This is a genomic window from Methylocaldum sp. 14B (assembly GCF_002005105.1).
In the GTDB taxonomy this organism is placed as follows: Bacteria; Pseudomonadota; Gammaproteobacteria; order Methylococcales; family Methylococcaceae; genus Methylocaldum.
Genome location: NZ_MSCV01000014.1, coordinates 1 through 57,671, shown reverse-complemented (window position 1 = coordinate 57,671; position 57,671 = coordinate 1). Strand labels below are relative to the sequence as shown.

44 protein-coding genes and 3 pseudogenes (1 of these 47 running past the window's edge) are annotated in these 57,671 nt (G+C 57.3%); 28 read left to right on the top strand and 19 right to left on the bottom strand.

Annotated features, from left to right (window positions below; translation table 11 throughout):
- On the top strand, positions 1 to 553 hold the 3' portion of the coding sequence (locus tag B2A78_RS12070) for a metallophosphoesterase (protein ID WP_077730246.1). 944 nt of this gene lie to the left of the window's left edge; the window shows 553 of its 1,497 coding nt (coding positions 945–1,497); its start codon lies off the left edge, out of view; it ends in the stop codon at positions 551 to 553.
- A 1-nt stretch (position 554) separates the two neighbouring features.
- Positions 555 to 2,564: a CHAT domain-containing protein gene (locus tag B2A78_RS12065; protein WP_077730245.1), complete on the top strand. Its 2,010-nt coding sequence runs from the start codon at positions 555 to 557 to the stop codon at positions 2,562 to 2,564.
- 480 nt (positions 2,565 to 3,044) lie between these two features.
- Here the strand turns inward: B2A78_RS12065 and B2A78_RS12060 are convergent, their stop codons facing one another.
- Complete coding sequence (locus tag B2A78_RS12060) at positions 3,045 to 3,317, bottom strand: hypothetical protein (RefSeq protein ID WP_077730244.1); 273 nt, start codon at positions 3,315 to 3,317, stop codon at positions 3,045 to 3,047.
- A gap of 987 nt (positions 3,318 to 4,304) precedes the next feature.
- Entirely contained in the window at positions 4,305 to 4,553 is a 249-nt protein-coding gene (locus B2A78_RS25680; RefSeq protein WP_143735161.1) for a hypothetical protein, read from the bottom strand.
- A gap of 131 nt (positions 4,554 to 4,684) precedes the next feature.
- On the opposite strand from B2A78_RS25680, the gene B2A78_RS12050 reads away from it, so the two are divergent.
- On the top strand, positions 4,685 to 5,185 hold the full coding sequence (locus tag B2A78_RS12050) for a hypothetical protein (RefSeq protein ID WP_077730242.1): 501 nt from the start codon (positions 4,685 to 4,687) through the stop codon (positions 5,183 to 5,185).
- 420 nt (positions 5,186 to 5,605) lie between these two features.
- Here the strand turns inward: B2A78_RS12050 and B2A78_RS12045 are convergent, their stop codons facing one another.
- Positions 5,606 to 5,902: a helix-turn-helix transcriptional regulator gene (locus tag B2A78_RS12045; protein WP_077730241.1), complete on the bottom strand. Its 297-nt coding sequence runs from the start codon at positions 5,900 to 5,902 to the stop codon at positions 5,606 to 5,608.
- Between the two features lie 90 nt (positions 5,903 to 5,992).
- Here B2A78_RS12045 and B2A78_RS12040 point away from each other — a divergent pair, with 90 nt between their 5' ends.
- The 7 genes and pseudogenes from B2A78_RS12040 (at position 5,993) to B2A78_RS12010 (ending at position 10,754) form a co-directional block, all read left to right on the top strand.
- Positions 5,993 to 6,205, top strand: coding sequence for a hypothetical protein (locus tag B2A78_RS12040; RefSeq protein ID WP_077730240.1), 213 nt, complete (start codon positions 5,993 to 5,995; stop codon positions 6,203 to 6,205).
- A gap of 22 nt (positions 6,206 to 6,227) precedes the next feature.
- Positions 6,228 to 6,479 carry a hypothetical protein gene (locus B2A78_RS12035; RefSeq protein WP_077730239.1) on the top strand — a complete coding sequence of 84 codons (252 nt, stop codon included), beginning with the start codon at positions 6,228 to 6,230 and terminating at the stop codon, positions 6,477 to 6,479.
- 52 nt (positions 6,480 to 6,531) lie between these two features.
- Entirely contained in the window at positions 6,532 to 6,684 is a 153-nt protein-coding gene (locus B2A78_RS12030) for a hypothetical protein (RefSeq protein WP_156880112.1), read from the top strand.
- 443 nt (positions 6,685 to 7,127) lie between these two features.
- Complete coding sequence (locus tag B2A78_RS12025; RefSeq protein ID WP_077730237.1) at positions 7,128 to 7,769, top strand: hypothetical protein; 642 nt, start codon at positions 7,128 to 7,130, stop codon at positions 7,767 to 7,769.
- A 108-nt stretch (positions 7,770 to 7,877) separates the two neighbouring features.
- Complete coding sequence (locus B2A78_RS12020) at positions 7,878 to 8,174, top strand: hypothetical protein (RefSeq protein WP_139841195.1); 297 nt, start codon at positions 7,878 to 7,880, stop codon at positions 8,172 to 8,174.
- A 66-nt stretch (positions 8,175 to 8,240) separates the two neighbouring features.
- Positions 8,241 to 9,368, top strand: a pseudogene (locus tag B2A78_RS12015) (IS3 family transposase).
- A gap of 225 nt (positions 9,369 to 9,593) precedes the next feature.
- Complete coding sequence (locus tag B2A78_RS12010; protein ID WP_077730235.1) at positions 9,594 to 10,754, top strand: acyltransferase; 1,161 nt, start codon at positions 9,594 to 9,596, stop codon at positions 10,752 to 10,754.
- Positions 10,755 to 10,771: 17 nt separating this feature from the next.
- Here the strand turns inward: B2A78_RS12010 and B2A78_RS12005 are convergent, their stop codons facing one another.
- Complete coding sequence (locus tag B2A78_RS12005) at positions 10,772 to 11,917, bottom strand: PAS domain-containing protein (protein WP_077730234.1); 1,146 nt, start codon at positions 11,915 to 11,917, stop codon at positions 10,772 to 10,774.
- Between the two features lie 548 nt (positions 11,918 to 12,465).
- On the opposite strand from B2A78_RS12005, the gene B2A78_RS12000 reads away from it, so the two are divergent.
- From B2A78_RS12000 to B2A78_RS25670, 10 genes and pseudogenes are all read left to right on the top strand, one after another.
- Positions 12,466 to 13,464, top strand: coding sequence for a hypothetical protein (locus B2A78_RS12000; protein ID WP_077730233.1), 999 nt, complete (start codon positions 12,466 to 12,468; stop codon positions 13,462 to 13,464).
- Positions 13,464 to 15,950: a DUF6603 domain-containing protein gene (locus B2A78_RS11995; protein ID WP_077730232.1), complete on the top strand. Its 2,487-nt coding sequence runs from the start codon at positions 13,464 to 13,466 to the stop codon at positions 15,948 to 15,950. Before B2A78_RS12000 ends, B2A78_RS11995 begins: the two co-directional genes overlap by 1 nt.
- 768 nt (positions 15,951 to 16,718) lie before the next feature.
- Positions 16,719 to 19,226, top strand: a complete 2,508-nt coding sequence (locus B2A78_RS11990; RefSeq protein WP_143735160.1) for a hypothetical protein — start codon at positions 16,719 to 16,721, stop codon at positions 19,224 to 19,226.
- A gap of 98 nt (positions 19,227 to 19,324) precedes the next feature.
- On the top strand, positions 19,325 to 24,292 hold the full coding sequence (locus tag B2A78_RS11985) for a hypothetical protein (RefSeq protein ID WP_077730230.1): 4,968 nt from the start codon (positions 19,325 to 19,327) through the stop codon (positions 24,290 to 24,292).
- A gap of 8 nt (positions 24,293 to 24,300) precedes the next feature.
- Positions 24,301 to 26,307 (top strand): hypothetical protein, encoded by a 2,007-nt coding sequence (locus tag B2A78_RS11980; RefSeq protein WP_077730229.1) that lies wholly within the window; start codon positions 24,301 to 24,303, stop codon positions 26,305 to 26,307.
- A 50-nt stretch (positions 26,308 to 26,357) separates the two neighbouring features.
- On the top strand, positions 26,358 to 27,434 hold the full coding sequence (locus tag B2A78_RS11975) for a hypothetical protein (RefSeq protein ID WP_139841111.1): 1,077 nt from the start codon (positions 26,358 to 26,360) through the stop codon (positions 27,432 to 27,434).
- Positions 27,435 to 27,516: 82 nt separating this feature from the next.
- A complete protein-coding gene (locus B2A78_RS11970) occupies positions 27,517 to 28,602 on the top strand; it encodes a hypothetical protein (protein WP_077730227.1) in 1,086 nt (361 codons plus the stop codon).
- A gap of 14 nt (positions 28,603 to 28,616) precedes the next feature.
- Complete coding sequence (locus B2A78_RS11965) at positions 28,617 to 29,306, top strand: dienelactone hydrolase family protein (protein WP_077730226.1); 690 nt, start codon at positions 28,617 to 28,619, stop codon at positions 29,304 to 29,306.
- Between the two features lie 128 nt (positions 29,307 to 29,434).
- Positions 29,435 to 29,806: pseudogene (locus B2A78_RS11960) on the top strand (transposase); the annotation flags it as partial.
- Between the two features lie 591 nt (positions 29,807 to 30,397).
- Positions 30,398 to 30,532: pseudogene (locus B2A78_RS25670) on the top strand (IS256 family transposase); the annotation flags it as partial.
- Positions 30,533 to 30,661: 129 nt separating this feature from the next.
- Here B2A78_RS25670 and B2A78_RS11950 read toward each other — a convergent pair.
- Together B2A78_RS11950 and B2A78_RS11945 are read right to left on the bottom strand one after the other, a co-directional pair.
- Positions 30,662 to 30,871 (bottom strand): zf-HC2 domain-containing protein, encoded by a 210-nt coding sequence (locus B2A78_RS11950; RefSeq protein WP_077730224.1) that lies wholly within the window; start codon positions 30,869 to 30,871, stop codon positions 30,662 to 30,664.
- A 1-nt stretch (position 30,872) separates the two neighbouring features.
- Positions 30,873 to 31,442 carry a sigma-70 family RNA polymerase sigma factor gene (locus B2A78_RS11945; protein WP_168175405.1) on the bottom strand — a complete coding sequence of 190 codons (570 nt, stop codon included), beginning with the start codon at positions 31,440 to 31,442 and terminating at the stop codon, positions 30,873 to 30,875.
- A 227-nt stretch (positions 31,443 to 31,669) separates the two neighbouring features.
- Between B2A78_RS11945 and B2A78_RS11940 the strand changes: the two genes are divergently transcribed.
- The gene (locus B2A78_RS11940; protein WP_077730223.1) at positions 31,670 to 32,416 is read left to right on the top strand and encodes a DUF547 domain-containing protein; all 747 of its coding nucleotides are present in this window, start codon (positions 31,670 to 31,672) and stop codon (positions 32,414 to 32,416) included.
- Positions 32,417 to 33,155: 739 nt separating this feature from the next.
- Here the strand turns inward: B2A78_RS11940 and B2A78_RS11935 are convergent.
- On the bottom strand, positions 33,156 to 33,647 hold the full coding sequence (locus tag B2A78_RS11935) for an SRPBCC family protein (protein ID WP_168175404.1): 492 nt from the start codon (positions 33,645 to 33,647) through the stop codon (positions 33,156 to 33,158).
- 124 nt (positions 33,648 to 33,771) lie between these two features.
- A complete protein-coding gene (locus tag B2A78_RS11930; RefSeq protein ID WP_077730221.1) occupies positions 33,772 to 34,686 on the bottom strand; it encodes an SRPBCC family protein in 915 nt (304 codons plus the stop codon).
- Positions 34,687 to 34,867: 181 nt separating this feature from the next.
- Between B2A78_RS11930 and B2A78_RS11925 the strand changes: the two genes are divergently transcribed.
- Positions 34,868 to 35,173, top strand: coding sequence for a helix-turn-helix domain-containing protein (locus B2A78_RS11925; RefSeq protein WP_168175403.1), 306 nt, complete (start codon positions 34,868 to 34,870; stop codon positions 35,171 to 35,173).
- Between the two features lie 336 nt (positions 35,174 to 35,509).
- Here B2A78_RS11925 and B2A78_RS11915 read toward each other — a convergent pair whose 3' ends face one another.
- The 7 genes from B2A78_RS11915 to B2A78_RS11885 all read right to left on the bottom strand — a co-directional run bounded on the left by B2A78_RS11915 (position 35,510) and on the right by B2A78_RS11885 (position 43,783).
- A complete protein-coding gene (locus B2A78_RS11915) occupies positions 35,510 to 36,376 on the bottom strand; it encodes a phosphate ABC transporter ATP-binding protein (protein ID WP_077730218.1) in 867 nt (288 codons plus the stop codon).
- A complete protein-coding gene (gene pstA / locus B2A78_RS11910) occupies positions 36,373 to 37,245 on the bottom strand; it encodes a phosphate ABC transporter permease PstA (RefSeq protein WP_240502502.1) in 873 nt (290 codons plus the stop codon). The genes B2A78_RS11915 and pstA overlap by 4 nt, the downstream gene beginning before the upstream one ends.
- Positions 37,238 to 38,116, bottom strand: a complete 879-nt coding sequence (pstC, locus tag B2A78_RS11905) for a phosphate ABC transporter permease subunit PstC (RefSeq protein WP_077730217.1) — start codon at positions 38,114 to 38,116, stop codon at positions 37,238 to 37,240. The genes pstA and pstC overlap by 8 nt, the downstream gene beginning before the upstream one ends.
- A complete protein-coding gene (locus B2A78_RS11900) occupies positions 38,073 to 38,903 on the bottom strand; it encodes a phosphate ABC transporter substrate-binding protein (protein ID WP_205780760.1) in 831 nt (276 codons plus the stop codon). Before B2A78_RS11900 ends, pstC begins: the two co-directional genes overlap by 44 nt.
- A 517-nt stretch (positions 38,904 to 39,420) precedes the next feature.
- Positions 39,421 to 40,764 carry an SCP2 sterol-binding domain-containing protein gene (locus B2A78_RS11895; protein WP_077730216.1) on the bottom strand — a complete coding sequence of 448 codons (1,344 nt, stop codon included), beginning with the start codon at positions 40,762 to 40,764 and terminating at the stop codon, positions 39,421 to 39,423.
- Positions 40,765 to 40,808: 44 nt separating this feature from the next.
- Positions 40,809 to 41,222 (bottom strand): MarR family winged helix-turn-helix transcriptional regulator, encoded by a 414-nt coding sequence (locus tag B2A78_RS11890; protein ID WP_077730215.1) that lies wholly within the window; start codon positions 41,220 to 41,222, stop codon positions 40,809 to 40,811.
- Between the two features lie 413 nt (positions 41,223 to 41,635).
- Positions 41,636 to 43,783, bottom strand: coding sequence for an FAD-dependent oxidoreductase (locus B2A78_RS11885; protein ID WP_077730214.1), 2,148 nt, complete (start codon positions 43,781 to 43,783; stop codon positions 41,636 to 41,638).
- Positions 43,784 to 43,954: 171 nt separating this feature from the next.
- Here B2A78_RS11885 and arsS point away from each other — a divergent pair, with 171 nt between their 5' ends.
- From arsS to B2A78_RS11865, 4 genes are all read left to right on the top strand, one after another.
- A complete protein-coding gene (gene arsS / locus B2A78_RS11880; RefSeq protein ID WP_077730213.1) occupies positions 43,955 to 44,911 on the top strand; it encodes an arsenosugar biosynthesis radical SAM (seleno)protein ArsS in 957 nt (318 codons plus the stop codon).
- Positions 44,912 to 44,938: 27 nt separating this feature from the next.
- Positions 44,939 to 46,060 carry a methyltransferase domain-containing protein gene (locus tag B2A78_RS11875; protein ID WP_240502501.1) on the top strand — a complete coding sequence of 374 codons (1,122 nt, stop codon included), beginning with the start codon at positions 44,939 to 44,941 and terminating at the stop codon, positions 46,058 to 46,060.
- 206 nt (positions 46,061 to 46,266) lie between these two features.
- Positions 46,267 to 46,836, top strand: coding sequence for a carboxymuconolactone decarboxylase family protein (locus B2A78_RS11870; RefSeq protein WP_077730211.1), 570 nt, complete (start codon positions 46,267 to 46,269; stop codon positions 46,834 to 46,836).
- A gap of 856 nt (positions 46,837 to 47,692) precedes the next feature.
- Positions 47,693 to 48,892 carry a hypothetical protein gene (locus B2A78_RS11865; protein WP_077730210.1) on the top strand — a complete coding sequence of 400 codons (1,200 nt, stop codon included), beginning with the start codon at positions 47,693 to 47,695 and terminating at the stop codon, positions 48,890 to 48,892.
- Positions 48,893 to 49,050: 158 nt separating this feature from the next.
- On the opposite strand, the gene B2A78_RS11860 is transcribed toward B2A78_RS11865, so the two are convergent.
- Positions 49,051 to 50,802: an alkaline phosphatase D family protein gene (locus B2A78_RS11860; RefSeq protein WP_240502500.1), complete on the bottom strand. Its 1,752-nt coding sequence runs from the start codon at positions 50,800 to 50,802 to the stop codon at positions 49,051 to 49,053.
- Positions 50,803 to 51,018: 216 nt separating this feature from the next.
- On the opposite strand from B2A78_RS11860, the gene B2A78_RS11855 reads away from it, so the two are divergent.
- Together B2A78_RS11855 and B2A78_RS11850 are read left to right on the top strand one after the other, a co-directional pair.
- Positions 51,019 to 53,235, top strand: a complete 2,217-nt coding sequence (locus B2A78_RS11855; protein WP_077730209.1) for a DNRLRE domain-containing protein — start codon at positions 51,019 to 51,021, stop codon at positions 53,233 to 53,235.
- Positions 53,236 to 53,303: 68 nt separating this feature from the next.
- Complete coding sequence (locus B2A78_RS11850) at positions 53,304 to 54,119, top strand: tetratricopeptide repeat protein (RefSeq protein ID WP_077730208.1); 816 nt, start codon at positions 53,304 to 53,306, stop codon at positions 54,117 to 54,119.
- 435 nt (positions 54,120 to 54,554) lie between these two features.
- On the opposite strand, the gene B2A78_RS11845 is transcribed toward B2A78_RS11850, so the two are convergent.
- The 3 genes from B2A78_RS11845 to B2A78_RS11835 form a co-directional block, all read right to left on the bottom strand.
- Positions 54,555 to 54,929 (bottom strand): hypothetical protein, encoded by a 375-nt coding sequence (locus B2A78_RS11845; RefSeq protein ID WP_077730207.1) that lies wholly within the window; start codon positions 54,927 to 54,929, stop codon positions 54,555 to 54,557.
- Between the two features lie 215 nt (positions 54,930 to 55,144).
- Complete coding sequence (locus tag B2A78_RS11840; RefSeq protein WP_077730206.1) at positions 55,145 to 55,873, bottom strand: alpha/beta hydrolase-fold protein; 729 nt, start codon at positions 55,871 to 55,873, stop codon at positions 55,145 to 55,147.
- 53 nt (positions 55,874 to 55,926) lie between these two features.
- The gene (locus B2A78_RS11835) at positions 55,927 to 56,883 is read right to left on the bottom strand and encodes an acetylxylan esterase (RefSeq protein ID WP_077730205.1); all 957 of its coding nucleotides are present in this window, start codon (positions 56,881 to 56,883) and stop codon (positions 55,927 to 55,929) included.
- Positions 56,884 to 57,671: the final 788 nt, after the last annotated feature.

Below are 57,671 nucleotides of genomic sequence, written 5' to 3'. Positions count from 1 at the left end.
CTTCAAGCAACCCGGCGCTCCCGCGACGCCCGCGAACGAAACTCTGGGTACCGGCGGACTGATCTGGGATCGCCTCACCGGCTGGATCACCGGGGTCGGCAAGGACGAAGCGCTGCGGCGCGCGCTCAAGGATTGGCTCGCGGGCGACAAGACTTTCGACATCACCGACCAGGACGACACCTATAAGCAGGTGACGGCTTCGGTCGGCGGCTCCACCGATTTCATCGTCACCGGCCATACTCATCTCGAACGCGCCATTAAGATGGGCGGCTCCCGCTATTACTTCAACAGCGGCACCTGGATCCGCCTGCTGCGGTTCAGCGACGCCATGCTCAAGGACACGGCCTCTTTCAAGCCGGTGTACGAGGCGCTGACCGACGGCGGGATGGCGGCCATCGACAAGGCGAAATTCGGCGGCGAATCGTTCGTGATGGACCAAACCAGCGCTGTCTCGATCTCGCTGGAAGACGGAAAAGTCGTCGGCCGTCTGACCCATATCGAGGGAAACGGCACGGGCAAGCCGCGGGTTATCGAACAATTCGCGAGGCCCTGAGATGAGCGAAATTCGCAACGTCAAACTCGAACTGCTCAGGCCGGGCCCCGCGCACAATCAATTGTTGTCGCCGCTGACGCCGTATCTCGCGCTGTGCGGCGCCGACGGTCCGGTGACCGTACACATGCCGTTCGAGCAACGGCAACTGCTCAACCGGCTCGAACGCCTGCGGTACGACATAGACGGAAGCCCCGTCGCCGCCTCGCAGCGCGAAAGCGAGATGCGGGAAATGGGCGAGGCGATCGGGCGGGTGCTCGGACAGGTTCCGGCGCTGCTCTCGGAACTGTCCGACCCGCGGGCCGACGGCGGGAAACTCGTGCATCTCAGGCTTTCGCTGTCCTCTTTCGAGCTGGGCATGGTGCCGTTCGAGACGGCTATCGCGCCGGACGGTTTTCCGGGTTCCGGATCTCCCCTGTTCCTGCAGTCGCGCACCCCTATCGTGATGACCCGGGAAGTCCGGCGCGGACGGCCGCTGCCGGTCGACTGGAACCGCCCTCCGCGCATCCTGTTCGCGTTCGCATCGCCCGGCGGCCTCCCGCCGGTGCCGGCGCAAGACCATTTGCACGCGATCCGGCGAGCGATCGATCCCTGGATCAAGATCAAGGACACGCCCGAGGAACGCATCCGGGAGGTCAAGCAGATCCTGACGGTGCTGCCCAATGCCAGCCTGGAGCAGATTCGGGAAGCCTGCTCGACCACCCAGTACGCTTACGTGCACATCCTGGCCCACGGCGCGCCGATCAATAACTCCGGCGACCGCCACTACGGCGTCATGCTGTGCAGCGATTCCAATTCCGCGCAAGGCGACGTGGTCGACGGCGAACGCCTGGCGATCGTACTCACGGCGCGGGACTCCTCCGGGACAACCAAATATCGCCCCAACGTGGTCACGCTCGCGACCTGCGATTCCGGCAACATCGAGTCGGTGCTGATACCCGGCGGCAGCATCGCTCACGAGCTCCACGCGGCAGGCATTCCCTGGGTCATCGCCTCGCAATTCCCCCTCTGGATGCGGGCCTCCTCGATCGCGGCCGAGGTGCTCTACAGCGGCCTTTTGAGCGGCACCGATCCCCGCTGGGTGCTCTACGACCTGCGCCAACGGCTTCGTACCGATTCGCCCGGCACCCATGACTGGGCGAGCATCGTCTGCTACGCGACCGTGCCCTGGAACTTCGAGCGGCAGGTGGACGCCTTCCGCGACGAACGCATCCGCAGCCGGCTCGAGGTGAAGTTCGACCGGATAGACGAACTGATCGGCGCCAACGCGGACGGCCGGAGAGCCGCCGAGGCGCGCAACCCGGCCGAGCGGGATGCCGAACTGGAAACGCTGTGCCGGTCGATCCGCGCCGAACTCAAGGCATGGTGCGCCGAGCCCGTCACGGAGAAATCGCCTGCGCAAAAGGCTAAGCGTCTCGGCATGAATGCCGCCAGCGAGAAGCGCATCGGAATCGCCTATTTTCTGATCGCGGCAAGCGAAACCGGCGATGCCGAGGTCACCCGCGTGAAGCTGGAAAAAGGCAAGAAAGCCTATGCGTCCTCTCGTGATCTCTATCGCGAAGCATTGGAGATCGAGCCTTCCAACCCGTGGGCCATTACGCAGTATCTTTCCATGCTGGCGATGCCGGTCCTGGCGGGCAGTACCGAGGTTTGGAAGTCGCTCGCGAAGGATTACGGCCTCTGGTGGGCCGCCGCCCGGCAACTCGCCCATTGGCAGCTTTACAAAACCGCGGGCGAAGAGCGCGCCTATGTGCTGGCCACACTCGCCGAACTCGCCCTGCTGGGCGTTGCCTATGGCGCGCCAAAATTCAGCGCCAGCCAGGCGGAACAGGAAATCAGGGAGTTCTGCGGTGAAATGCTCTGCCTGCTGGGTCCCGATGCCTTCCCGATTCTTTCTACCCAGCGCCAGTTCAGGCGCTATCTCGAGTATTGGCAGAGGGACCAGTGGAACGAATTGGCCAGAACCGCGCTATCGGCGCTAGGCGACGAATCCCTGTCCCAGGCGAAGCCTTGATGACGGACAAGAGCAAGGTTCCGAGTCTTGTGTCCGGAGTCGGATGGATTATTCCATTCGGCATTCGAGTGAACATTAATCGTAGGGTGGGTTAGCGAAGCGTAACCCACCGATTCGAGGTCGCTCGGTGGGTTACGGCCTCGCGGCCTAACCCACCCTACGAAAATTAATGCCTTATTGAAAGCGATTTGGAATTAGGCGCGCACCGCCACGAACGGTTCCGTGACCACGGACTCTCTACGCGCCGTAACCCACCGGTTCCGCGGCTTGGCCCGGTGGGTTACGGCGCGCGGAAGCCCCTCAAGGAACGTGGCCGGTTCGATGCGATGCTCACCAAACCCGTCGTGCTTTGCGCGTTCCCGGATGGTCACGTCATCCGCCCCGCCTAACCCGAGCCAATGACGGAGCAACAGTCAAACAACGAACGCCCGACACCCGCTATCAGTGCAACCGCCCAAGTGGCGGCGGTCGAGAATCGGCCTATCTCTCCTGGAGAGCTCGGCCGGTCGTAGGATTCTCGAACTCCGGCCATCGCTCCTCAAAACCGGGATCATAGATCGGTTCTTCGCCCAGAGCCGACAACCGACTATCGACGCATCGCGTGAAGTAGTCCTTTTCCACGCCTGCCTCGATATACTTCTTGGATTCGGCCAAACACCGAGCCTGAACCGCCCCGGCTAATTGCTGCCGCACCGCCGGATCCGACGCACATCCACCGATCAGACCCAACACAGCTAAAAACACGAAACGCATAACGCCTCCAAAATCCCTTTAGGCCCGTACCGACTCTACCCAAAGAAAAAACTCCGGTCAAAACCCAATGCCGGTCAGTTATTAATCAGGCCCGTAAATACCCTCCTGGTATTTCGGGCCGCCGCCCAGGCCGGTACACGCCCGGCCTGGGCTCACGCGGCTTGTCGCCGCGCCGGGGCATCCCTGCCCCGGATTAACCCGGCCTTATATTTATAGGCCGGGTTAATAAGCGTCATGCTGGCGGCGAATGCCGAAATGACAGGCCTTAGGACTTGGCTGCCAATTACATCCCCGTCTACTTGAAAACGATTCCGCAGTAGGGTGGGTTAGGCGCGCATCGCATCGAACCTGTCAGGTTCCTGTGGTGTTTCCGCGCGCCGTAACCCACCGGTTTCGCGGCCTGGCTGCCGTACGATTAGAGCGTTTTTCATCCCGGTGTAAGGATTCATGTCGGGCGGGAAGCACGTAGGTCGGCAATCCCTTGCCGACTTATCGGCTCGGCAAAGGACTTTGTCGGAAGGGCAGCTCTGGCGCTCCCAGAGATGCCGTTTGCGATTGGAAGGGTCGCGACTAAAGCGACCGTTTGCGATTGGGAAGGGATTGCCGACCTACATATTGGACTCCCTGACACCGAATCGGAAAATTCTCTAGGCGCGAGCGCATCATAAGACGACAGGGCGGTAGTTTTGAGCTTGGTTCGCTTTTACCCCTTTGCCGCTGGAAGACTTTACCGAGCAGAGTGAAGCTTTCCGAAAGGCCGTAATGCCGCCTCCAATCCTTTTTCTATCTATTCGTAAGTTCTGGCTTACACGATTTTCAGCCTTTTCCGACTCAAACCTGGCTTTTTTGAGTCGCGAAGTCACTAGACTTATCTGCTGGGATTATTCGAAACGACGTTTAAACATGGGTTACCGTCGCCGATATCGTCGCAAACGCTCACGGTCAGGGGGAGTGTTGAGTGACACGACTCACATTGCAAACCGTTTGTCATGGAAAGGTGCAGTGCTCTTTGGCCTTGTACTGTTTGTGATGTTCTATTGGTTGCTGCCGGCGTGGATGAATCATCTCCTTGAAAGCCGTCGCAGCAGCATGTTTTTCCCTGCGGTTGAGGCGATCTTCACTCGGCGGATTCATTGGCTTCAATGGTTGGGCATCGCCTTTGCCTTGATCTGCGGTTTTTTCGCCGTTAGCAACTATTTGTCCGCCGGTCGCCTGAGCCCTAAAGGTGAGCGCCATGTGAGTTTCTTTAGTCGGCTCTTGGCCAGGTTCCTGGATTGATCGACGTGAATTGGGTCAATCTTATTCATTCTTCCAACCTAATTTGGCACCGCCGCAGGCGGATCATCAACAACTTTTCGGAGATTTAGATGCGCATGTTGCTATTGGTCGCAATCCTGGCCGGCGTCAGCTGGTATTACTTCATCGGCGGGCGCAAGATCTCGGACGATCAAGTCAGGGCTTTTTACCAAATGCAGACTCACGCGACGTTGAGCCGCAATCCAGAAGCGCTCTGCAATTTATTGGATAACGACTTTGAGAGTCGCGGCATATCAGTCGTTTACGGTCAACGAGTGGAGGTCACGCAGAACAAAGAGCAAACCTGCGCGGCCTACAAACAGATGTACCAGGGGATAGCTGACATCGGAGCGCGCCTAGGCGGTATAGCCACGCTCGGCTACGAGCATCACATTGACGAAGTCGAGGTCTCGTCGAATCGGAAATCCGCCATTGCGTCCGTTCACTTCGCCCTCACCGTCGCCGGCTCCGTCATGCAATATCGCGGGCACTCCAAAGATACGCTGATCCGCCGAGCCGGTCGCGTTCTCCTCCTGCGCAGTGAAGAGAAATCGAGCATCGGCAATGGCTAGCCGGCATCCAACAATTGGTTCGTAGGACAACGTCGGAAACAGCGGACGAATCTCGCTTTTCCTTTCGAGTTAGAGGCTGTTTTCTATTCACCCGATGTTGGCCGAACTCTCGAACAATCTCTTATCTTTTCCGTTTTCTCAAATTCAGCCAGGACAAACCCGAAACGGACAGCAAAAGAGTGAGAGGTAGAGAAACGTCTTAAAAATTGCTTACTGGTAGGAACACGGGGAGGATCGCCGCGACACTGTTTCCGAAAAGTTATGAGAAGCTCCGTAAGCATCCCTTGATTCTTACGTCGTCCATAGCTAACAGAAATCGATGGATTCCGGCGAGTTACATTATCGACGGAACTGTACGGGGATTTGGGTGAAGTTGATATCCCCCAAAATGTCGCCGATCGGCTATTGTCCTCCCTCCCGTCAGCGCTTCTCCGGCGACGGCTCGGCCACTTTCAAATATCTCTGCGATTCCTTGATTTCGGGGCTGATTTGCCCGGCATCGGGCAGGACCTTTCCCGTACAAAGCCAATAACCGTACTGTGGCCATTCGTTGGAAATCGCCTCGATATGCCAGGCGTAAACCTTCTGCTTCTTGTGTTCCAAATTGCTGAGCTGGTTCGTTCCTATCCCTGTCTTTTGGGCGAATTCGTCCCTCGTCAGGCCTAATGTCTTCCGTAGCTGCTTAATTCGGTCGTTCGCGGCAAATTCGTCAAGCATAGATCTCATACTTGTACTATTTACCGTAATGTATAAAATACATGTTCAAATAGCATGTTATTTCCCAATGTAACGCAATGAGGGGACATTATGGACGAACAGGCCATCCGTCAAGTTCTGTTGCTGCCGCACGTGCAGGTGATGCACCGGGAGAAGTTCGCGGAACTGGTGGGGGTATCGCCGGGCGTGGTGGAGGGGTGGGTCGATCGGGGTCAGGTGGACAGCATCGTCATCGGCAAGCATCGGTTGATCAACATGGTCAAGCTCACCCTGCGCTGCCTCGAGCAGGAGGCGTATTTCTAGCCAAGCCACAGGGAAAGCACCGATGTCTATCTATCAAACCAAGATGCCCCTCGGCGATCTCCACGCTGCCTGTCAGTCGATTGTGACCCGGCTGGTCGACTATGTCCGCCGCGGCGGCAGTGTCGAGCTCGGCTATTTGATGTACCGGAATCAGCTTCAAGGCTTTCTCCTCTTCACTGCCGGAACTGCGGGAGAGTCGATCGTCAAACATGCGCAAAACGCCCTGGACGCCGAGTACCGGCGCTTGACAAGCCGGCGCAATCCGGGCGAATAGTCCCTCTACCCAGAAGATGAAAACATCCGACAACCACGCCGGCGAACGCCCGATGAGCCTCCCCCGTTTCTCAAGGTTTCTGGCCCGAACCGAGACCCACATCGTTCTCGCCGCCCTCCTGCTCACCGCTGCCTGCATCGGCATCGGCGGCTTGATCGTCGATCGACTGGTGGCGCTTCGCCTCTTCACCGGGACGGGCGGTTAGATTCAGTCACGTGGGGCAGGCAAGGGCCCATTGACGTTGCAACGCGGGCGCCGCACGCCCGGCAACGAATGCCTGATATCCCTTTTCTTATCGGTTCATTGCTTCGGCACGAAGAGCGATTTTCGACAAAGTCAATGCACTTTCTTTTATTCCGATATCCGGACGAAATACGAGGAACCGGTAGAGTTCGAGCGCTGTTGGTTTTAGCTAACAGTACAAGATCCCATATAAATCATCGACATGAATAACTTAAAGCGTAAAGCCGTTGGGCTGCCCCAACAGTGAAACCCGAAGCTCTTCGGTTCAGCAAGCCTGATAAGCATCTGATTTTTCATGGTTATTCATGTTTGGCACGGTTTATTCAATACATCGGTCATGGATATGCAAACCGGCAGATCCAGATAAAACGAATTCAATAAACAAAACAAAAAGGACACAGTTCCATGATCAAGAAAACCGCTTTTTCCCTTTCCAGCCTCGTTGCAGCCGCATGTCTGGCTACCGCAGTGAATGCCGAGACCAATAACGCCTATCCCGGCGCCAATGGCAAACCGTTTCAAGCTTTGCAGGGGCAGGTAAACGATTTGCAGAGCCAGCTGGACCAGGTGAAAGCCTCCCTGCAAGCGCAAATCGACGAGGCAAGTGCCAAGATAGTCATGCTGAGCCAAACAGCCAGTGAACACGAAACCGAGCTGAGCACGCTGAATACTCAACTTAACCTGTTACAAAACCAGTTGGCCACTCTGGAACAGACCAAGCAGGACCGTATCAACGGCGCTTGCGAAGAAGGCTATGCCATCCAGGAGATTCTGTCGGACGGAACCACAATCTGCGCTCGCGACGGCGGCAACGGTTTCAAGTTCGTGAAAGAGACCTTTAACGTCCTGCCCGGCGTATACCTCAATGAGGTCCTGAAATGCCCTGCCTCTCACCCGGTCGTTACAGGCGGCGGCTACTACGAAGGCGGCACGGTCAGCGCCGTTGCCAGCAGGCCCACGCCGGAAGGGGACGGTTGGACGGTGTTCTACAGCGCTGTCGTTCCGGGGGACATTTTGATGATTCATGCGATTTGTACGGTTCAATGAACCATGAATTGATCGCTCCCCGTTTAAAGGCCGGCTTTCAGACTGTGTGAAAAGTCTGCGATGGTCCTTTCAAGAAACGCCCCGCTCAAAAGGCGGGGCGTTTTCATTTTGCACGCGCATAAACGCGAACTCCCGCGGAACGGCGCCCTCCGCGAATGGGTTCGAAAACGATTTGATCAGTCGGGGGATAATCCATGGCTGGAAATGCTGGACCACTGCGTTCTGGAGCTCGATGATGCCTGGAGAGGCACGCCGATCCCGATCAGCCAGGTGCGGGACTGGGTGTACGAATACGGCGGCGAGTCCCGCTACCGGGTGGTGGGGCGGATAACTCTGTCCACGGTCCACGGGGCGAAAAACAATTGGGCTTGGCGGATGTGGATAGAGGTGGCCTCAGAAATTTGAACAGTCGGTTAAGTGGATAAACTGCTCCCTAACGGCGTGGGCAACACCGATGACTTGGAGCGATTTATGAGCAAACGACCTCGCCGAAACCACTCACCGACCTTCAAGGCCAAGGTAGCATTAGCCGCGTTGAAGGGAGAGAAGACCCTGGCCGAGTTAGCCCAGGAGTTCGACGTCCATCCCAATCAGATCAGTGACTGGAGAAACCAGCTTTTGGAGCGGGCCGCCAGCGTGTTTGGCGGCGACGCCAAGACCGAACCGACTATAGACCTCAAGGCCCTGCACGCCAAGATCGGCCAGCAGGCGTTAGAGATTGATTTTTTAGCCGGCTTAGCTCAAACGCCGGAAAGCTGAGCGCAAAAGATGATCAATCAGACCCATGACCTACCAGTGACTCGTCAGACCGAACTGCTGGGCATCAGTCGGGGAAGCCTTTACTACGTGCCCCGGCCTCCGGCGGACTCTGATCCGAAGCTCATGGGCCAGATCGACGAATTGCATCTGGAACATCCCTTCATGAGCGCCCGATTGCTCCGGGATATGCTGAACCGGGAGGGCTTCCAGGTCGGACGCCAGGATGTCTCCACGCTGATGGAACGCATGGGCATCGAGCCCCTCTACCGGCGTCCGAGGACGAGCCGGAAGCATCCCGCCCAGCCGGTCTACCCGTATCTGCTGCGCGGACTGACCATCGACCGAGCGAATTTCGTGTGGGCTCTGGATATCACGTACGTGCCAATGGCTAAGGGCTTCGTCTACTTGTGCGTCGTGCTCGACTGGGCCAGCCGCAAGGTCCTGGCCTATCGGCTGTCGATCGCCATGGATGCCGGCTTCTGCGTTGAAGCCCTGGAGGAAGCCTTCCGCCGTTATGGCTGTCCGGACATCGTCAATACTGATCAAGGTGCCCAGTTCACTAGCGCGGCGTTCATCGAAGCGCTGACGAGCCGGGGCATTCGGATCAGCCTGGATGGCAAGGACGCCTGGCGCGACAACGTCTTCGTCGAGCGTCTCTAGCGCACCGTGAAATACGAGGAGGTTTACCTTAAGGCGTATGATTCGGTCTGCTACGCTGGCGAATCTATCGGGCGATACCTGGACTTCTACAACACCCGACGACCCCATTCGAGTCTGGACGGCAGAACCCCGAATGAGGTTTACTTCAACCCTCTAACGGCCCTTCCCAAGGCCTCGTAACCCCAGGAAGTAGCGGCAGCAGTTTTGCCATCGGGCGTTATTGGAAACTGCCAATCGTCCTTTGCGTGTATGAAGCCGCCATCGATCGGAATGTCGTCAGTGGCAATTAGATGGGGGAAGGAGACGTTCAACGCCTTGGGAACAATGTGTGGGTGACCAGGCTAAAATCAGTAAACTGTCAAAGTATTGTCTTGGTATAAACCAGCTTGCGAGGAGTATCGCTCGATGAGGTATTGCTTTGTAAACAGTCCGGGAAGGAATGAAAGCATCGATATTGCACGTGGGCTGGGTATGTTTCTCGTAATCTATGGTCACGTTTTGCAAATTTTATTCCATAAACGAATGGATGGCGGTTTTTCGCAGATCGCCTTTGCGCAGTGGCAGGCGATATACAGTTTTCATATGCCATTGTTTTTCATGATTTCGGGAATGATAGCGAATCAGTTTTCCGGAAAATCCTGGAAACAGGTGGCAGACCGATCCATTTATCTGATTCTGATAGCCTATATTGTGGATGTGATTGGCACTTCTTTCACCGTCATCCACCAAGGCGCGTCGGCAATTTCCAAGTCTAAGGTCGAAGACTATCTGATTAAGCACATAGCATTGGCGGAGTCATTCAGCACGATTACCGTATGGTTTCTCGTCGCAATTGCAGTTGTCCGCTTGGCCTCATACTCAATACTCAGATACACGGGAATTGTTCGGTGGTTCATCGTTGCTATTTTGATCGTTAGTTTTGTGTTTTCCTATGAGGGCCCTAACGCATTCCACATAAGGGCTGTGGCCCCCGGCGTCGTTTTTTTCATGATCGGTCGCTACCTCGCGTTATGTTCGATCAGTATCTATATCTATGCGGCACTGTCTCCTGTTCTTCTTGCGATCTCGCTGTGGCTTGCCCATTACAACGGGGGATGCACCTTTGGATGGCAATCCTCTTGTGAAAACCCGGAATTGCCAGGCCATTTTGCAGTACTGATGATCTTTGGACTATATGGGAATTTGCCATTGTTTTTCCTGACAGCCACTATGGGTAGTCTGGCCGTAATTGGGCTTGCCAACTTGCTTGTAAATACCAAGCTGTCCCCAATACTCGGTTTCATGGGAAGGAATTCCCTGGGTCTGTTAATCATAAATGGGTTTTATCTTGCCTTCGTCAATCCGCTTCTGAGAAACGTGATCGATATCGACGACACCATTATCTTTTATGTTGTACTAGGAAGTCTGGCGATGCTTGCGCATATCATTACTTTGCTGTTAATGAAACCCGTGCTTTCTTGTATTGAAAGTGTTGCGCAACGAATCGCTCAATTCTCTGTTGGAATCCTTTGGCTAGCTTTGGCTCGGTTTCGAGTGGATACTCGGCATGCTGGAACCGGTACATGATTTACCTGAGTGGCTTTTTAGAGAAGCGGCTGGTCGTGCAGATTCAAAGGCGGAGTGGAAGTCATCACCAGACTGACGAGTTCGGCCTGTCGGCCGGTTCCGGTTTTGTCAAATATCCGTTGCAGATGGGTACGTGCAGTTGTCAGACTCACGCCGATTTGTCTGGCTGCGTGGGCAAGCCCAGTTCCAGATAAGATTGAATCCAAAACGCGGGTTTCAGCGGGAGTCAAACCATAAATGCGCGCGATGAGATTGGATCGCGATTCTTGAACGGACTCGGGGTCGCAGACGAAAACCGCGCAGCAAGCGCGGGATTCCAGGTCCAGAAAGAACTGGTTTCCGGCGGGGAGAGGAAGAACGGTAGCAAGCAACGGCCGCCCTTGTTCGCGGTCGATTTTGATCTCAGCCCCGGCATCGGGTTTCCGTGCCACCACCTCGAGTATCGCCTTTTTCAGTTCACGGTTTGAGCGCGATTCTCGGCTCATAACGGTACCCTTGATCGTGGTCAAGCAGGTACCAGAAGCCAGCAGTTTTTCGGCGGCCGCGTTGGCGAAAACGATACGTTGATTTCTGTCCAGCAAAAGAACGGCAATCGCCGTGTGCGTTAAGATCGCTTCCATCGCGGACCTCTGATGTTGCAACGAATCAATCTGCATACCGACCCGCATGGCGCGCATCAGATGTGGCGCTAACCTGGCCAACAGAGCCCGCTCGTGATCGGTGGCGTCGCCGGCACCATCCGCACGAACCAAAGTCAAAGGACAGTAAACGTCATCCTGACGATGCAGCACCACGGTGACTGGGCAGCACAATCCCTGAGGACGTGCCCAACCATCATAGAACTCGGTGCGGCGGAACTCCTTGACAGGTACGACATCCCCGTTCGTGACAACGAATCCTGGCTGCATTTGCGGTGCAATTTCGAACAAGGGATTCATTGGCAAGTAATATGCGAAGGTTTTCTCCACATGATTCTTGTCAAAGCCAAAATAGACAAGAGGCTTTCCTTCGCGGGTTCGGCAATCCTCGATGGTAAGCCCACCGGCAATGCAATTCGTTAACCTGGCTAGCCGCCGCAGGACCTTTTCCCAAGCGGCGGGCTCCAGCGCTGCTCCCTGAATGAGGTCAAGGACGTCAAGATAATCCGCTTCCGAAACGACCATAACGATTCCCCTATCCGATCGAAGCCTTTGCCCCTCCTCGATTTCATACGCTATCCCCTGTCAAAGTCGTATGTTTTATCGGTGCCGGCGGGCATCTAAGTAGTGCTTTTTTGGACAAATCGCCACTCCGCCGATTGTAATCCTTGCTTAACGGAAAGGACCCCGGTCCGGTCTACATCTGGGCTGGGGAAATCGGTTAGAGCATCTTTCTATTGGGTTGTCATCATCCGTTTGAATGACGACGACGCGAACGCCGCGTTGAACAATCACCATCGCCCACAATTCGGCTTCCAGTCGCGAGCTTATCTTAGCAGGAGGTAAATCGACCTCCGCCTTCACAGAGGGGAGAGCGTGGCTCAACGCATTGGATCCGTATTGTTGCCAAGGATGGCGTTCAGGGCAGGTGTCCGACCGTGTTCAGCTTGCGTCAGCCGCATAGCTTAACGTCAATCCGGGGAAGAATTGAAGCCGATTTGCACCGGTCAGTGTAGGCCGAATTAGGTAAAAATCAGTGCTCAATAATAACGTCAAAGAAAGGGAGACAGAATGTGGCCGATACCGGGAAAAGCACTCTCCAGACAATTCTGGAAAATATCCGCGATGCAGGAGTTAGCTTTGGCCAGCGTTTCACTCCTCCGCAGGCCAACGTACTAGCCGAAGTCCGTAAGCTGCTTGCAGAACTCGGTATTAAGGACCCGGGAGGTTCGGTATCGAGCGCATTAGAAAGTGTCGCAGCTGATTGGAAAAGCATCGCTGATTCGCTTTCGGCAATTAGCCTTGATTTCACCGATCCTGCGGCAGTTATCGCTGGTATCGGCAAGAAGGCGGAAGATATCAAGGAAGCATTTGAAGGGATTCTCAAAGCGCCTGAAACCGCCTTATCCGGTCTCCAAGCGAACGGCGCCGCGCTCCGGGCAGTATTCCCGGAGCGCCTTCTTCATTACATTGTTTACGACTTTATTACCAAGTCGCACGAGAAAGTAGGCGGTGTATTCCTTTTACTCGGCGTGCTGCGCCGAGAGGTCAAGAGCGCTGCCGGCAATTCTGCATTGATTGATAACGCGGAGGTCCGCGTATTCGATCTACCACAACTTGTCCACGCTCTAACACATCCCCGTGAGGCGTTTCTACGGGTGTTTAAATGGGGAAAGGATGATTTCAATGCGCGGCCACTCGTCGACGGTATGGTGCTTCTGCTCGGAACCCTTCGGACAGTCTTTCCAGGTATTTCGATCGGTCCCGACGACGATATCTTTCCTCTTTCTGAAGAAAGTCCATTTGTCAACCGGAACCTGACCGTTGAAGGACTGAAACCCAGCGCTCGGCGTTCTATATCGAATGTGCCAAGTGTCGCTGGCGGAACGACGACGCTTTCTTTCGTCGGCTTGCACAAGCATGGGCTCGGTTTACAAGTTCCCAATCCGGTAAATTTGACTGGCAAGTTTGGTTCACTCGAATTGCCAAAGCTTCCGCCATCAAAACTTTTTGCTTTTACTCCGGGAAACACCCCTGAGACTGATCCACCAAGCTTTAAGGTTCTCCCGTAATGGCGAACGAGAAGTTGAAATTCAACCTAGGCGACGGTTCCGCACAACCCGTGCCGCTGCTCACCATTCCCGGTGGGATAGGGCTTTATCGAACGGATGTTGCACTTGATCTGGAGCTCGAGGTCGCACAAGGTCTCTCCGCGGAGGCTGGCTTCAAGAAGTGCTTCGTTCGACTGGGATCCAACGGCGATTCTTTCCTTGAAGCGCTAGTGCCTGGCCTTCAGGATAGCCAGCCCTTTGATTTGACGGTTCGTTGGGATAGCGAAAAGGGCGTGTCCTTTGCCGGTGGCGGGGCGCTACAGGTGACCCTCCCGATTCGTGCCCAGCGTCCGTTCGTGAAGCTCAATGCCTTGCATCTCATTGCCACTCCACGGCTGCAAGCTGACTCAAAACTCGCCATCGAGTTATCTGCCGATGTCACGGGCTCGTTTCTTGATGTGATCGACACGTCGGTGCAACGCATCGGCATAATGGCGGATTTCTCCGTTTCGGGGGCTGATCCCTTAGGTGCAATACCTTTTGGAACCACAATAGCATTCAAACCGCCGACCGGAGCCGGTCTAAATCTCGATGTCGCAGGGATATTAAATGGCGGCGGGTTTCTATCGATCGACCATGACAAAGGGCTTTATTTCGGAACGATCTCGGTTGAGCTTTTAGGGATAGGTGTAACGGCCAACGTTCTTATCAATACTCGGCCCAGCTTTTCTCTTTTGGCAATTCTTAGCGCGGACTTCAGGCCCGTAGGTTTGGATATTGGGTTTGGCTTTACCATCAACGCGGTCGGCGGACTGTTGGGCCTGAATCGGAGCGCCGATCTGGCTGCATTAAAGGACGGCGTGCGTACCAACGCGATCGCCAGCATTATGTTCCCGCCGAACCCGGTGGCTGATGCTCCTCGAATCTTCAGCGATCTTTCCCGTTTCTTTCCAGTGCTCGAAAACCAGTTCGTCGTGGGGCCGATGATCGAAATGGGCTGGGGAAAACCCACCGGCATGATGACATTGTCGCTCGGTCTCATCATCCAGGTGCCCGATCCGAAGTTCGCCATTCTCGGGATCCTGAAGGTACTTGTCCCGCCGGGCATCGATGCAGCCCCGCTCCGCATCCAGGTCAACTTTGCGGGCAGCATCGATTTTGCTGCGCGATTCCTCCGTTTCGACTCGAGTCTCTTTGACTCCCGCCTGCTTACGTTCGCGCTCGACGGCGACATGGCGGCTCGCCTGCGCTGGGGAGCCAACGCCAATTTTGCGGTGACCGTAGGAGGGTTTAGCCCGAAGTACGTACCGGCCTCCGATCTGGACATCGCTGGGACACGGCGGGTCTCGATCAATCTCTTGCCCACTTCGGACAATCCTCGGCTTCGGATCGAGTCTTACTATGCCGTCACCAGTAATACCTTACAGCACGGCGCCCGCATCGAAATATATGCCGCCGCAGCGGGCTTCGGGATCAGGGGTTTCCTGGGCTATGACGTGCTCGTACAGCTTTCACCGCTTTACTTTGACGCCTCTTTTGGCGGGGCGGTCGCGGTCATGGCGTTCGGCGAGGACATAATGAGCGTCGGTCTCGACGTGCGGCTGCAGGGGCCGGTCCGTTGGCAGGTGGATGGTGAAGCGAAATTCAGGTATCTGCTCATAAAGCACAACGTTCCGGTTCATGAAACCTTCGGTGGCGGCGAAGCGCCCGCCGTGCCGGATGTGATGGTCGAGGAACGATTCCGCGAGCAGGGAAGAAACCCGAAAAACTGGAGCGCAACCTGGCCGGGGCAAGGCCAGCTTGTTGTCCAATTGGTGCCCAGGCTTTCAATCGCCGAAAATGAAACCCTAGCCCATCCCTCGGCGACCCTTGAATTCAATCAACATACGCTGCCCTTGAACGAAACCTTGCAGCGTTTCGGCGCGGCCGTGCCAGCCGGCGCACGGTTCTTCGACATCATCGGCATGAAGACGAAGCACGGCAGTCTTCCCGCGTTGGAGGTTCTGCCGCTGAAAAGCGAGTTCGCCCCGGCGCAATTCTTCGAGCTGAGCAACGACGAAAAGATCTCGGCACCCGCGTTCCGAAGCTTCAAGAGTGGGGTGCGGGCGGATGGGGCCGCATTGGTCGAGTTCACAAAAGCCGTGCGGCGCGATCTCGTATACGAAGCCCACGTCATCGACCCCGTTGCTGAAGACGCTCCGCAGTCGCTCGCAAAATTACTGCTGTTCAACGTCCGGGCTTCGGAAGCGGCCAATCTCCTCCGCGGTGCCGCAATCGCACGATCCAGCATTTACAAGGATCGCGTTGCCAGCCTGCCGACGGGTGCCGAGGTGAAGAGGGTAACCCCAGGTTACTGTGTGGTCGACAAGGCGACCTTGACGCCGATTGCGGGCATAGGGGTCCTGGATAACCACGTCACGGCAAAACGCGCTCACGCGGATGCCGTGGCATTGAATCCCAGCCTTGCTGGCAAGCTCCTGGTTATCTCCGAGAATGAATTGGTGTAGGCCATGGTAGAGTCTTTAGCCCATTACACGTTCTTGCCCTTCTACCGCACCGGATTGGCGTCCGCCGTCGATCGCGGGACCGATGGTCGAGGCGAACTGGAAGTAAGCATTCAGGCAAAGATCGGTTCCAACGAGGAGTCTTTCTCCCGAACCATCAGGCTTATAGGGCCGGGCGATCTTCGCGGCATCGATCCACGGGCGATCATCCGGGTGGAGCCTCGTCCTCTCACCAACGATTTCGAACCCAATTACCTGGCGGCCATTGAGTTCTTTGACGAGGACTTTCCCTGGCGGTATTCGCCGCAAGCGCCCGCGGGGGACAGGCTGCTGCCATGGGTCGCGCTGATCGTTCTGGAAGAGGGCGAATTTGAAGGGCCTAAGGATCAGGGCCCGGAGCTACCGCCATTCATCTCCATTCAAAAGGAGCATGCTGCCAAATTGCCGCCGCCCGACCAACTCTGGGCCTGGGCTCACACCCATTTGAATTCCATTTCCGCCTCCTCTGCGAATCCCCGTGCGACTGCCGCTGCGCTGACCGGAAATCCGGCGCTGGGATGCTCCCGGCTACTTGCACCTCGCAGGTTGCAACCGAACAAGGCCTATCGGGCTTTTCTGGTACCGACTTTCGAAACAGGGCGCCGTGCCGGCCTGGTGCCCCAGGCGATTCAGCCCAACCGGCCCTTTGCGTGGGACCGGGCGAGTTCCACGACACTGCCGGTCTATTTTCACTGGCAGTTTCGGACCGGCACGGAGGGGGATTTCGAGGCGTTGGCGGCACGCCTGAAGGCGAAGGCTCCCGACAAGACCGTAGGACGGCGCCCAATGGATCTCTCGCGGCCGCTACCTGGTATGCCCGAAAAAGGAAAAGGATCCATACCTAAGATTCTGAACATCCCGCCACAAAAGTCCGGAGTACCTGAACCTGCCAGGCCCGTTCTCGACCTGGAAGGTGCGTTGCAGATCCCTGGCGCCAAGCCGAGCGCGGACTTTTGGGAGGCGCAAAGCAAGGCCGACTTTCAGAGCTGGCTGGCGGACTTCATCAATCTGGGCGAAGTGTGGACCATCAATACCCAAAATCGGCTGAGCGGCGCTCCGGAGCTCCCCAGCGGCATCAAGCTTCCCATCGTTTTGCCGCCAAGCTATGGTCGCTGGCAAGCGAATATCGAAGCACTAGAACCCGCCCAGGCCGAAGACCGCTGGTTAGAACAGATCAACCTGGACCCGAGCAACCGCGTGGCGGCGGCTTTCGGCACACAGGTGGTCCAGAAAAACCAGGAGGACTTCATGGCTCGTGCCTGGAGGCAGTACGGCGAACTTTTCGAGGCTAACCGCTTCCGCTTTCGCGCGCAATTCTTTCGCGAGTTGCTGACCTCTGTCGAGTTGAAGCATTTCACTGCACTTTCGGAAGCCAACCTGTTGGCGACCACCGCTTTCGTTCACCCCAAGGTGCTGGCCGAGACGGGGGAACGCCGCACGGTCTTCGGCGTCATCGATGCCAGCATCCTTCCGCAGGCCGCGGTGCAAACGACCATGCGCCGCATTTTGCGAGCCAATGGTCCGATCACCAAGCGGTTCGGAGGGGCGAAAGGTGGCCTCAAGCCGGTCCTTGAGGCGCTGGCCGCCGGGCGCGCCAGCCTTGCCCCGCCGTTGAACCAGCCGGAGGATCGTCTGACTCTTGCGACCTGGGGAGACAGGCATCGGGTTCCCGGAGAAATCGGTTGGTTGTGCGGCCTCTGGAAAAGGCTGCCGCCGTTCATCAGAAACTTCCTGGAGCAGTTGTTGATCCTGGTCGAGAAGCTTCCCGCTATAGGCATCATCGCCCGCTTTTTACTGGACAGCCTGGCCGTATGCCACAGCAAGCCCGCGCTGTCGGCGGAAGGCTTAACGCCCCAGGCAGTCGAAGAAGCGCAGGTGGCGGGTGGATGGGTGCCGCTGGCTAATCCGGGCGAGACGCCGCAGGTTCGGATCGAAGACCGCGCCCCTGCGCCTGAAAACCCGATTTTCTCCTCGGCGGCCTGGAATTTCCGTCAGGCCGCCTTGAATGCCACGGAATGGCTCACGCTGCCCATACCCGAGCCGAAGCCCCGCCCAATGCTCGATGTGGCAAGTACGGCCGCTACCCTCCGAAAATCACTCATTCCATATATCACCGTACCTGAGCGGGTCCGTCTGTTCTTCATGCTGCCGCCATGGGTGAAACTACCATCCTACGATCCTCTTGAAGCCATTATGGCGTATCCAAGTTTTGACGATGCCACCTATGCGTTTCTCAGAAAGCTTTCCGAGGAGCACCTGGTTCCGAACCTTTCGAAAATCGAAAACAACACCGTGACCCTGCTCGAGACCAACTGGCGCTTCATCGAAAGCTTCCTGGTAGGCCTCAATCACGAAATGGGGCGTGAACTCCTCTGGCGCGGCTATCCCACCGATCGGCGAGGGAGCTATTTCCGCCAGTTCTGGGATGTGGCGGGTATTCCCCGTGCCCATGACAGCCAGGGACGCATCGTCGAAATGTTCCGCGACATACACCCTATCCATGGCTGGAAATCCGAAGGGAAGTTAACCGAACTGGGCGGTAACCGCCCCATTGGCAAAAAAGTCACCAGCAACCTCGTTCTGGTGATTCGAGGCGACCTGTTGCGGCGTTATCCGAATACCGAAGTCTTCGCGGTGAAGGCGGTTCCGAATCCGAAACCGCGTCCGAAGGACGATGGTTTTGAACACCTAAACCGCAAGCCGGGCAATGACCTTGACGAACCAACAAACTCTCAGCGGCAAAACCCTGTTTTTGGGCCAATTCAATTGGCCGCCGACATATTCGGTTATGGATTCAACCTTGAGAAGGGCGAAGTTATCGGAGTGGATGCTGGAGAAGGTGAGCGAGTGAATCTGGGCTGGTATTTCGTGTTGCGGGAACGCTTCGCGGAACCGCGGTTTGGTTTGGATGAGCCTAAATCGCCTCCGAAACAAGATGCGGATCTCGCGAAAATCGTCGACGACAAGGGCCGCCCAAGCAAAAAAGCCCGCGATCTGAGCTGGGCTTCTCTGGTGAAGACCTTAAAAGAGTATGCGGATCTGGCTGCCATTGATCTGGACCGCAACAAGCCTAATTTGGATCACAGCAAGGTGGCAGATATCTTGGACATCGATAATCCTCCGACATCTGCCACCTGGAATAAAGATGCTGCGGACATGGCGATGATTCTCTTGCAAAGCCCGGTCAGCGTTTATTTTCACGCCAGCAAAATGCTGCAGGGAATTGAAGACGGCCCGTAGCCCATGAGACTGAGAATAGACATGACATCAAATGATCGACGAGGACGATATATGAGCTGCCCGACCTCTGCTTCCTGTGACCGTAGAGGACTAAGCCCGTGTCTATAGCCTCTCTGGACCTCTTTCGAACCCGGGTTGCCAAACTCCGCGATCGGCATTTGGCGTTGCGGCAAGAACTCGAACGGAACTTCCAGTCCTTTGCCATCGCCAATGAAGAGTCCGATCGGGCCATCAAACCGTTACGGGAGAAAATCGAAGCGGCTCGTGGAGAGGAAAAGGCCGTCATAGATCAGTATGTCGACCCTCGCGTCTTCATGGATGATTTGAAAGGGGAGATTCCCATATTGCTGTTCCCTTTGCGCGTGCAAACACGATTTTCGGACGCACCGCAGGGTGGAAGTCTGCGAATTCGGGTTTACCCCGACGATATCTCGGTGCAGTCCCACGAATCCAGGCTGACGGAGAATGAAAAAGCGGTCGGGAATCTGTTTTGGTCTAGCCCAAAAAACAAAATTGATTCCGAAACACTCACTCAGGCCGAAATCTGGCGAGGTATGGTTGGACGTTTTGGGATTAGGCGTGCCGCCTGGATCAGGCAGGCAACGGACCCGACAGCCCCAAAGGGTCCGGAATTGATCAATGCGCCCCTACGGATCCCCGCGGTTTGGACTCTTCCCGAGCGCTTGGTGTTTCGGTTGTACGGTCCGGGGGATCGTCTTCTCATGCCGGAGGTCCTCGGCGGTCCCATCCCGGATGGCCTAGAAATGGGGTTTGATCCCACCCGGCCGAACATGGGATTTATCAACGAGAAGCATGAGGACTTCGAATATCCGCCGGAACTCCTCTGGCAGGCAGATTTTTCCGAGGCGGAAAAGGTGGGCATGGGGATATCGATACCCCTGAGCAAACTCGGAGACGTGCGGAAGATAGAGCGGCTCGTGGTATTGGGTGTGCGCTTTTCGTCGGATGAGAAAGCTTCTAAGGAGCTGCTGGAAAAACTGATCGAGGACCACCTCTATTCTGATGGATTCTCCCTGGTGCCCCAAGGGACACCTACGAATATCACCGAGGACAACGATGTTCGCTTGGAGCCGGACCCTGACGAAGTCCTTAACTGGTTACAAGAGGGCGGGGAATTTCGGGGCAAAGACCTGAAGGATAGAAAATACGAAGATGAAGCGGACGGCCTCCGCCTAGCCCACGCACTCGGGATCGCACCCGAAGCCCTGCGTTATGTCCGCCATGCCGGTTGCGAAGACGGTCGGGAATCCATTTCGATGAAGCGGGCTCTGTGGGCCGGAACCTTTGGTTACTATCTCCAGCAAATGCTCCCGCCGCTTTTCGAGAGCCCGGAAGAGCTGCGGCGTGATTGGAATCGAGGAGAACGCCTGCTGCTGGCGACCCGTTTCTTCTTCACACACTTCGTGTTCGGAAGGGGGCCACTGCCGGCAATCCGGGTGGGCGATCAGCCCTACGGCGTTCTGCCTGTGTCCGGCGACATGCTGCAGGCGGCCGAGGATCGGGTGCCGGAATGGAATGAATCATTTATCGACGAATTTACCGGGGTCCTTCAGCACAAGCTTATCCTTCTGTCGAAAGCATGGATGGAGCTTGTTCCGAAGCTCCCGCTCGCCGGCGCAAGCAAGGACCCCGGCGATGACGCGGATGCCCGCCTGATTAGCATTTTGGGACTACAAGCGGCGTCGGCGGAATATCGTAGCGAACGCCTTGTGGGGCCGGAATACCTCCGGAATTACTTGGACTTCCGGAATGAACGTAAGAAGGAAGCGGCTCTGGCCGCGTTGGAAGGGCTGCGGCAAACCCGGTTTGCCCGCTTCAGGAATGAGTTCCCATCCTTGCTCGGAGAGCAGCCCAGGATCTTTGACCTTACATTTTATGGGGCCGTTTGGACACAGATCCTGGCGGGCGCGGAGGCCGGAGCAAATGGCGTGAATCGGAAATTGGTGCCGCCGCTCTCCGGCGACGTGATCGACAATCTGCCGCTGTCCGAATCGCGCGCGATCGATGGTGGATATCCGAATTACATCAAGCTGTTAGCCGAGCTTCCCTTGCCCGAGATTCGCAAGGGTATCCAGCGCGCCGGAGAGGGCGACAAAACCGAACCCGTTTCTGCGCTGCTTTATATGCTTCTTCGCCACAGTTACCTGTACGAGTATGCGTTTGGGGCAATGCGATTGCATCACTATCTGAACGGGACGCCCTGGAGCGAGTTTCGTGAGAAAGAGCTTTATAACCTGTATTTTATTTTTGACCGCACCTATTGGGATTTACTCGAAACCGAGGTTAACCTGCCTCAGCTGGCGGCTGTCGCTTTGCCCAATCCCACCGCACTTCAAGTCCTCGCAGGCCGGGAGCACTATCGGCGTGAGCTTGGCAACTACTGGAGCCAGATTTTCGGGGACGTTGACGAGTTACACCGTGCTCTCGTCCATCTTCAGAACCTTCCCACGGCACGGTTGGAGCGGCTCTTCGCCGAACACGTCGATCTCGCCGGCTATCGGCTCGATGCTTGGCTGACGGGCTGGGTCTATCAGCGTCTGATGGCTTTTCGCGCGTGGCGCGAAGATTCCCGTGGAGACCGCATTCATCCTCTTTATCCCGGAGATGCCGAGCAGACCTTCCATGTCTTCTCCCGCACCGCGGCGCCGCAGATCCTGCGGTACGATTTGAATCACCGGCCGATTGAGAAATACTCGGAGGGCATTTATATCGGTGCCTTTGGCTGGGTCGAGAATATTGAGGCGGATCCAACACCCACGCCGGTCGACGACTTACCTACGGAACTTCTGCCAAAGAACGGTGGCCGGGTCACTCGCGATCCGGCGAATGTCGGCTTGATTCATGCGCCTTCGCTCAGTCAGGCCGTGACTGCGGCTCTATTGCGGAGCGCCAGTGTAAGCCAACCGGACAAAACGGCGTTCAATATCGATCTGTCTTCCGCCCGCATCCGTGAGGCACTCTGGATTATCGATGGGGTACGCAACGGGCAGACCCCCGCCGCGTTGCTGGGCTACAAGTTCGAGCGTAGTTTGCGGGAACGGAAGCCGGCCCTCCAGCAATATCTTCCCTACCTTCGGCAGGCATTCCCGATGCCCCATAGGGAAGAAACGGATACCGCTGGGGCCGAATCCATTCCCGCGAAAGATGTAGTCAATGGGCTTCGGATCATTCAAGCCCGCCGGGACAAAACGCCAGGTAAACAACTGGACGATTTCATCACCAGTTTCATGCAGGATCGGAATGACCGGCTCATCATCGAGGAACTTGCCGACAGTCTGATCGACGCATTGGATGCCTGCGCCGACCTCATGCTTGCGGAAAGCGTCCATCAGGCCGCTCAAGGCAACTATGAGCGCGCTGGCGGTGCGGTCACCGCCAGCGGGGAATTCACCCATGTTCCCGCGGAGTTCGAGGTCATCGATACACCGCGCAGCGGTACCTCCATCACCCATCGCGTGCTGCTCGCCTTTAATGAAGAATCCTCCGCTACTCCGGCAAAGACGGCACGCGCACGCCTTCAACCCCAGATAAATGCTTGGCTGGGTGCCATTCTGGGCCCCCTGGACAAGATCGTGTGCGGTTTGACCTATATCTTCCGGAAGAACAATACCGGCGGCCGGGTGAATTACACCATCACCCTCGATCAACTCGGGCTCGAACCCGTTGATCTCATCTACGTTTTCAACCGGGCCTTTATCAGCGAACTGGCCGGACATTTGAACGCCGCCATGCGTTCAAATTTTGATGCGCAGCACCCGAGCACGCTGGTCGAGGGCGTCGAAGTCCAGTTTTTTTCCACTGGAAATTCCGGCACGCGCTCCGTAGGGGAATTTCTGCCCCTGCTAGGACAACTGCGCAAGCTGTTGACCAGCGGACGCCCGGTAACGCAACGCGATCTGCTCCCCCCCAAGGATTTGCATGGGCGGGATCAGGAAAAAATAGATGCAATCGATCGCGATGAACTCGTCCAGCGAGTGCTTGGTGTCACGGCTGCGGCGCCGGGCATGCGTGCAGCGGACAGCTTGTGGGGTGGCTTCGAGGCGGCGATGAAGGATTTGGACTCCATCGGCAGTTTAAATGCAGACGGCATCCGGGACCGGCTACTTGTGGCGGCGCAATTCGGTATTCCGGAAGCCGCGCCCGACATCGCTGCCGAGCCCGCGCAGCTTCTCGAAATGCTCAAGACCCAAGCGATCCGGGTCAAAGACATCATGCAATCGCGCCTTGACGAGGCGAACGAAAAGTTGAAAGTCCGGCTGTCCCCGGAAGAGAAAGATGTGACGCCGACACCGGTCCCGAAGGGCGAAATCCTGACGTTGTGCCGGGAGGTCACTGGCATCCTGCTTGGAACAGCGTTCCCCGTCATGCCGCGAATCGCTCCGCCTGCGGGCTTCTCCGGTGCTCGCCTATCTCCCTCCCCGCCTAAGCCGGAGCACGTCGACGATTGGCTTTTCCTGGCATCGAACGTGCGCGAAAACGCCATGCAACTTCAACATGCCCGCGTCCTCGCAGAGACCACCGCGGGCGGCCTCCCACCGCTGCAGGTATTCCAGTGGCCGGCGGCATACCCAAGTTGGGTCGCCGACCCGCTGCCCGTCAAAGGGATGCCCGTTCACGATTTCATTTCCATCGTGATGCAACCGGCGAAAGCCTTCGAAGCGGGCAAGCCGATGTCAGGCCTAGTGATCGACGAATGGCACGAGCTGATTCCGAACGAGAACGAGACCACAGGCATCAGCTTCCACTACGACGCCCCCAATGCCGAACCCCCACAGACTCTGCTGCTAGCCGTATCGGAACGCCGACGGGACCAACATGGCCAATGGTCATGGGACGAACTCGTGCGGTGCATCGACCAGTCGTTTGCCTTGGCGAAGCTGCGTGCCGTCGGACCGGACGAACTTCGCCAAACGCCCCTGGATACCGTCCTGCCGGCCACCGTCGCGGCTGAGGCAGCAACGCCCGCCACAATCGCGACCAGCTTTCTCGCCAATGCCTCTGTGCGGATGGCCGCGGCCTACTCGGAAGCCTGGAAGAAAACATAGGTAAGCCTATGATTAACCATGACGTTTCGCGCTTCCAGGAACGCGCCAACATCAGCGACCGCATAAACAAGGGTTTGTCGGTGCTTTTTCGCATCCCGACCGCGACCTTGTGGAACCGCCTAGAGGGGCGCCCGCGTTCCGAAGATCTCGGCCAGGCTTTACGGGCCGAGGTGCGGGATCCTCTTTGGATGCTGGCTCGGCAATGGCAACTTGGAGAGTTCAAGGGCGAAGATGCCGGAACGCCGATACGGGCGAAGCTGTTCGCAGAAACGACCTCATTGGCAAGCTTGACCCTGGGAGGCAAGCCACCCGAAGCCTACGATGCGAAGAAACCTCTGGAGTTCGTCGTCGAGCGTCAAAGGTTCGAGCCGGATTTGATGATGAGCTTATTCATCGGGCAGGCTTGGCTCCGGAAGCTGGAGCAGAAAGCAGGTGCGGCGGCCGGTGCCTTAATCGCGAGTTTCAAGACGTCCGAGGCTTACGGTATCCGCGCGCCTGTGCAGCCCCCCGAAGATGCCGATACGTCCACGGTCTGGATCGCTCCTTCGAGTCAAACAGAGGAACCGCCGTCCAAGACGCAACAGAAAGACCTCGAGTTCTTGACACTACTGACTCATCGCCGTGAGCTTGAAACCCGGCTTGCGGCGGCTGGGCGGGGTATTGATGGGGGAAAGCTCCTTGTCGACATCTCAAAGGCGTTAGGCGATGGAACGTTACCTTCAGCCCAGTTCGTCGCCCAGGGTGTGGCCGTGCCGTACTCGCTGGCAAAAAAAGTGGATACCCTGGCGAGCGATTTCAAAAAAGAATGGTACGACAAACTCTTCCTTCCCCCCTCTGGCGATGAGAATGCGTGGGTACCGGAGCATCTCGAGCACAACTTTTCACTAGGAGTATCGAACGGAGACGGAGCCGGAACCGAAACCCGACTCGTTGCCGACCAATACCCCGGTGGACATCTTGACTGGTATTCCTTTGACGTTGCCGGCCGCGAAAAAAGCACCATCGCCAATGCGCCGGGGCCGACGAAACGGACGAAGTCATTCGTGCCGACGCCTTTGCGTTTCCCGGGCATGCCCAACGTTCGCTGGTGGGAATTCGAGGATAACCGGGTGGGCTTTGGGCTGACTACTGCTGCGAAGACCGATTTAGTCAAGCTCTTGCTTGCGGAATTCGGGCTGGTTTTTTCCAACGACTGGTTCATCCTGCCGTTTCGGGCGGACGTTGGGACGCTGACCGACACCAAGGGTATCGTCGTCACCGATAACTTCGGCATCAATACCCTGATTGAACCAACGGCAAAGCGCCATGCCGATGCTGGGCTTGCCGGACAATGGGGGATGTGGACCCTAACCAAGCGTGATGCCCCTCGGGCGGTGGACACACGGTTGTTTCTGGCGCCCGCGGTGGCGCGTTCACTCGAGTCGAAACCCATCGAGGAGGTCGTATTCCTTCGGGATGAGATGGCCAACCTCGTGTGGGCCGTCGAGGCCATCATTCCCGATCCTCTGGGGGGCGGACGCGATGCGCAAGAAGCGGGCAAACTCTTGCGCGAGGCCATCGTTCAAGCCTATCCGGAAGAGCCGAAAGGCGCTGACTGGAAAGATGTGCTCTTGCGCTATCAGCTCATGGGTAGCGTTCCGGAGAACTGGATTCCGTTGGTATCGGTGCGGCTGCAGGGCCAAAGCGCTTCGACTGCGTTTCTACAGGGAGCCATGCCGCGCGTGCCGCCGCTCAAACCGCCTGACGACGCCACAGACCTACAGAAACTTGCCCATAAAGTGGTCCTGCCCCGCGGCACCATCTTGGCCAGCGATCCGGTCAACCATCCAAACGTAATCCATGAGGAAGAACTGCTGCGCGGTGGCAGCTTGGTCCGAAGGACTTTTCAGCAGGTGCGCTGGCATGACGGTGGGACTTTCGCTTGGGTTGGCCGCAAGAAGAAAAACGGACGCGGAGAAGGAGCTAGCGGCCTTTCCTTTGACCAAGTAATACAACAAGTAACTCAAAACGATTAAGCCGATAACTGATTATATATTTAACTCTATACGTTTGAATGGAGGTTGCGATGGCCTTTAGTTTGCAGGGGGCGGTAGGCCTCAACAATGACGGTAGTTTTGCTAAAAATCTCGCGCAGGACCAACAACAGGTTGCCGAGCTGCTGATGATGATTCCTTTACCAGCTGGCGGCCTTAAGACCAGTGCAGGCTCCGCCGTCGAGATTCCGACCCCCTTTATGGCAGGTACCATCTCGGCTGAACTGTTAGGTGCGATCCAAACCTTCCAGACCGTTCAGAATGCATCGTTGAACGTTGATCTTCGGGTGGAACCCAATAGCCCAACCTTTCAGCTACTCGTTCAGCTTGCAACGCAACCACCGATCCCCACCAATCTCCTGGCAAACATCGTTCTTAGCCCAATTGATCAAGTTCTCGAAGAAGCTCCCCCAGCACCGGTTATGGGCCTGCCAACTATCGTCTATAAGCCTGCTAATACCGAACAGCTGGTGTTCGATAATGGTGCGGTGCGAGTAACCATGTCCTTTAGCGGCCTGCTCAGCGGTGCATGGGGGCCTAGCTTTGGCCTGGCTTGTGCTGCAAACCCTTCATTATTGGCGCTCGATCAGGCAGTAAAATCCGGGAGCGCACGACGGATCGGAGCGACAGCGCTTGACCAGGCATGTAACGAGCTTCGCGCTCAGACACGGCTCGCAGCCAATGGACTATTCGCCTCGGTAGCTATGAGTGCTGACATTCAAGGAACGTTTAAAGTGAGCGGCAGCCTCGGTGATAATTGGAGGCAGTTGTCACTTGGCTTTGTCTTTCCGAATACCGTCGTTGCGACCGGATCTATCACCGTTTCCGAGACCATACCATTGCCAACAATAGGCGGTAACGTCAAATTCGATGGAACGATGGCATGCACTATAACCGCGATGTTCAGGGACCAAATTCCTATGGATCAAGCTAGTCTCTTGGCAAGCCTCGCTGTAGTTCTCATTGCCGGTAGGGTTGTGCTTGTTCCTCTTGCCGCTTGGATTGCTGAGGCCGCGACAATTGCAGGCGCCCGAGAACTCGTTCGGAGAACAGCGTTAGGTCTTGTCAAGGAATATGTTTTGTTAGGACCTAGTCCTACTCTTCCTTAGGGAATCTCTGTATAAAAATTCAATTGATCAACAGGACTCCCGCTTAACTGAAAATAACAATTTTTCTAGTAGAGGAGAAACTATGGCAAAGGCAATGCTAGTAATTCCCGCAAATTTACCGATGGTTGCATTACAACAGATTTTCTCTGCATTTCCCGATCTCGCGCCCCACTTGGTGGTGGACGGTGTGGGGGCAGTCGTCGACGTACCCAATAACCTGGTAGCGAGCATTGCTAGTAGTCCGTCGGTGGCAGCGCTATCTACTGGCCCTATAGCAAATCCACAGACATTGCCGATAGCACCGGAAGCGATTACTTGGCTCGAGGCATGGAACCGGTTGTTCGATCCTGTATATCTCGACAAGCTTGCATCAAGGGCACTCAAATGGCTGAATACTTCGATCACGTGCCAGACAGTAAGTGCATTCGGTTCACCACAACCGATGATGACGTTAACAGGAGATATTGCTGTCGGCATCCTGATTGTTGATGGCCTAGCAGGGTCTACGGCGCAAATCACTTCTTCGGAATTTCTGGATATAACACTGGCACTCATCCAGGGGTTCGAAATTCTTTACAGAAATGCGCCGTCATCGGCGAAACTGGTTTTCGTGGCGGAACAGCGGCGAATCGCCTTATCACTCAACCCAGCGACCGTGCCGGGACCAGTGCCAGATCCCAGTACAGCGACATTCGCCGATTACGAAGCAAGAGAGTCGTTATGGCGCGATCCTGCGTTACAAGCCATCGGTTTTCAGGCCGGATTACCCGGTATTGATGCATACCGCGCAAATCTAATGAATCGCCAATGGCCAGCAGGTGCACCTCGGCAATCGATAGTCGTGCTGCTGAGCAAATACTCGGCTGCGCATTTCGCGTATGCCGCCTCTGGCAGATTACTCCTGCAGTTCGATAGGGCTTCATTGATCGTTCAGCCTGAGAATCTCGACCGTGTCATAGCCCACGAGATCTGTCATTTGTTCAATGCCCCGGATGAGTACGGAAGCTGTAATCCGCTACAAACATTTGGCCCGTTCGGAGCTGTTAACGGAAATTGCTTGAATAACCCCTTTGCGGCTATTGGACACACCCCTTGCCTAATGGCCGGTGAGGCCGATGATATGTGCCGTTTTACGAAAGCACACGTCGGGTGGGTGCCGCTTAATTAACAAGTGAGTTAACAATGGAAACCTACAAGAGCGGTGGTCAGGACATCAAGTTCGAATCTTTTGTCCCAAATACTACAGGCCAAAATCCTGCCGTGGTCATTCTGCCAGGAACGTTTGGCATGTTGCCCCCATGGGGCGACGATATTCGGACTTTCGCCAAAGGACTCCAGAGTGCAGGGATTGTTGCGTTTATTCCAAGTTATTTTGATCGCACAGGAACACAACCAGGCATGGAAACAACTGTTGCTATCACGAGACTGGTGAAGGACCACGGAGATGAATGGAATATGGCGATCGAGGATGGCATTACACTCGTGTCAAGGCTCCCAAGCGTGGATTCCGACCGGATCGGGTTACTTGGTTTCTCACTGGGTGGTAATAGGGCGTTGACTTTAGCAATGAAGCCCCAGCGCGTCGTGAAGATCAAGAGGATTGTGGAGTTTTTTGGTCCAACCGTATCAATTCCACTCTCCGGGGATGTAGCGCAGCTTCCGCCGCTACAAATTCATCATGGCGATGAAACCGACGTAATTGTGCATCCCGGCGAGACAGACGCCCTGATTAATCGGCTTAAAGGGACGGGCAAAACCGAAGGCACCGATTTCGTAGTACATCGTTACAAAGGAGCAGGACACGGCTTTCAGGGAAAGGATCTTGATGACGCACGCAAACGCACCTTGGAGTTCTTTAAGAATGGCCTCTAAGCAAGTGTTGATTGTCCACCGATTTCTACAACAAGTGAACCGGTTTGCTTCGGGATTTGCTCGATGCGCGAGCCTGTCAGAATTTTTGTGTGTGCGGCATATCATGTTATTAACAACCGGGAGCATGTATGCCAAGCAAGACGAGGAAGGCTACGGTGTGGGAGACGGCGTTGCCGTCTATCCCGAAGGAACTGATTGATCAGTTCGTGACCGGTCCTATGGGTGCCGAAGCGGTTAATGCCACGTCCTTGGCCTTCAAGAAGGCGCTGATCGAACGTGCACTGGGGCCAAGCCCGAGAAACGCAGGTAATCACCATAACGGCGCCACAAGCAAGACGATTTTGATTGATGAGGGTCCGCTGCGCATCAAAGTGCCGCGAGACCGCGACGGCAGCTTCGAACCATTACTCATCCCGCAGCAGGAGCGACGCTTTACCGGCTTCGATGACAAGATCATCGCGATGTATGCCCATGGCAGACTAAGTACATCCCAGAAAGTTTCGCGGAACGCGAGTGCAACACGTCGACAAAGGATTGCCGACGAATACTTCCGCGCAAAGCGATGTACTACGAACGTTTCGAAACCACGGCCGCATGACTTCAAGTCGCCCAGCGTGTTTCGACCCATCCAATCGAATCCCTGGCAATTCTGCGCAATGAGCGGTTCGTATGCCGTAGGACTTTCCTGAATGTACTTAGAGCATTTTCTAATCGGGTGTACGGCGTTTCTGTATTTTCCCGGATGGCGCGCCCGAGCATCGCCGCCGGCTCAAGGCGGCGATGCGCAGGATCAGTGCGCCATCCGGGTGCCCTTTCTTTGGGTTACTTTGGATTTACGCCTATCCTGGCGCAAACCCTTCGGGCGCGCTCCGCGCGTCCAAATTTGTTCCCGACAAATTTGTCTTTGGGCAAGCAAAGACAAACTCGCCGGGAGCGAGTTTGGACCGCCGAAGGCTGACCCGACGGGCAAACCCCAAGGATGGGTTTTGCAAAAGTAACTCGCCTGCGGGGCTAGACCCGCTTTAAACTCGGCTGCCCGCCGAAGGCGGCTTCCCTTATGACCGTACATCAGCGATGAAAACGCTCTAAAGCGCGAGATTCAGGGCTTCCTGGTCGAGCAATACGGCGTTGAGGTCGGTCTGGAGCTTATCAGCTCGGTGATCGATGCCGTCATGGTCGAGCACGCGGTGGTCCGCACCAAGGCCATTTACTTGGCGCGGGGCGTGCCGCACAAGACTGGAAGATGGCGATGAACCAGTTCGCCATACTCTACGACGAACGATTCACCAAGTGATCCGCTGATCCTGTTGCTCAACCCCTCACACACAGAATTTCTGACACTTCCGATCCTGCCGTTAGCGCTTGACCGATTCTTTACGGCTTGTTTTTTCCAGATACTCCACATAACTCGCACCCGCCCGGCGCAGGAACAACATCTGTTTCTTGAAGTTGCTGCAGTGCCTGCACATCATCAGGTGCAGCCGCACTGCCATCCGCTCTCTCAGACTCAAGTGAACGTCCAATGACTTGGACACCAGCTCACTGACTTCCCGGCAGGAACGCATGTTATTTATCTCCGGTCTGCTGTTTGCCGAACCACCGCGCTTCCAGACATGCCCGCAATCTCATGCGGGCACGATGCAACGTAACCCAATAATTGGTCGAACTGAGGTTAGCTTCCTTACAGATTTCTTCCGGCTCCAATCCGACCAGTTCCCTGAGCATGAATACTTCGGCCTGACGCGCCGGCAGATTCTGCTGGCACCACTCGTAGATACGCCAGAACTCCTCCTGTTCCAGAGCATTTTCAGGATGCGACCAGACCTTGGGCGGTGAGTGCCAACTCCCTTCGGCGTTGAACAAGTGCTCCTCAATGTCCTCGTCCGCCCCAACCCGGTCCGGCTCGAACAAACGGGTTTCTCGTGCGTCACGACGCTGTTGGTCGGCGATCTTGTGCTTCAGGATCCCAATCAGCCAGGTACGCAACGATGAGCGTTCGGCAAAACCGGCATCGGACTGCAAGGCCGCCAGCAAGGTTTCCTGCACCACGTCTTCCGCCAAGTCGGCATCACGCAGATGCAGCAGCGCATAGCGGAACAATATCGGGCGGTGTTGTATCAGCGTGTCATCGGTCAAGGCATGCCCCTTCGGTTTTCTTGTTCGCTTCGGGCCATTGTTCTGGTGCCTTTTCACTTTAACCTTTGCACTTTGCGGGCAACAAGCCGGCTGGAATTTCTCGATGCGCGCCTCGCAAGGAAACGTATATTTCACGCACTTTTGAACTCTTCGGCCAAATCAGTCGTAAGGTTCGGCCCCGGCCAGCGACTAAGGGACAAACTTTCAATTGTAAGAGGACTCGATCTATGACGAGGCACTGGCTTTTCCTATTCGGCCTTAGCATGGCGCTGGCCTTCCGAATTGGGTATGCGGCCGAACCGGACTGGAGCAACTACGGCCAGATTCTCGCGCGACACCTCAGCGAGCGCACCGTCGCCGGAACTCGTTTGGCATGGCTGAATTACACCGGGTTGAAAAGCGATCCGGCGTTCACGCTGGCGATCGCACAAATCGCTGCCTTTCCCGTGGACAATCTCAAGTCCCGCGAGGAAAAGCTGGCCTTCTACATCAACGCTTACAACATTCTGGCCATCAAGACCGTGCTGGATCACTGGCCGGTTGAGAGCATCAAGGATGTCGGCAATCTCCTCAATCCGGTGTGGAAGCGCCCGGTCGGCAATGTGGGCGGCAATGCCCTGAGCCTCGACGAGATCGAGAACGACATCCTGCGCAGACTGGGCGAGCCGCGCATCCACATGGCCATCGTCTGCGCCTCGAAAAGCTGCCCCGATTTACATCCGGAACCCTATACCGCGGCAAAGCTGAATATGCAGCTCGACTCCGCCAGCGCCAGCTATTTGAATAATCCCACCAAGGGCCTGCGGGTAGAGGGAACGGCGGTAAGGGTATCAAAAATCTTCGACTGGTTCGGCGAGGATTTCGAACAGAAGGGCGGCGTCGAGGCATTCATCCGGACTTATCGCCCGGACTTGCCGCAAGGCTTGGAGATCAAGGCCAATCTGCCCTATGACTGGACGCTGAACGGCGAATGACGCCCAAACAGCGGAGTTGAGATCATTGTCCAGCAGCGCGAAAACGAGAACGCTGCGGAGAGGGTCCGTGCCAGAGTCTCGAGTGTCATCAGTGTTCTCTTTGATTGAAACGACATGGAATGGATTCATCTGTTCTGTCGAACGCCCCCTGCCTCAGCATTTATTTGGCCACGACGGCAGACATCACAAGTCTCCGGCAAACAGCAGTTCGCCCCAATAGTGCCGGATCAGTCCAGCCAGTCGGCTACCGACCATCTTTCACTATATCGGTATAAACATTAGAGCATTTTCATACCTACTGTACGGGCACTCGCGAGTAGGTCGGGAATCCCTCCCAATCGCAAACGGTCGCTTTAGCCGCGACCCCTCCAATCGCAAACGGTCATCCGGGGAAGGGGCTGGCCGACGCTCCCGGCTAGGCCGTTTGCGATTGGAAGGGTCATCCCAGCGCTCCTGGGATGACCGTTTGCGATTGGAGCGCCGAAGCCGCCCTTCCCGAGGTGCAGTTGGGCCAACGAGTTCGTCGGCAAAGGATTGCCGACCTACTCCACTGTTGGCCTCGAACAGTACAGGTTCTCGGTCCAGAAAAACTGGCCGATGTTCTCCCTTCCCGCAACACACCGGGAATTCCTGGACCAAGCCGCTGTGCCTCGCTGTGGCTCCCATTCGCAGGAAGCCCTCTAGCGTAGCGCCCCTCTCGAACGCCGGGTTGGGTGTTTCTTGCGGCGTTCGTGCACCGCTAACACCCGGTGGGAGCAGGCGGAAGGTCCGCATGATGGCCCTTGTAAGGGTGTCCGTTTTCAACCAAATACTTGAAGGATGCGAGTGACTGTGCCCCCATTCTTCGCATTCTGGCAAGCATAGCTGGCTCAAGGAGCGTTCCAATTAGACCGCCCTTCAGCTCAATTTCGGCTTCCGACACCAGCAAAGCCTGTTGCGCGCCGTCCGGATGTACCGACCAAACATTGCTTGCTCGCTTAACGAACGGTATTCCAAACCCTTCGTACTTGAAGGCCCGCCCTTCGTCCCATGCGATCCAACGCTCCTTGATCGTTAACTTTCCCGCCAATTCGCAGGTGCGCTCCGCGCCAACACCGCGGGCGACCGGTCCATCACATGTGGCACGGAGTACAGGCTCTGACCATAGCTGTATGTCCTCCAAAGCTGCGAGCCTCTCCCACACGACCGAGGCAGGAGCGTTGATGCATACAGAAGTGGACAGCTTAATCATGTAACCTCCTTTTGCGATCGGGAATGGTTGACGACCAATGCCTGAATTCACCGGACCTGCGCCGCTTTTCGCGCAGGTCCGGTGAAATGATGGGTCGGGCGTCATTTCAGATGGATAGCCCAGATTAACAAAAATTCGGCAGAAGACGCGCCATTACTTTGGGGATCGATTGCAAGTGAACTTCGTTACTCTTTCCTAAAGCGCTTGCAGCCATGCGCTGTATGATCTTTGGGAAATCGCGGTCGGCCTGAAAGGCCAGCAGAGGAAGGATGACCGGTGCAAGCAACCTGTTCTTCGGCATCAATTCCCACCACACCATGACTTGCGAACCAGCGTCCGATGGTGTGATTTTCCATCCGCCGCACATCGTTTTTGCCGGAAACGGAAAATCCGGAGCTTCTGAAAGAAAGCGCACGGCGAAACTGTGGCCGGGATTGAATTCAGTACATTCCTCGGACCATCGTTTGCCCGCGTGATCTTCACAAGATCGGACAGCCCCAACACCAGGTGCTTTTCCTTCCAGGACAACGGAGCGCTTCAATGACGGCATGTACTTCTTGATGTCGCCAATATTGCCCACAATCGGCCACATTTGGGCAACGGGTACATTGGTTTCAACGATAATGCAATGGCGATAATCGCCATTTTTTCCTGTCCTGTGAGCCCGGCCAACGGCCCAAAGCTGCCAAGCGCCGAAGACAAATACCGCGCCAGCGACGGCAAGAACAAGAATAATGCCCAGAGGTGAAAACAGCCTGGGAAAGGCAAGCAACAAAACGATGGAGCCTACTACCCACGAGAAATCGGCGGCACTTGCATAAAGCGCGCGCCACGTTGCGATCCTCTGACGCGTTGCCTGATGGATCAGGTCGGCAGCAAAGATGACCAAGACGATGCTGACTACTTGAAGCACAGCTGGCGCATGTATCCCAAGCCACTCGCCCACCAGCGCTGGGCGAAGGAGCATGAGCAGCGCGGAGGAAAGTGAAAAGACGGCGTTCGCCGCCAAAGCCAAACGAAGCGGTAAAACGGCATGCATTTAATATCTCCTTTCGACGAATGACCAAGGGATGGATTCTTGGCTCCAACTTTAGATGTAGTGGGCTTTGTGCTCCTGCTCCCATGAGCTGGCGACCGGCGCTGTGATTGACAATCGCTTGCACGTTGCAAGTATGTGCAGTTGGCTTGTGACGTGCAAGCGTTTTGCGTACGCTCGATTCATGAGAGAAAAAGCGCCTGCCGGGCGGCGTTCGGGCTGCCCGATCAACATCCTGCTCGAAGCTGTGGGAGACATCTGGTCGCTGCTGATCGTGCGTGATCTGATGTTCTTCGGACGCAAGACCTACAACGAGTTTCCGAACGCGGGTGAAAAAATTGCGACCAATATCCTGTCGGATAGGCTGCAACGACTCGAATCCTCCGTGATCGTCGCGAAGCAGCGCGATCCCTCCGATGCCAGGCGATACCTCTACCGCCTGACGGAGAAAGGCACGGACCTCGCCCCGGTCGCAATGCCGTTAAGTTAAGGCGTCATTCCGGCAGGGATTGCTCGCCCCTTCCCTGGGGCTCGTCCTTCGGACCGTGCTTAGCACGTCCAAATTCGCTCCTTGCGAATTTGTGCCGGAATCCAGAGCACAGGGAAGTGACACGCCTCTGCCATCCATGGCTTCTGGACCCCGGCATTCCAATCGCAAACGGGCCTTTAGTCGGCCCCTTCCCTGCCGGGGTGACGTCCTTCGCCTTAAACTCAACGGCATTGACCCCGGTCGGGGTCATTCGCGAAATGACGGAGAACCGGGAGGGTTTCATCGCCAAGGTGCGCGAACGGTGGATGCATGGCTCACCGCCGTGACGAATCGACATCACCCCCGCATCCCGCTCACATAAGCCGCCGTCAGATCATGCGCCGGAGCCTCGAAGATCTGCCGGCAGTGGCCGAATTCGACGAGAGTCCCGCCCCGCTCCCGCAACCAGAAGAAAGCGGCGTAATTGGCGATTCGTTTTGCCTGAGCCAGGTTGTGGGTAACGATGACCACGGTATAGCGTCCCCTCAACTGGGCGATCATATCTTCTACGATGCCGGAAGCGATGGGATCAAGGGCGCTGCAGGGCTCGTCCATGAGCAGCACGGAAGGCGCGAGAGCGAGCGCACGGGCGATGCACAGGCGCTGCTGCTGACCGCCGGACAGAGCCAAGGCCGGCTTGTCGAGCCGATCCTTGACCTCGGCCCACAGGCCCACATCGGTGAGCACCCGTTCCAGCGTTTCGTCCAGATCGGCGCGCTTTTTCATGCCGTGTTCACGCAGCGGCATCTCGATGTTGCGGCGGATGGGCAGCGGAAAGGGATTCGGTTTCTGGAAGATCATACCCACCTCCCGGCGCAGCGCCGACACATCTAGGCGGGGGGCGAGTATATCCTGGCCGCCGATACGGATGCCGCCCTCGACTCGGCAGCCCGGAATCATGTCGGTCAGCCGGTTGAGCGCAGACAGAAAACTCGTCTTCCCGCACCCGGATGGACCGATCAACGCTGTGATACAGCCCTTGTAGATATCCAGCGTTACATCCTTCAGGGCTGGGTGATCGCCGTAGCTTACGGAGAGATTCGTCACCCGGATCAGGGGTTCGGGCACACAACAGGGCGGGCCGGATTGCAATGGACCGACGGTGTAGGTGCCGGCATCGATACTGGGCGAACAGCCGCTGTGTCGGTCGAGAGTTTGGGTCATGGAGCTATGATCCTTCGGTTTAGCCAATGTTCCGCCAGATACAAGGCCGTGCCGTTGATCAGGATGAGCAGGCCGATCAACACCAGCGCTGAGGCGTAGGCATTGCCGTCGCCGCCGGCGACGTTCATCGACAGGTCGTAAATATGGACGGACAGCGCGCGGCCGGAATCGAAGAGCGAGGACGGCATACGATCCACATAGCCGCTGGTGAAGATCAGCGCCGCCGTTTCCGCCATCGCTCGGCCGACGCCCAGCAGCAGTCCGGCCACGAGGCCCGATGATGCCGCCGGCAGCAGGATATGGCGAAGCGCCGCGGTGCGCGACAAGCCGAGCGCGGCGCTGCCCAGCCGCCAATCGTCGGGCACGGCGCGCAGGCTGGCTTCCGCTGTGCGGATGAGGATGGGCAGCACCATACAGGCGAGGGTCAGGCCGCCGGACAGGATGGAAAAGCCCAGCCCCAGAAAGACGCTGAAGAAAGCATTGCCGAACAGCCCGAAAACGATGGAAGGCACCCCGGCGAGCACATCCAGGCTCAGGCCGACGAGTCGCCCGAACCGACTGCGGGGACGGAGAAACTCCGTCAGCAGCACCGCCGTCGCCAGTCCCAGCGGCACTGCGGCGGCGACGGCCACGCCCAGGATCAGCAGTGTGGAAACCAGGATAGGGCCGATACCCCCGGTCCTACCGGCGTTCAGCGGCGATGACGACAGGAAAGCCCAGGACAGCCGCTCGGCACCATGCCATAGCAAATCGCCCACCAGCCACAGGAAAGCGCCCGCCACCAGAAGCGCCGAGCCCCAGACGGCCAAGGTCATCAGCGGCTCAAGCACCCGACCGCGAACCATGGCAAACCGTCCCGCCTCAAACATGTGAACGCGCTCCGCCGAACCGCAGCGCGGCAACCGCCAGCAGGATGATCATCCCAGACAGAACCAACCCGGACACGAAAAGTCCCGCACGGTGCTCGCCGGTGGCATAATCCATCTCCAGAGCGATATTGGCGGTCAGCGTACGCACCGGGTCGAACAGGCTATGAGGCGTTTGCACCACATTGCCGGCAACCATCAGTACGGCCATGGTTTCGCCGAGAGCTCGCCCGGCCGCCAGCAGCAGACCCGCGATGATGCCGCTCCGCGCCGCCGGCAGCACCACGCGAAGAATCGTTCCCGAACGCGACATCCCCAACGCCGCCGCACCGTGCAGGTATGCCTTGGGCACCGCCGCCAGCGCGGCATCGGCGGTGAGGGCCACAGTGGGCAAGATCATCAGGGTCAGAATGAGGATGCCCGCCAAAAGGCTGGCCCCCGGCGGTTGCCAGCGGGCGATCAGCGGCACCAGCACGGTCAAGCCCCAGAGCCCGAACACGACGGAGGGAATCCCGGCGAGCAAGGTCACCATTCGCCGGTACGGGCGGGCGGCGGATGGCGGGGCGTAAAACCGGCAGAACAGCGCCGAAGCCACGCCCAAGCCCCCCGCCAGCACCAGCGCCCCGGTGCTGGACGCCAATGTCGCCCAGAGCATGGGGGCGAGGCCGAACAGCCCTTCGGAAGGATGCCAGGCCGCATCGGTCAAAAAGCGGAGCCACCCGATCCGATTTAGTACGGGCCAGGATTCGTGCAGCAGAAACAGCACGATCAGCACCAGAACCGCGGCGGCCAGTCCGGCCGCGATCGAGAGCCACCCGGCGAGGCGCGCGTCAGTGCGCGAGGGGGACGAAATACTGTGCTTCGACCAAATCATGAACACGTTCCGAGCGGCTGAAGTCGATGAACTGCCGGACCAGCCCTTCAGACTCGGCCTTGGTCACCAGATTCAAAGGCCGGGCCAGCGGAAACCGGCCATTGCGCACATTCTCCACCGATGCATCAACCCCGGCCATGGGCAGCAACTTGATGGGCACGCCCTGAGAGACCTCGTATTCGGCGGTGCCGATCGAAACGTAGCCGATAGCACTCGTGTTGCCGGCAACGGTCTTGATACCCTGCTGGTTTTCGCCGATGACCACGTGGGCCGTGATGTCGCCGCTCTTGAGCTGAAAGTGATGCAGGAACAACTCCAAAGTCGAGCGGCCTTCGGCCTTGTTGACCACGGTAATGGGCCGGTCGGCCCCGCCCACGGCACGCCAGCGGGTAATCTTGCCGGTGTAGATGTCGACGATCTGCGGGTCGGTCAGGGTCTGCACCGGATTGTCCTTATGCACGATGAGAGTGATGCCGTCCAGCGCGATGGTGAAGCTTTTGAGGTCCTGCTCGTCGGGCTTGAGCGCCCGCGACACCAGGCCGATATCGGCCAGCCCCGAGCGGGCATCGGCGATGCCCCGCGACGAACCGCCCGACTGCACATCCACGCGCACGCCTGGGTTTTCCTGCTCGAAACGTTTTCCGATCTCCGCCACAAGCGGCGCTAACGTGCTGGAGCCGGTCAACACCAGCTTCCGCTCGGCCGCCTGCGGAATCGAGGCTGTTGTCGCGACGAGCAGCATGACGGAGAGAGCGCTCAAATAGCGATTCAAGGATAGGCGCGGCATAAGTGTCGGGTCCTGTGAAAAGTATGTAATCACAAACTTACCGCATCATCGACTTGTCCGATGAAGCGCGGCAAGGGGAATCAGGTTCGTGGCAAGCGCACGAACTTCTTTCTGCGATAGGAGTTTCCGCCGCAGCGGTTCTCGTGAGCCTGCTGTTTACGCGTGACATTTAGTCGAGACAAATTCCACTTCCTTACAAGCTGTTCGATCAGCAAACGCCTCCATCCGCGGCCGTTTCGGCCAGCACCACTTGGCCGCCGCAGAATCATGCATTCATGGCACACTACTGCCGGATTGCACTCACCGGCTAGCACGTGACCGGAGTTCTCTTAGGCTTGGAATGTTTGCCTTCATAAGAATGTCCGTTTTCGACCAAATACTTGAAAGCGGCGAGCGACTTCGGCGCCATCGCCTTTCCGGAGCGACACAATATTCTCCGGCAGGCGTACCGATTGTCCTTCCGCGAGGCGTTGTACGCCAGCGCCGCGAGCCGGTTGTCGCCGTAATCGGCTTGGGTTTACGCAGGAAAACAACGGCCGAACGCCAACAGCAGCCCCGGTGGTCCCTTGAACCGAATTTTTCGACGAATCAGCGCCCAGGCGAGGTACTTCTCCTTTGCCAGGAATTTAAGCCAAGTGCGGCTATCGGCCTTCAGCTGAAAATCCGGACGGCCGCTATGCCCTTCCAGCACCTGGAGTTTTTCGTCACGAATGATGATAGTGGCCTCGATTTTCTCGCCGCCAGTGAAAGTAAAGTGATAGGTGGCATTGAGGCCTTTCGATTTCCCTCTTTGGAATACATTAGGAAGTCCCTTCAGGAAGGCCGGCACCGAGGTTGGCCTTAGGCTGTTGTTGGCGCGTTTGGCGGTTTTATGCGGAAAACGGCGGGCCACATGGCCTTCCGCATCGGAGCCGGCTATGACGTAGACGGTTTCCTGCTTGTCCTGCAAGGGGCGCACAACGTCTTTGACAAAGCCCTTCCGGTCATTGAGAAACGGTCCGATGACGTCATCGCCCGCCGGACACACCGCCAGACAATAGGCAGCCTTGTAATTCGCCCCGAAAGAAAGGCTTTGCCACATGGAAACGGACTCGGCATCAGAGACTTTCTGTCGGTAACTTCTGGCGTTTGCGCTCGAGGCGATGGCCTCGACCCAGTCGGTGAATCCGCCCATGAACTCCCGATAGTTGTGGGTGTAACAGGCCGAAAAGTCGAAATGCCCGTCGGCTCCGATCGCACCCACGGGACAGGCGGCAACGCAGAGCTTGCATTCGAGGCAGGGGTTGTAGTCAATGGGATGCGACTCCTCGTCGATCTCGGCATCCAGAATGATCGTGCCGAGAAGAACGAAGTTGCCGAACCGGGGATGGATGACATTGCGATGGATACCCATGCGCCCAAGACCTGCCGCCTCGGCTACCGGCTTGTGCGACACCACCCACATCTTGCCGGGCCAGCGATCCGCCTCCATCGGAAATCCCATCGCACCATTGATCGCACGGATGCCTTTTTGCTCCAAAACCCTGACCATTCGCCGGGCGACCTCGTTGATCTCGTCGCCCGTATTGTGGAACTCCAGATTGGCGACGGAACGGGCAGGACTGCGGATGTTCTCCCGGTTCATGCGGCAGACGAAGCTCAAGAGGGTCTTTGCCCACGGGAAGACGCGCAGGATGTCCGCTCGTTGTGCGTCGAGTTCGGACCGGCCAATCCCTATGCAACCGGCGTCGTCCGCGCCGGCTTCCGACGCCAGTCGGCGCAACCAAGATGCTTCCAGTACTCGCCCGCCAATCGCCTCTTCCGCCGCTGGATCGGCTTCACGAAAATGCCTGACAGTGGGGTGTTCATCGAGATTCATCATGTATATCTCCTTATAGTGTATATACACGTAAATGACGAAAAAAATTATCGCGCCTGTGATGCCTCAATCAAGTCCGACAGGCTTCTCATCAGGATTTGCAATCGGTCTTCGCCCATAGCCTCCCTGATTCTGGACTGTGCCTGTTCCCACAGAGGATACGCTTTAAGCAGCACGCCCCGTCCTTCGTCGGTAATCGTCACCATCCGGGTGCGGCGATCTTCGCCGGAGGCGACATCGATAAGCCCTTGATTCTCAAGAAGCTCCAGATTACGGCTCAAAGTCGTTCGGTCCATGACGGCGTTCTCGGCAAGCTGGGTCACCGTGATGGGTCCGCTCATATGGACGGCGACCAGAAGCGAATACTGCGTACCCCGTATGCCGGCCGGGCGCAGCATCTCGTCGTAAAGCTGACTCACCGCACGGGTCGCCTTACGGAGATTGAAGCCGGTGCATTCCATACAGCACCTGTAATCCGGCATTTCACTCGAGGGGGCACATGCTTGGGACAAGTTCGGGATACCTAACTTTTAACGAAAGATATTAAGGAGTATATACACGTAATATCACATGTCAACGATTACTCGCGCTCTGCCGTCGCGGCTTGGCGGTGATTTTCCGGTCGTTGAGACGGCCATGCGGGGCTATAGAAATATTCATCCTCCGGACGTCGCGAGCCGGTTCTGGAATGCACGGTTCCGTGCACGTAAGGGTTTGCGAAGAAGCTAAGAGTTTTCCGATTCGGCGTGACGGAGCCTGATGTGTAGGTCGGCAACCCTTTGCCGACGTACCGGCTCGGCAAGGGATTGCCGACCTACGCTCTTCCTGCCCGACACGAATCCGTACACCGTAATGAAAACGCCCTATTTGGCCATCACCCCCGCCGCCAGGCATGATACCGCTCCACCCATCGAAGCAGCGCTTCCGGCGCATGCGCGCGTTTCCAGACCCCGGCGGCGTATTTATTGGCTTCGGCCAGGGTCGGGTAGATGTGAATGGTGGCGAGTACTTTGTTGAGTCCCAGCCCGTGTTTCATGGCCAGGATGAATTCGGCGATCAGGTCTCCCGCATGCTCGCCGACGAGGGTCACGCCGAGTATCCGGTCCTTGCCCGGTACGGTGAGCACCTTGACGAAACCGTGCGCTTCGCCGTCCGTAATGGCGCGGTCCAGATCGTCGAGGCCATAGCGGCTGATTTCATAAGGAATGCCCCGTTCCTTGGCTTCCTGTTCGTTAAGGCCTACCCGCGCCACTTCCGGATCGGTAAAGGTTGCCCAAGGAATGACCCGGTAATCGGCCCGGAATTTCCTGAAATCGCCGAAGAGCGCGTTGACCGCCGCGTACGAGGCCTGATGGGAAGCCGTATGCGTGAACTGGAACGGCCCGGCCACATCTCCGCAGGCGTAGATATTTGGATAAAGCGTCTGAAGAAACTCGTCGGTTTCGACGGTGCGCGCTTTCGTCGTTTCGATGCCGAGTTCTTCCAGCCCGTAGCCCTTAGTGTTGGCGACGCGGCCGACAGCCACCAGTATTTGGTCGAAGACTATCCGTATCTCTTGCCCCTGGTGTTCGACGATCAGGATTTTCTCGCCGTTCTCGACGATGATCCGTTTGGCTTGATGCTCCAACCGAAGGTCTACGCCCTCGTCGCGGAAACGCCGCGCAATGATTTCGGAGACTTCCGGATCCTCCCGGATCAGCAGTCGGGGCAACATCTCCACCTGAGTAACCCGACTGCCGAATCGGACGAACGCCTGCGCCAGCTCACAACCGATCGGACCACCACCGAGGACGACCAGACGCTTCGGCAATTCGCGGATATCCCAGACGTTGTCCGAAGTGAGATAGCCCACCTCCTCCAATCCGTGGATAGGCGGCACGAAAGGCCTCGCACCGGCAGCGATGACGATGGCGCGGGTGCTGAGCGTGCGAGTGCCCGCTTCCGTGCGAACCTCCACCGACCAGGGCGAGACGATCCTCGCTTCGCCCTCGATCACTTCAACGCCCAATTCGGTGTACCGTTCCGCCGAGTCGTGCGGCGCCACAGTCCGTATCACCCGCTGCACCCGTTCCATCGCATCGGCGAAATCGAACTCCGCAGAGGCCCGGCGGATGCCGAACTCGGGTGCCCGACCGATCTGGCTCAGCAGTTTCGCCGTGCGTATCAGGGCTTTCGAAGGGACACAGCCGGTGTTGAGACAGTCTCCGCCCATGCGGTGTTTCTCGATCAGCGTCACCTTTGCCTTCACGGCGGCCGCGATATAGGCGGTGACCAGACCCGCAGAGCCCGCACCGATCACCACCAGGTTACGGTCGAAGCGTTTGGGTTTTTCCCAGGGCTCATACACCTTGCGGGCCTTGATCGTATCCACCAGCCTGCGGGCCAGCAGCGGGAACAGGCCCAATAGGGCGAATGACAAAAGCAGGCCGGGCGAGAGGATGTCCGACAGGGATTCGATCTTGGCCAACTGCGTGCCGGCATTCACGTAAACGATCGTTCCCGCCAGCATCCCCAGCTGACTCACCCAATAAAATGTGCGAGTGGGTATGGCGATCAGGCCCATCAGAAGATTGATGACGAAGAACGGAAACGCCGGCACCAGCCGCAAGGTAAAAAGGTAAAACGCGCCATCACGGGCGATGCCTGAATCGATGGCTTTCAGACGCTCGCCGAACCGGGCTTTGACCGCATCGCGAAACAAAAAGCGGGATGCGAGAAAGGCCAAGGTTGCCCCGATGGTCGAAGCGAAAGATACAATCACCGTGCCCCACAGCAGACCGAACACGGCGCCGCCGGCCAAAGTCAGCACCGCCGCGCCGGGCAGGGACAGCCCCGTGACCGCTACATAGAGGAGGCCGTAAATCGTGATGGCGAGGAAAGGATGGGCGGTTCGATAAGCGGCGATGGCTTCCTGCTGGGCTTTCAACGTCTCCAAAGTGAAAAAGCGTTGCAGGTCGAAGGCGAAAAAAGCCCAAGCAAGCGACAGGAGGACGATGACAAGACCGATACGGTAAGGGTTCATGACGGATTTCCCTAAAGGCAATGGTCGAATAATGCTATTAATTGGTCGGACAATGAGATAGAAAACTTACAGCCGCACCGGGATGATTTTCTTCGCGACGCTGTAAGATTTCGTCTCGGCAGGCGACTAATGATTTAAATTTTCCACTTCCCGACGGAGTCAAAGCCGCGCATGCATGCGATATTGCCCTTGGTACGATCCAGCAATTTTCCCGTCATCGTCCGCGGAGAGCTGGACACGGTGCAAGTGAACCTGGGTTACCGCTGCAATCAGACCTGCCTGCATTGCCACGTCAATGCCGGACCGAAACGCAAGGAGATGATGGACAGGGAAACCGTGGACCAGGTGCTCGATCTGCTGCGGCGGGCCGGAGTTGCCATCTTGGATCTGACCGGAGGCGCCCCTGAGATGAACCCGCATTTCCGCCATCTGGTGGAAAGCGCGCGGGACTTGGATCTTCGAGTGATCGACCGGTGCAATCTCACCATTCTGGAAGAACCCGGTTACGAGAGCCTCGCCGATTTTCTGGCCGCGCAAAAGGTGGAAATCACCGCTTCCCTCCCCTGTTACCTCGAAGACAACGTGGACCGGCAACGTGGCAACGGGGTATTCGAAGCGAGCCTTCGCGCCTTGAAAAGACTCAATGGACTCGGCTACGGCCGACCCGGCACGGGGTTGATCCTGAACCTGGTCTACAACCCCCAGGGGCCGACATTGCCGCCGGCCCAGGAGGAACTGGAAGCCGCCTACCATCGAGAGCTGAAGGCCCGCTACGACATCGTCTTCAACCGGCTTTATGCCCTCGCCAACATGCCCATCCAGCGCTTCGGCAGCACCCTGGTGTCGAAAGGCCAGTTCGAACCTTACATGCGCTTGCTGAAAAGCGCTCACCGCGATGAAAACCTGGAAGGCATCATGTGCCGCAGCCTGATCAGCATCGATTGGCAAGGTTACGTCCACGACTGCGATTTTAATCAGATGCTGGGCTTGCCGCTGGGCGGGCGACGGCGTCATATCACGGAAATCGATGCAAGCGCATTGCAAGGCCAGGCCATCGCCACGGCCGATCATTGCTATGGCTGTACCGCCGGCTGCGGCAGCTCCTGCGGCGGCGCACTGAACACGTAGAAAGAGAACAGTGAATCTGGAGAGTCCATGATGTTTGTAGAAGAGTCGGTACGAGAACGCTATTCCGAAGGTGCTCGCGAGAGGCAGGAAGCCCTGTGTTGTCCGGTGGATTACGACCGCGAGCTATTGAAACTGCTGCCGCGGGAAATCATCGACAAGGATTACGGCTGCGGCGATCCCTCCCGCTATGTACGGGAGGGCGACACCGTGCTCGACCTGGGCTCGGGCGGCGGCAAGATTTGTTATATGGCGGCACAACTGGTCGGCCCTCAGGGGCTGGTCATCGGCGTCGACATGAACGACGACATGCTGGCCCTGGCCCGCAAATACCAGTCGGAAATGGCCGAGAAACTGGGCGGCGACCGGGTGCGTTTCCACAAGGGCTATATCCAGGATTTGGCCTTGGACGTCGCCGCAATGGAACGCTATCTGGCCGAACAACCGGTTACCGACGCGGCGTCCCTGGCGGCGCTGAAATCCTGGCAGGCCAGGCAGCGCAAAACCCAGCCGCTGATTGCCGACGCCTCGGTGGATTTGGTCATTTCCAACTGCGTGCTGAACCTGGTGGGCGATGACGAAAAAACGCAACTGGTGCGGGAAATTTTCCGGGTGCTCAAACCGGGCGGACGGGTTGCCATCTCCGACATTGTCGCCGACGAGCCCGTGCCCCAACATCTGAAGGACGATCCCGCTCTGTGGAGTGGCTGCATCTCTGGCGCCTTCGAGGAACGGGAATTCGTCCGAGCCTTCGAGCAAGCCGGCTTCAGCGCCGTATGCCTGGACAAATGGGAAGCCGAACCCTGGCAGGTGGTCGAGAACATCGAATTCCGCGCCGTCACCCTGGTCGCCGTCAAAGGCTACGGCCGGGAATGCCTGGACCGGGGCCATGCGGTGATCTATCGCGGCCCTTACGCGGAAGTGCGCGACGAGGAGGGCCATATCTTCCCGCGCGGCGAGCGCATTGCCGTATGCGAGCGAACCTTCCGCACCCTCACCGAAGGCCCTTATCAGAAGCACTTCATCGGCATCGAACCAAAGATTCTCGCCGAACCGGTGGCTTGGTGCGCACCGCCGGGAACCCGCCGTCCGGCAGCGGAAACCAAGGGCGGGCGACAAATCGCCGAATGCGGCGGGGAAAAATGCTGCTGAAGTTGAGCTGAGACCATAATTTTCCCAGGGACGATCTTCAGACTGCGACGACTCGCGGACTGAAGATCGCGCCCACCGCCACATACCGAAAACCTGAAGCAATCGTAGGTCGGCAATCCCTTGCCGACCTACTTCGGACGCTACACCAAACCGGAAAATGGTCTAAACCCTGACTCCACCGTTACACACTGAAAACCGGAAGCCCTATGAGCTTTGTCGACACCCCCGAGAACTACCGCTATGCCTGGTACTTGCGCCCGGTATTAGCCCTGATGCGCCGGCGTTTGCGGGTTCTGCCGGAACCTGTGCGCCTGTGGGCACGCCTGCCGCTGGCGTTTGTCGGCTTTCAGTTGATGAATTTGGCCCTGGAACGTAAATCTTCACCCTTGAGCGGTGCGCTGCGCGCACTGATCCGCACTCGCATCGCCCAGCTCAACTCATGCCATTTCTGCATCGATCTCAACGCCTCCCATGCTCTTGACCGGGGCGTATCGCCAGAGCAATTGCACGATCTGATCGGGTTTAGGGATTCGCCTCGATTCAGCGAAGCGGAAAGAGCCGCTCTAGCCTACGTGGAGACCATCACGGGCACCGGAATCGAGATAGATCAGGATTTGATCGACCGATTACGGCAAGCCTTCGGCGACGATGGCATCGTGGAACTGGCGGCGCTCGCCGCGCATCAGAACCTGTCCGCCAAGTTCAACGCGGCCCTCGGAGTACCGGCCCAAGGTTTTTGTATGACCGCTCACGGAATTGCTGCGCCGGATCGGTGAACGACATCTTCCTCGGCAAGATTTCGGCCAGAGGGGCGTCGTCCAAGACGACGAGAAAGAAGAATCAGTTCATGTAGCTTGAACATTTGCTCAGTCGGCCAGATGAAGTCTCGGCTCTAGTAGACGTAGGCAATACCGGCGAGTCGGAGGACGCGACGAGCAGACACACGTTTAGAATCAGTTGACGGGTGTCACCTAGAAAGTTGCCCTGCCCGCTCTTTGGGACGGAAAGGCTCGAAAAATCAGCGCAGTAGTTTCGATCTCCGCCACAGCCCATGGGAGACCGGGAAACGAAGCGCTGGATAGAGTCAACGGAATCTGTGGCAACTACCCGATTGGCCGATCTTGACGGCCAGAGCGCTGGAGGCTCGCGGCGGCTGCACAGCGCAAGGGCTTTCCAACATGCCGCTGGCAGATATGAATACCCCCGGCATTTTCGAGCAATGTCACGATTTGGTCACGTGACAATGCTCGGAGTGGCTGGGGGACCTGGATTCGAACCAGGGTTTACGGAGTCAGAGTCCGTTGCAACGTGACGCAAGGACACGAAAAACAACCAAATACAAACACTTACAATTCAAAGCATCACAAAAAGCCGTAAAACGTTATAACTGCGTTGACACTCGGTTGACACATAGCCAGTTAAGGCAACACTTGATCATAAAGAAAGCTTGGGATATCCGCCCCTTTTTCGGATTCCCCTCAAAATCCCATCAAACAATGAAAAGCCGACACCTTCTCGCCCTGCCCTGTGCGCGGCTTTTTTGCGTCTAAACTAAATCGCATTGGCGTTGAAGCAAGCACCCAAGCGGGAGCTTTAGGCCACGAGTCTCGGTTGCCACTACATTGTTTCCGAATGATGCAAAAAGGAACCTATTTTTTAGCTTTTTTGCTAGTAATGATTTGCCCGTTAAGCTCACATGCCGGTGGAGCTTTTGGCAACTGGTCAGAGAGCTTTCAGGTCCACGGATTTCTCGAACAAGGTTTTGTAGCCACATCCGGAAATCAGTTTTACGGCAACAGTAGGCACGGAAGCTTCGACTTGACGCAGGTCGGATTAAATGCGGCGGCGCGTCCCTTCAATAATGTCCGCTTCGCGGTCCAAGGCCTATATCGCCGAGCTGGCGAGCAAATTCCCGAAGAGCTACGGCTCGATTACGGTCTTATGGACGTCACGGCGCTCGATCATCCCGGCTTTCGATCCGGAGTTCGCCTGGGGCGAGTCAAATTACCGCTGGGTTTGTATAACGAATCACGGGATGCTCCTTTTACTCGACCTTCCATATTTCTGCCCCAAAGTCTTTACTTCGACCGTACTCGAAATGTCGGCATGGCGACCGATGGCGCCCAGTTTTACACGGACTTCAGTTCCCCTTTCGGCAATTTTTCATTCAAGGCAAATCTTGGAGCATCCATACCGGATAATAGCCTTGAATTTAATGTATTCGGGGGCAGCAACCGTCCAGGAAAGTTTGTCGGAGATTTTTCGGCGGCAACTCAGCTGGCGTATGACTATTCGGGTGGGCTAATCCGGGTCGTATTTAGCGCTGCGTGGTTAATCAGCGATTATGATAAGCAATCGGATCCGATAATCGATTCGGGTGAATTTGAATATCAACCCTACGGTTTAGGCATCCAGTACAACGGCGAGTCGCTATCGCTTGCTTCTGAATATTCAATTCGCAACATACGCTTTGAGAACTTCGGGCGATTTCTCCCAGATAATGAATACAACGGTGAAGGGTATTACTTTCAGGCGGGTTATAAGATCAACCACTATATCGAATTGATCGGGCGTTACGATGTATTTTATACAGACGTCAGTGATCGCTATGGGAAAAAGTACGAAGTGCGTACCGGCATTCCTGGCTCCTTTTTCTTTGCCAAAGATTGGATGGCGGGACTTCGATTCAACATAATCGATAACTTTATGATTCGTGCCGAATATCATCGGGTCCATGGTGCGGGCTGGGTATCTCTTGCCGAGAACCGGAACGTCAGAGAACTCGAACGTGATTGGGATTTGTTTGCAATCGAGGCTGCTTATCAGTTTTAAGCCGTATGGCCCCCAATTTGCCCGAGTCGGTGGGTTACGCTGCGCTAACCCACCCTTACGATTAATGTTCGCTTGAATGTCGAACGAAGGAACGCTTCCACGGGCCGATGGCGTCGACATGCGTTTTCACCAATTCGGGGCCTGGCTCGGTTGTCTACTCAGTCGGGATCTCGTCCGTGTTCAGCCTTCAGTGTCTTGCTGAATACCGACGCGCCGTAAAGATCCTTTAGGTCCACCGTCAACTCGTGGGTCTTGCGGTTGATGTTGACCTCGCCGAAGAACTGCAAGCCCGCATAGGGCGAGAGGTTGACCTGACCCGCCGGCGGCGCCTTGGCGAACACGACCTGCGGCCCGAAGGTGCCATCGGTGGTATTGGGACCGAAGGAACCGGCGTTGAGCGGGCCGGCGACGAATTCCCAGAACGGCGAGAAGTTCTTGAATTGCGCCTCCGAGGGATCGTAGAAATGCGCGGCGGCATAATGGACGTCGGCGGTCAGCCACACGATGTTCTTGATTCGCTCGTGCTTGATGAAGCGTAAGAGGCGGGCGATTTCCAGCTCGCGGCCGACGGCGGGGCCGTTGTCGCCGTTGGCGATGGCTTCCCAGCGGGGCTGGCCGTTCGCATCGACGCCGTCGCCGATGTTGAGGCCGATGGGCATGTCGGCGGAAATGACTTTCCAGGTGGCCCGCGATTTATTCAGTTCCTTTTTCAGCCACTTCAACTGCGCTTCGCCCAGAAACGCCGTTTCCGGTCCCTCCTGCGTCTGCAAGTTGGCCGTGTTCGGGCCCCGGTAGCTGCGCATATCGATGACGAACACGTCCAGCAGCGGGCCGTAGGAAATCTTGCGGTAGAGACGCTCGGACTCTTCCGCCGTATGCGGGCGCAGGGGCGCATATTCGTGGAAAGCGCGCGTGGCGTGAGCGATCAGCACCGGAATCTCCTTGAGCGTGTAGCGGGGATCGTTGGCCAGGTCCTTGGCATCGGACCAGTTGTTGACCACTTCATGGTCGTCCCATTGCCAGATCTGCGGCACTTCGGCGTTGAAGCGGCGGAGGTTGGCGTCCAGCAGGTTGTACTTGTAGCGGCCCCGGAACTCGTCCAGGGTTTCGGCGACCTTGGAGACTTCGGGCGTTACGAGGTTAGTCCAGATCTGGCCGTTTTCGGCCGGTTTGCTCGCTTCGATGGGACCGTCGGAGTAGACGCTGTCGCCGCTCTGAATGAAGAACTGCGGCTTCACTTGACGCATGGCTTCATAGATCCTCATGCCGCCGAACGCCTCGTTGATGCCCCAGCCCTGTCCCGCGGTATCGCCGCCCCACACGAAGCGTATGTCCTCGTGCTTGCCCACGGTGTGGAAACGACCGATGACCGGCTCGCTCTTGTCGCGGGCGTTGGTCAGATCCTCGAACCAGACCTTCACGTAGACGTCCTTTCCGGACGGCAGCCCGACCAGGTCCTGACGCGCGGTGAAGTCGGAGACTTCGAGCGCATGAGGACCGCGGATGACCTTGGAATCGGTGAATTGTTCGTTGAACGCGTATTCCACCCACATGCGGGCCGGGCGGTCGCAGCGGCTCCACACGATGGCGCGTCCCTCGCCGACATCGCCGAACTGGATGCCCTGTTCCATTTGCGGCAGATCGTGAAGAAGCCGGAGCGGGTCACTCGGGCGAAATATGGGAAGACGGCCTCCGTCCGCTGTGATTTGACCGACGGGGATTCGAATGCGGTCGGGCGCTCCTGGGACTTGAATGGTAGCGCCTGCGATTTCACCGCCGGCGGAAAGCTGAATGTCGCCGCCCTCCGCCAAGACTTGAGCGGACATGCTCAAGGCCAACAGGAGCGCGGACGCGGCAGCTTTGCCGATGGGAGACAGAATATTGCGTGTTTGTCGATCGAAGGCCTGCATGGAACACCTCATGGAGTTTCTGGAGGCCCGGATTCTATAAATCGCTTCGGGTCAGCCTGATGACGGTTCGATGACCGATTCATGACCTTTACAGGTTCGGCTCACCTGGAAGTCTTCGATGCGCTGAGCTTCGTTTTCGTCGTATCCCTGTCACTAGTTCGTCACTTGTGCTGCGTAGTATTCCGGCGGCTCCACAACCAACACCAGGGAGTTTCTATGAAGCCGTCGAACTTTTTCCGCGTTTTTTCATTGACTCTTGCCGCCTTGATGGCGACGACGCTGGCCCGCGATGCCGCCGCGCTTTCGGTCACCCGCGGCCCTTATTTGCAGATGGGCACATCTAGCGGGCTCATCGTGCGCTGGCGCTCGGACGTGGCCTCGAACAGCCGGGTGCGCGTCGGCACCAGCCCTACGAACTTGACGCTCACCTTCGATGATGCCGCGTCGACCACCGAGCACAGCGTGCAGGTGAGTGGACTCAATCCGCAGACCAAGTACTATTACTCGATCGGCTCCACCACGCAGACACTCTCGGGCGGCGACAGCAATACCTATTTCCACACCGCGCCGACCACTGGCACACAGCAGCCGACGCGCATCTGGGTGATCGGCGATGCCGGCACCGGCACTTCAGGCCAGGCCGCCGTGTACAACGCCTATCGCAACTTCACCGGCACCAATCCCACCCATTTGTGGCTGCAACTCGGCGACAATGCCTACAGCAGCGGTACCGATGCCGAATATCAATCGAAGATGTTCAACATGTATCCGGACATGCTACGGCAGTCCGTGACCTGGTCGACGCTGGGCAACCACGACGGCGCCTCGGCCGATTCGGGCACCGAGACTGGCCCCTATTACGACATCTTCTCGCTGCCGCGCAATGGCGAAGCGGGCGGTGTGGCATCGGGTACGGAGGCGTATTACTCCTTCGACTACGGCAACATCCACTTCATCGTGCTCGATTCCCACGATTCGAGCCGCGCCGTGGGCAGCCCGATGTTGAACTGGCTGGAAGCCGATCTGCAGGCTTCCACCGCCGACTGGAATATCGCCTTCTGGCATCACCCGCCCTACTCCAAGGGTTCGCATAATTCCGACACCGAGACCCAGTTGGTCGAAATGCGCCAGAACGTATTGCCGATACTGGAGAGCTATGGCATCGACCTGGTACTGACCGGCCACAGCCATTCCTATGAACGCTCGAAGTTCATCGACGGCCATTACGGCTCGTCCTCGACCTTCAGCGACGCAAGCCACGTCGTGCAGTCCGGCAGCGGCCGCATCGACGGCACCGGGGCCTACACCAAATCGGGCGTCGGCGCATCGCACGCAGGCGCGGTCTACGCGGTGGCGGGCAGCTCGGGTAAAACAAGCGGCGGCACGCTCAATCATCCGGCCATGTACATCTCGCTGAACGAACTGGGCTCGATGGTGCTGGATGTGAACGGTTTGACGCTCGACGCCAAATTCCTCAACAACAACGGCACGATACGCGACTACTTCACCGTGACCAAGGGCGGAACACCGCCGCCGCAGTTGGCTAACGTGAGCGGCGTGGTGTGGCAGGACGTGGACGCGGACGGCATTCGCGAAACGGGCGAGAGCTTCCTGCAAGGCATCGAGGTGCGGCTCTATACCGATACCAATACGCTGGTCGCCACCCAGTCCACCAACACGAGCGGAGCCTACCAGTTCGACAGTGTTGCGGCCGGCAGCTACTACGTGCGGTTCATTCCAGGGACGCGCACCCTCTCGCCGCAGGATCAGGGCGGGAACGACAGCATCGACAGCGATGCGAGTCCGCTCGATGGCAAGACCGCCGTGTTCAGCGCGGTTGCGGGCAGCAGCGTCGCCAACGTGGACGCCGGCATGTACACGGCCGGCGGCGCGCCGCAAACGGTACAGTTGCAGGACGGCCTAAACGCTTACGCCGGCACGCAAGACACCTATGTCGCAAGCGGCAAGGCCACCACCAACTACGGCAATGCCACGACCGTACTCGCCGATGGCGCCGACGGCACCAACGGCCGCCTCATCGGTTTGATGAAGTGGAATGTTTCATCAATCCCGGCAATGGCCACCGTGACCAATGCCACCGTCACGCTGCGGGTTTCCAACCTCAGCAACGGCACCTACAACCTGTATGCGGTGAACACGGCCTGGACCGAAGGCGGCGCCACCTGGAACAGCGTCGATCCGCTGAACAATCAGGGCGTACTGATCGGCTCCTTCCAGCCCTCGGCGACCGGCACCCACACCATCCAGCTCAACGGCGCCGGCATCTCGCTGGTACAGGGCTGGGTCAACGGAGCGGCCGCGAACAACGGCCTCATGATCGTGGACGGCGGCACCAGCGACGGCGTCGATCTGCGTTCGTCCGAGTACGGTACGCAGTCGCAACGACCGAAACTCACTGTCACCTATCAATAAACTTCCGACGCCGGGCACCCGTGCTCAATGCTCGGGTCCCGGCACGTTCTTGCACCTAGGAAAAGTTCATGTCTAGACGAACACTGCTTATTGCCGCACTGCTGGGATATTCTGGCTTCACGCTGGCTCACGGCGACGTGCACGAACGCATCCACGATCTCAACCGCGAAATCGCTCATCACCCCAAGAACGCCGATCTGCTCATAAAACGCGGCCAATTGTTTCTCGACGAGGGTCACGCCGACCATGCGCACGACGACCTCGCCAAAGCGATCAAACTCGCTCCTGGACGGATCGACGCACTCTTCCATCTGGCCCGGGCGCAACTCGTGCTGAAACAGCCGGATGCCGCGTTGGAATCCGCGCGGCAATTTCTCCGGCAGGCAACGAACAATGCCGCCAAGGCGCGCGGCCACGTGCTCACCGGCGATATCCTGTCGGTATCGGGCAAACCGCTAGCCGCGGCCGAGGCGTACCTGACAGCCGTCAGACTCTCCAAGGACATAAAACCCGATCACGTGCTCTACGCCGCCGACGCCTTTCACTCGGCGGGCAAAACGGACAAGGCCATAGAAGTGCTGAACGACGGAATCGCGCGGCTCGGCCCTCTGCACGTGCTGAGCGAGCGGGCGCTGACGCTGGAGATGGAGCAACAACGCTACGAGTCGGCGTTGCGGCGGGTCGATCAAATGCTCGCAACCCACCAGCGTATGCCTTTCTTGCTCTACAAAAAGGGAATGATTCTCAAGGCGCTGGCGCGCATGGACGAATCCAAACGGACTTTCGCCGCCGCGCTCGAGGAAATCGACGGACTACCCGAGGCGCGCAAACAAACTCCGGCTCTCGAAAGTCTCCGGACTTCGCTGTTGGCGGAGATGAACTAGGCGCGTTCACATTGATCTCTCACCCGCTGTCGATGATGGACGACATTCGATCCCCCCGCCGGCGCATGCAAGTTCGCCAGGTGCCAAGGGAGAACATCCGGTTGCCGGAGTGTTATCGTCCGATCGATTAACGAAAAGACAAACAAAAACCCCGCGAAACGAGGCGGGGTTTTTTCGAAGTAGGCGGATAATCCTAGAAACGGCAGTTGGACGTGCTCGAGTGTGCGGCGGGCGGGTCGGCTGGCAAGGCGCGACGCCGCCGCGGGGTAGTCTCCCGCAAGAAGGAGCAACGCCGCCAGGTGGCCCGCCCGCCGTGCAATCGGGCACGTAGCGGCTTCACCCAAACGGTGAAATCGGCAGAAGGGACGACGGTCGGAATCCTCGCGGCGTTTCTACCGCATCTAAGCGGTCAACTGCCGTTTCTAGGATAATGGCTCAGGAAGTGGCTAAGCCCGCATCCGCGGGAGCTTCAACGGTAGCGGCCGAATCCCGATGAGCCGCCCGCTCCTTCTGGTACTCGTCAAAGGATTTCTTGGCAGCATCCGCGCCGGCCTGGATTCCTTCGCCCATGGCATTATCGGTGGGTATCAGGCTCGCGACGACCAGAGCGCTGTAAACGACCCCGTACGATAGATAATAAAAGCCTTTATAGACAACCTCGGACAAGGTCTGACTTACGGCCGACACGCCTCCGGAAACGGCTTCGCGCGCATCGCCCGCACCTTCCCTTAAACCTTGAACGGCTGCTCGTGCCGGCGTTTCCAGGGCGGTTGCTTCCATCACGGTTTCTTGGTGCGTTTCGGAAGTCATCTGTACGATGGTTTCCCGAAGGATTTTTTCCCCAGTGTCATTTGAATCGGAGGATGTTTTCTTGGCCATAGTGATACCTGTATGGGTTGCTGCGACGAAAGCGATGGCTTATGGAACAAGGCGATTTCGACGATAGCAAAAACTTTTCGGCCTGTCGTACATGCCTCATGCGACATTTCCGCACAGGTACTTTAGTCTGAAAACGGACATCCAAATCACACGTATAGCGGCGCCATCTTGCGCCAGTAGTGGGCTTGATGGGCGCGGCCGTCCCACTCGCTGAGGTGGTTCCACACGCCTTTTTCCCAGAGCATGCGGCTCAGATAACGGTTGTTTTCGAGAAAGGGATCCTCCCGACCGACGACGAGGATGATGTCCATGGCGCGCAAGGCGTTCAGTTGGTCGCATTGCCCGAGATTGGGCAGGAAATGGCAGGGGGTATTGTAATAGATGTTGTCGTCGTAATAGCCGTCGTACAGATTGCCGAAATGCTCGACACTCAGGGTCAGATCGTAGCGCCCGGAAAATGCGCTGAGCTTCCGAAACAGGTGCGGGTGACGAAACGCGATGTTGGCGGCATAGAAGGCACCCAGGCTACAGCCATGAGCAATGACACAAGGATGCGGGTTTTTTGCGGCCATGAACGGCAAGACTTCATTGAGGATATAGTCCTCAAACTCGATATAGTGTCGGACTCGATCCGCCGGGTGCCGCCAGCCACAATAAAACGTCTCGTGCGCCAAGCCGTCGACGCAATAGAGTTGCAATTGTCCCGCCTCGATCTTGTGGGCCAGTGCTTGCACGATACGCAAGTCCTCGTATTCGTAAAATCGCCCGTCGCGCGTCGGAAACACCAACACTTTCGCTCCGGCATGGCCGAACACCAGCAGTTCCATGTCGCGATTCAGCCGCGGGCTATACCAACGATGATATTCACGGTTCATGCTGAATTACCGAGTATCGTAAGCAGCGATCGAAGGATTCGGGCTTCATGCAACTACAGCGCTTCGAAAAAATCCGCGAGAGTGTCCCGCAGTTCCGCGTCCTGCCGCGCCCTGGCCGGATAATCGACATGCCCCGCTTCCAGGACATAAAGGCTCTTCGGCCCTGCTAGGGCGTTATAGACCGCGAACTGTCCGGGCGGTGCCACCACCGGATCGAACAGGGCGGCCGCCACCTGAACGGGGATCCCGGTATACGCCGCCGCACTCGCGGCATCGTAATAGCGTAATGTGTCCAGAATGTTACCGTGCTTCTGCTGGTAATCCCTGATCGCGCGCCCGCTGCCTACGGTCGGGAGTTCGAGACGCAGGGGATGATGGCCGAAGGTGGGCATGTTCAGGTGCGCCCTCCGGATGCGGGCGTCCCAGGGCAACGCCAAGGCGCCGATGCCGCCGCCGAAGCTGATGCCCATATAGCCGATATGACCGACCGTCTCGGGGTACAGCTCGAGCAGAGCCGACACCGCGAGCCACAAGTCCTCCACGCAACCGCCGAGAATGTAACGGTCGCGCTTGTCGATGTCGTGCAGGACGTGCCAGTACGGCTCCTCGGAAATCGGCGGCCGGCGGCTTCGGGAAAGGCCACGAAAACAGGGAAACAGAAAGGCGGTATCCGCGACAGGAAGGTCAAAATCCGGCGCATCCCGGCCGCCATAGCCGTGCCCCACCACCAGGCCGCGCCGCACCGGCCGGTCTTGCGGCAGAAGCAACCAGCCGCCGATGATGAAATCGCCCGTGGAACGGTATTCGAGGTCGTACACGGAGAAGCCCTCCCGACCTTCGGGCCATCGGCCCAGACGCGCTTGGGGGGATACCGTCAAGGTTCGCCGGTAGCGGGCCTCCCAAAAAGCCGCGAAATCATCCGGTATGACCGGAGCTCCGACTTGCAGGAGCCTATCCAGGGTGTAGCCGTAAGTTGGATCGAAGGTATACGCGTGGCAAAAATGAGACATCGTAAGGCTTATCCTGAGGTGTCCTCGACGGCCGAAATCGTACTTAGAGCCTATCCCAGTAGGCCGTTCGCCCTGAGCTTGTCGAAGGGTTTCTTGAGCCTACTGGGATAGGCTCTTATGACCTGGTGCGAACAGGGACGCCGCCCCGAATCGATGCTTGCCGATATGCTGCACACTTCGCCCCGTTCGCCATATTTTACCTTTCGGCTTCAACATTGCCCGAGAGCAGTAGCTCACGCCACTGGGGTGACTACATTTCGGTTTGTTCCGAGATTTCAAAGGGGCGTCAACTTCAATGCCGGATAGCGTACTTTCGAGTGTGGCGAAGCCGAAAACATGCAGTTTGCATTCCCCCTGGATCCACTGCCGGTTTACCCGCATACCGGCCGATCTGTCCGTCGCCGGACGCGTCTCCGTAATTAGTCCTATAGAGTTCGGTTCTTGTACGATTGTCGCCGACGCTCTGAAACAAATGCATTAGTCATGCGGCATTAGAGCATTTTCATACCTACTGTACGGGCACTCGCGAGTAGGTCGGGAATCCTTTCCCGACGGTGCAGTTGGGCCAACGGGTTCGTCGGCAAAGGATTGCCGACCTACGAATGCTTGAATCAATTTACCGTCGCCGAAGGCGCCAACGACTCCTGCCAGGCCTGTTTTGCCGTACGAGCGAGATGAAAATGCTCTAAGTACATTCCGCAAATACTTGCGGAATCTCGACTGTTTGGCTTGATTGGCGGGGTTGTCCTGCAGGTTGCCTATGCCGCAAGACTTCCCTGAATGTACTT

Bases quoted from the DNA above. Each gene is read 5' to 3' on its own strand.
- B2A78_RS11935 (WP_168175404.1), bottom strand. From the start codon at position 33,647: ATGATTAAGCTGTCCACTTCTGTATGCATCAACGCTCCTGCCTCGGTC.
- B2A78_RS12010 (WP_077730235.1), top strand. From the start codon at position 9,594: ATGAGGTATTGCTTTGTAAACAGTCCGGGAAGGAATGAAAGCATCGAT.
- B2A78_RS11940 (WP_077730223.1), top strand. From the start codon at position 31,670: ATGACGAGGCACTGGCTTTTCCTATTCGGCCTTAGCATGGCGCTGGCC.
- pstC (WP_077730217.1), bottom strand. From the start codon at position 38,116: ATGATTTGGTCGAAGCACAGTATTTCGTCCCCCTCGCGCACTGACGCG.
- B2A78_RS11915 (WP_077730218.1), bottom strand. From the start codon at position 36,376: ATGACCCAAACTCTCGACCGACACAGCGGCTGTTCGCCCAGTATCGAT.
- B2A78_RS12060 (WP_077730244.1), bottom strand. From the start codon at position 3,317: ATGCGTTTCGTGTTTTTAGCTGTGTTGGGTCTGATCGGTGGATGTGCG.
- B2A78_RS12045 (WP_077730241.1), bottom strand. From the start codon at position 5,902: ATGCTTGACGAATTTGCCGCGAACGACCGAATTAAGCAGCTACGGAAG.
- B2A78_RS11885 (WP_077730214.1), bottom strand. From the start codon at position 43,783: ATGAACCCTTACCGTATCGGTCTTGTCATCGTCCTCCTGTCGCTTGCT.
- B2A78_RS11970 (WP_077730227.1), top strand. From the start codon at position 27,517: ATGGCAAAGGCAATGCTAGTAATTCCCGCAAATTTACCGATGGTTGCA.
- B2A78_RS11930 (WP_077730221.1), bottom strand. From the start codon at position 34,686: ATGCATGCCGTTTTACCGCTTCGTTTGGCTTTGGCGGCGAACGCCGTC.
- B2A78_RS11980 (WP_077730229.1), top strand. From the start codon at position 24,301: ATGATTAACCATGACGTTTCGCGCTTCCAGGAACGCGCCAACATCAGC.
- B2A78_RS11865 (WP_077730210.1), top strand. From the start codon at position 47,693: ATGATGCAAAAAGGAACCTATTTTTTAGCTTTTTTGCTAGTAATGATT.
- B2A78_RS11870 (WP_077730211.1), top strand. From the start codon at position 46,267: ATGAGCTTTGTCGACACCCCCGAGAACTACCGCTATGCCTGGTACTTG.
- B2A78_RS11850 (WP_077730208.1), top strand. From the start codon at position 53,304: ATGTCTAGACGAACACTGCTTATTGCCGCACTGCTGGGATATTCTGGC.
- B2A78_RS11950 (WP_077730224.1), bottom strand. From the start codon at position 30,871: ATGCGTTCCTGCCGGGAAGTCAGTGAGCTGGTGTCCAAGTCATTGGAC.
- B2A78_RS12035 (WP_077730239.1), top strand. From the start codon at position 6,228: ATGTCTATCTATCAAACCAAGATGCCCCTCGGCGATCTCCACGCTGCC.
- B2A78_RS25680 (WP_143735161.1), bottom strand. From the start codon at position 4,553: ATGGCGCTCACCTTTAGGGCTCAGGCGACCGGCGGACAAATAGTTGCT.
- B2A78_RS11855 (WP_077730209.1), top strand. From the start codon at position 51,019: ATGAAGCCGTCGAACTTTTTCCGCGTTTTTTCATTGACTCTTGCCGCC.
- pstA (WP_240502502.1), bottom strand. From the start codon at position 37,245: ATGTTTGAGGCGGGACGGTTTGCCATGGTTCGCGGTCGGGTGCTTGAG.
- B2A78_RS11875 (WP_240502501.1), top strand. From the start codon at position 44,939: ATGATGTTTGTAGAAGAGTCGGTACGAGAACGCTATTCCGAAGGTGCT.
- B2A78_RS12050 (WP_077730242.1), top strand. From the start codon at position 4,685: ATGCGCATGTTGCTATTGGTCGCAATCCTGGCCGGCGTCAGCTGGTAT.
- B2A78_RS12040 (WP_077730240.1), top strand. From the start codon at position 5,993: ATGGACGAACAGGCCATCCGTCAAGTTCTGTTGCTGCCGCACGTGCAG.
- B2A78_RS11835 (WP_077730205.1), bottom strand. From the start codon at position 56,883: ATGTCTCATTTTTGCCACGCGTATACCTTCGATCCAACTTACGGCTAC.
- B2A78_RS12030 (WP_156880112.1), top strand. From the start codon at position 6,532: ATGAGCCTCCCCCGTTTCTCAAGGTTTCTGGCCCGAACCGAGACCCAC.
- B2A78_RS11845 (WP_077730207.1), bottom strand. From the start codon at position 54,929: ATGACTTCCGAAACGCACCAAGAAACCGTGATGGAAGCAACCGCCCTG.
- B2A78_RS11895 (WP_077730216.1), bottom strand. From the start codon at position 40,764: ATGATGAATCTCGATGAACACCCCACTGTCAGGCATTTTCGTGAAGCC.
- B2A78_RS11900 (WP_205780760.1), bottom strand. From the start codon at position 38,903: ATGCCGCGCCTATCCTTGAATCGCTATTTGAGCGCTCTCTCCGTCATG.
- B2A78_RS11995 (WP_077730232.1), top strand. From the start codon at position 13,464: ATGGCGAACGAGAAGTTGAAATTCAACCTAGGCGACGGTTCCGCACAA.
- B2A78_RS11860 (WP_240502500.1), bottom strand. From the start codon at position 50,802: ATGCAGGCCTTCGATCGACAAACACGCAATATTCTGTCTCCCATCGGC.
- B2A78_RS11840 (WP_077730206.1), bottom strand. From the start codon at position 55,873: ATGAACCGTGAATATCATCGTTGGTATAGCCCGCGGCTGAATCGCGAC.
- B2A78_RS11925 (WP_168175403.1), top strand. From the start codon at position 34,868: ATGAGAGAAAAAGCGCCTGCCGGGCGGCGTTCGGGCTGCCCGATCAAC.
- B2A78_RS11890 (WP_077730215.1), bottom strand. From the start codon at position 41,222: ATGGAATGCACCGGCTTCAATCTCCGTAAGGCGACCCGTGCGGTGAGT.
- B2A78_RS11975 (WP_139841111.1), top strand. From the start codon at position 26,358: ATGGCCTTTAGTTTGCAGGGGGCGGTAGGCCTCAACAATGACGGTAGT.
- B2A78_RS12025 (WP_077730237.1), top strand. From the start codon at position 7,128: ATGATCAAGAAAACCGCTTTTTCCCTTTCCAGCCTCGTTGCAGCCGCA.
- B2A78_RS12065 (WP_077730245.1), top strand. From the start codon at position 555: ATGAGCGAAATTCGCAACGTCAAACTCGAACTGCTCAGGCCGGGCCCC.
- arsS (WP_077730213.1), top strand. From the start codon at position 43,955: ATGCATGCGATATTGCCCTTGGTACGATCCAGCAATTTTCCCGTCATC.
- B2A78_RS12005 (WP_077730234.1), bottom strand. From the start codon at position 11,917: ATGGTCGTTTCGGAAGCGGATTATCTTGACGTCCTTGACCTCATTCAG.
- B2A78_RS11965 (WP_077730226.1), top strand. From the start codon at position 28,617: ATGGAAACCTACAAGAGCGGTGGTCAGGACATCAAGTTCGAATCTTTT.